At 71.1% G+C, this 56,093-nt stretch carries 68 protein-coding genes and 2 pseudogenes (2 of these 70 only partly in view); 46 read left to right on the top strand and 24 right to left on the bottom strand.

Annotated features, from left to right (window positions below):
• On the top strand, positions 1–1,173 hold the 3' portion of the coding sequence (locus ACWC1K_RS26390) for a DNA polymerase Y family protein (protein ID WP_450834769.1). Its footprint begins 324 nt before the window's first position; 1,173 of the gene's 1,497 nt are visible here — the last part of the coding sequence; its start codon lies off the left edge, out of view; its stop codon occupies positions 1,171–1,173.
• Between the two features lie 13 nt (positions 1,174–1,186).
• Complete coding sequence (locus tag ACWC1K_RS26385) at positions 1,187–4,315, top strand: error-prone DNA polymerase (RefSeq protein WP_450834768.1); 3,129 nt, start codon at positions 1,187–1,189, stop codon at positions 4,313–4,315.
• A 63-nt stretch (positions 4,316–4,378) separates the two neighbouring features.
• On the opposite strand, the gene ACWC1K_RS26380 is transcribed toward ACWC1K_RS26385, so the two are convergent.
• The 23 genes from ACWC1K_RS26380 to ACWC1K_RS26270 all read right to left on the bottom strand — a co-directional run bounded on the left by ACWC1K_RS26380 (position 4,379) and on the right by ACWC1K_RS26270 (position 21,026).
• Positions 4,379–4,858, bottom strand: coding sequence for a GFA family protein (locus ACWC1K_RS26380; RefSeq protein ID WP_450834798.1), 480 nt, complete (start codon positions 4,856–4,858; stop codon positions 4,379–4,381).
• Positions 4,859–5,067: 209 nt separating this feature from the next.
• On the bottom strand, positions 5,068–6,090 hold the full coding sequence (locus ACWC1K_RS26375; RefSeq protein WP_450834767.1) for a SpaA isopeptide-forming pilin-related protein: 1,023 nt from the start codon (positions 6,088–6,090) through the stop codon (positions 5,068–5,070).
• Positions 6,091–6,148: 58 nt separating this feature from the next.
• Entirely contained in the window at positions 6,149–6,643 is a 495-nt protein-coding gene (locus ACWC1K_RS26370; RefSeq protein WP_450834766.1) for a hypothetical protein, read from the bottom strand.
• 26 nt (positions 6,644–6,669) lie between these two features.
• On the bottom strand, positions 6,670–7,146 hold the full coding sequence (locus ACWC1K_RS26365) for a hypothetical protein (protein ID WP_450834764.1): 477 nt from the start codon (positions 7,144–7,146) through the stop codon (positions 6,670–6,672).
• A 33-nt stretch (positions 7,147–7,179) separates the two neighbouring features.
• Positions 7,180–8,055 carry a DUF317 domain-containing protein gene (locus ACWC1K_RS26360; RefSeq protein WP_450834763.1) on the bottom strand — a complete coding sequence of 292 codons (876 nt, stop codon included), beginning with the start codon at positions 8,053–8,055 and terminating at the stop codon, positions 7,180–7,182.
• Positions 8,056–8,109: 54 nt separating this feature from the next.
• Positions 8,110–8,763 carry an HAD-IA family hydrolase gene (locus ACWC1K_RS26355; RefSeq protein WP_450834762.1) on the bottom strand — a complete coding sequence of 218 codons (654 nt, stop codon included), beginning with the start codon at positions 8,761–8,763 and terminating at the stop codon, positions 8,110–8,112.
• Complete coding sequence (locus ACWC1K_RS26350; protein WP_450834760.1) at positions 8,760–9,923, bottom strand: MFS transporter; 1,164 nt, start codon at positions 9,921–9,923, stop codon at positions 8,760–8,762. Before ACWC1K_RS26350 ends, ACWC1K_RS26355 begins: the two co-directional genes overlap by 4 nt.
• Entirely contained in the window at positions 9,920–11,140 is a 1,221-nt protein-coding gene (locus tag ACWC1K_RS26345; protein ID WP_450834797.1) for an ATP-grasp domain-containing protein, read from the bottom strand. Before ACWC1K_RS26345 ends, ACWC1K_RS26350 begins: the two co-directional genes overlap by 4 nt.
• A 94-nt stretch (positions 11,141–11,234) precedes the next feature.
• Positions 11,235–11,573: a hypothetical protein gene (locus ACWC1K_RS26340; protein ID WP_450834759.1), complete on the bottom strand. Its 339-nt coding sequence runs from the start codon at positions 11,571–11,573 to the stop codon at positions 11,235–11,237.
• Positions 11,574–11,605: 32 nt separating this feature from the next.
• Positions 11,606–12,847 carry an MFS transporter gene (locus ACWC1K_RS26335; protein WP_450834757.1) on the bottom strand — a complete coding sequence of 414 codons (1,242 nt, stop codon included), beginning with the start codon at positions 12,845–12,847 and terminating at the stop codon, positions 11,606–11,608.
• A complete protein-coding gene (locus tag ACWC1K_RS26330) occupies positions 12,844–13,359 on the bottom strand; it encodes a hypothetical protein (RefSeq protein ID WP_450834755.1) in 516 nt (171 codons plus the stop codon). Before ACWC1K_RS26330 ends, ACWC1K_RS26335 begins: the two co-directional genes overlap by 4 nt.
• Positions 13,356–14,246, bottom strand: a complete 891-nt coding sequence (locus ACWC1K_RS26325) for a winged helix-turn-helix transcriptional regulator (RefSeq protein WP_450834754.1) — start codon at positions 14,244–14,246, stop codon at positions 13,356–13,358. The genes ACWC1K_RS26330 and ACWC1K_RS26325 overlap by 4 nt, the downstream gene beginning before the upstream one ends.
• Before the next feature lie 30 nt (positions 14,247–14,276).
• Positions 14,277–14,699, bottom strand: a complete 423-nt coding sequence (locus tag ACWC1K_RS26320; RefSeq protein WP_450834753.1) for a hypothetical protein — start codon at positions 14,697–14,699, stop codon at positions 14,277–14,279.
• 11 nt (positions 14,700–14,710) lie between these two features.
• A complete protein-coding gene (locus tag ACWC1K_RS26315; protein ID WP_450834752.1) occupies positions 14,711–15,151 on the bottom strand; it encodes a hypothetical protein in 441 nt (146 codons plus the stop codon).
• Positions 15,148–15,606, bottom strand: a complete 459-nt coding sequence (locus ACWC1K_RS26310; RefSeq protein WP_450834751.1) for a hypothetical protein — start codon at positions 15,604–15,606, stop codon at positions 15,148–15,150. The genes ACWC1K_RS26315 and ACWC1K_RS26310 overlap by 4 nt, the downstream gene beginning before the upstream one ends.
• 61 nt (positions 15,607–15,667) lie before the next feature.
• Positions 15,668–16,015 (bottom strand): SH3 domain-containing protein, encoded by a 348-nt coding sequence (locus ACWC1K_RS26305; protein WP_450834750.1) that lies wholly within the window; start codon positions 16,013–16,015, stop codon positions 15,668–15,670.
• Positions 16,016–16,216: 201 nt separating this feature from the next.
• Positions 16,217–16,933 carry a hypothetical protein gene (locus ACWC1K_RS26300; RefSeq protein ID WP_450834748.1) on the bottom strand — a complete coding sequence of 239 codons (717 nt, stop codon included), beginning with the start codon at positions 16,931–16,933 and terminating at the stop codon, positions 16,217–16,219.
• Between the two features lie 55 nt (positions 16,934–16,988).
• Entirely contained in the window at positions 16,989–17,669 is a 681-nt protein-coding gene (locus ACWC1K_RS26295; protein WP_450834747.1) for a hypothetical protein, read from the bottom strand.
• On the bottom strand, positions 17,666–18,127 hold the full coding sequence (locus ACWC1K_RS26290; RefSeq protein ID WP_450834746.1) for an N-acetyltransferase family protein: 462 nt from the start codon (positions 18,125–18,127) through the stop codon (positions 17,666–17,668). Before ACWC1K_RS26290 ends, ACWC1K_RS26295 begins: the two co-directional genes overlap by 4 nt.
• A gap of 29 nt (positions 18,128–18,156) precedes the next feature.
• Complete coding sequence (locus tag ACWC1K_RS26285) at positions 18,157–18,903, bottom strand: DUF3631 domain-containing protein (RefSeq protein WP_450834744.1); 747 nt, start codon at positions 18,901–18,903, stop codon at positions 18,157–18,159.
• Positions 18,900–19,388: a hypothetical protein gene (locus ACWC1K_RS26280; protein WP_450834743.1), complete on the bottom strand. Its 489-nt coding sequence runs from the start codon at positions 19,386–19,388 to the stop codon at positions 18,900–18,902. Before ACWC1K_RS26280 ends, ACWC1K_RS26285 begins: the two co-directional genes overlap by 4 nt.
• Entirely contained in the window at positions 19,385–20,101 is a 717-nt protein-coding gene (locus tag ACWC1K_RS26275) for a DUF4913 domain-containing protein (protein ID WP_450834741.1), read from the bottom strand. Before ACWC1K_RS26275 ends, ACWC1K_RS26280 begins: the two co-directional genes overlap by 4 nt.
• 169 nt (positions 20,102–20,270) lie before the next feature.
• Positions 20,271–21,026, bottom strand: a complete 756-nt coding sequence (locus ACWC1K_RS26270; RefSeq protein WP_450834739.1) for a DNA-methyltransferase — start codon at positions 21,024–21,026, stop codon at positions 20,271–20,273.
• A gap of 524 nt (positions 21,027–21,550) precedes the next feature.
• Here ACWC1K_RS26270 and ACWC1K_RS26265 point away from each other — a divergent pair.
• The 11 genes from ACWC1K_RS26265 to ACWC1K_RS26215 all read left to right on the top strand — a co-directional run bounded on the left by ACWC1K_RS26265 (position 21,551) and on the right by ACWC1K_RS26215 (position 31,054).
• On the top strand, positions 21,551–22,669 hold the full coding sequence (locus ACWC1K_RS26265; RefSeq protein WP_450834738.1) for a C40 family peptidase: 1,119 nt from the start codon (positions 21,551–21,553) through the stop codon (positions 22,667–22,669).
• A 129-nt stretch (positions 22,670–22,798) separates the two neighbouring features.
• The gene (locus ACWC1K_RS26260) at positions 22,799–23,116 is read left to right on the top strand and encodes a DUF6112 family protein (protein WP_450834736.1); all 318 of its coding nucleotides are present in this window, start codon (positions 22,799–22,801) and stop codon (positions 23,114–23,116) included.
• Positions 23,116–23,796: a hypothetical protein gene (locus ACWC1K_RS26255; RefSeq protein WP_450834734.1), complete on the top strand. Its 681-nt coding sequence runs from the start codon at positions 23,116–23,118 to the stop codon at positions 23,794–23,796. Before ACWC1K_RS26260 ends, ACWC1K_RS26255 begins: the two co-directional genes overlap by 1 nt.
• Before the next feature lie 35 nt (positions 23,797–23,831).
• A complete protein-coding gene (locus ACWC1K_RS26250) occupies positions 23,832–25,145 on the top strand; it encodes an SCO6881 family protein (protein ID WP_450834733.1) in 1,314 nt (437 codons plus the stop codon).
• Positions 25,146–25,233: 88 nt separating this feature from the next.
• Positions 25,234–26,706, top strand: coding sequence for an SCO6880 family protein (locus ACWC1K_RS26245; protein ID WP_450834731.1), 1,473 nt, complete (start codon positions 25,234–25,236; stop codon positions 26,704–26,706).
• 63 nt (positions 26,707–26,769) lie between these two features.
• Positions 26,770–27,243, top strand: coding sequence for a DUF6238 family protein (locus tag ACWC1K_RS26240; protein ID WP_450834730.1), 474 nt, complete (start codon positions 26,770–26,772; stop codon positions 27,241–27,243).
• A gap of 79 nt (positions 27,244–27,322) precedes the next feature.
• On the top strand, positions 27,323–28,837 hold the full coding sequence (locus ACWC1K_RS26235) for an ATP-binding protein (RefSeq protein ID WP_450834729.1): 1,515 nt from the start codon (positions 27,323–27,325) through the stop codon (positions 28,835–28,837).
• A gap of 10 nt (positions 28,838–28,847) precedes the next feature.
• A complete protein-coding gene (locus tag ACWC1K_RS26230; protein ID WP_450834727.1) occupies positions 28,848–29,591 on the top strand; it encodes an HAD family hydrolase in 744 nt (247 codons plus the stop codon).
• Positions 29,592–29,773: 182 nt separating this feature from the next.
• Complete coding sequence (locus ACWC1K_RS26225; RefSeq protein WP_450834726.1) at positions 29,774–30,340, top strand: hypothetical protein; 567 nt, start codon at positions 29,774–29,776, stop codon at positions 30,338–30,340.
• Complete coding sequence (locus ACWC1K_RS26220; protein WP_450834724.1) at positions 30,337–30,465, top strand: hypothetical protein; 129 nt, start codon at positions 30,337–30,339, stop codon at positions 30,463–30,465. The genes ACWC1K_RS26225 and ACWC1K_RS26220 overlap by 4 nt, the downstream gene beginning before the upstream one ends.
• 19 nt (positions 30,466–30,484) lie before the next feature.
• A complete protein-coding gene (locus ACWC1K_RS26215; protein ID WP_450834722.1) occupies positions 30,485–31,054 on the top strand; it encodes a hypothetical protein in 570 nt (189 codons plus the stop codon).
• Positions 31,055–31,088: 34 nt separating this feature from the next.
• On the opposite strand, the gene ACWC1K_RS26210 is transcribed toward ACWC1K_RS26215, so the two are convergent.
• Positions 31,089–31,214 (bottom strand): hypothetical protein, encoded by a 126-nt coding sequence (locus ACWC1K_RS26210; RefSeq protein WP_450834721.1) that lies wholly within the window; start codon positions 31,212–31,214, stop codon positions 31,089–31,091.
• A 118-nt stretch (positions 31,215–31,332) separates the two neighbouring features.
• On the opposite strand from ACWC1K_RS26210, the gene ACWC1K_RS26205 reads away from it, so the two are divergent.
• The 33 genes and pseudogenes from ACWC1K_RS26205 to ACWC1K_RS26045 form a co-directional block, all read left to right on the top strand.
• On the top strand, positions 31,333–32,289 hold the full coding sequence (locus ACWC1K_RS26205; RefSeq protein WP_450834719.1) for a hypothetical protein: 957 nt from the start codon (positions 31,333–31,335) through the stop codon (positions 32,287–32,289).
• A 28-nt stretch (positions 32,290–32,317) separates the two neighbouring features.
• On the top strand, positions 32,318–33,103 hold the full coding sequence (locus ACWC1K_RS26200; RefSeq protein WP_450834717.1) for a hypothetical protein: 786 nt from the start codon (positions 32,318–32,320) through the stop codon (positions 33,101–33,103).
• 29 nt (positions 33,104–33,132) lie between these two features.
• A complete protein-coding gene (locus ACWC1K_RS26195) occupies positions 33,133–33,663 on the top strand; it encodes a hypothetical protein (RefSeq protein WP_450834716.1) in 531 nt (176 codons plus the stop codon).
• A gap of 160 nt (positions 33,664–33,823) precedes the next feature.
• Complete coding sequence (locus tag ACWC1K_RS26190; RefSeq protein WP_450834795.1) at positions 33,824–34,576, top strand: glycosyltransferase family 2 protein; 753 nt, start codon at positions 33,824–33,826, stop codon at positions 34,574–34,576.
• Entirely contained in the window at positions 34,576–34,881 is a 306-nt protein-coding gene (locus ACWC1K_RS26185; protein ID WP_450834715.1) for a hypothetical protein, read from the top strand. Before ACWC1K_RS26190 ends, ACWC1K_RS26185 begins: the two co-directional genes overlap by 1 nt.
• 343 nt (positions 34,882–35,224) lie before the next feature.
• On the top strand, positions 35,225–35,632 hold the full coding sequence (locus ACWC1K_RS26180; protein WP_450834713.1) for a hypothetical protein: 408 nt from the start codon (positions 35,225–35,227) through the stop codon (positions 35,630–35,632).
• A gap of 309 nt (positions 35,633–35,941) precedes the next feature.
• Positions 35,942–37,048 (top strand): hypothetical protein, encoded by a 1,107-nt coding sequence (locus ACWC1K_RS26175; RefSeq protein WP_450834712.1) that lies wholly within the window; start codon positions 35,942–35,944, stop codon positions 37,046–37,048.
• Between the two features lie 315 nt (positions 37,049–37,363).
• Entirely contained in the window at positions 37,364–37,585 is a 222-nt protein-coding gene (locus ACWC1K_RS26170; RefSeq protein ID WP_450834793.1) for a hypothetical protein, read from the top strand.
• A gap of 202 nt (positions 37,586–37,787) precedes the next feature.
• Positions 37,788–38,930 (top strand): AAA family ATPase, encoded by a 1,143-nt coding sequence (locus ACWC1K_RS26165; RefSeq protein WP_450834791.1) that lies wholly within the window; start codon positions 37,788–37,790, stop codon positions 38,928–38,930.
• The gene (locus tag ACWC1K_RS26160; RefSeq protein ID WP_450834711.1) at positions 38,927–40,726 is read left to right on the top strand and encodes a hypothetical protein; all 1,800 of its coding nucleotides are present in this window, start codon (positions 38,927–38,929) and stop codon (positions 40,724–40,726) included. The genes ACWC1K_RS26165 and ACWC1K_RS26160 overlap by 4 nt, the downstream gene beginning before the upstream one ends.
• Positions 40,727–40,967: 241 nt before the next feature.
• Positions 40,968–41,417: a hypothetical protein gene (locus ACWC1K_RS26155; RefSeq protein ID WP_450834709.1), complete on the top strand. Its 450-nt coding sequence runs from the start codon at positions 40,968–40,970 to the stop codon at positions 41,415–41,417.
• 107 nt (positions 41,418–41,524) lie between these two features.
• On the top strand, positions 41,525–41,941 hold the full coding sequence (locus ACWC1K_RS26150) for a hypothetical protein (RefSeq protein ID WP_450834708.1): 417 nt from the start codon (positions 41,525–41,527) through the stop codon (positions 41,939–41,941).
• Positions 41,938–42,711 (top strand): hypothetical protein, encoded by a 774-nt coding sequence (locus ACWC1K_RS26145; protein ID WP_450834707.1) that lies wholly within the window; start codon positions 41,938–41,940, stop codon positions 42,709–42,711. The genes ACWC1K_RS26150 and ACWC1K_RS26145 overlap by 4 nt, the downstream gene beginning before the upstream one ends.
• 100 nt (positions 42,712–42,811) lie before the next feature.
• Complete coding sequence (locus ACWC1K_RS26140) at positions 42,812–43,051, top strand: hypothetical protein (protein ID WP_450834705.1); 240 nt, start codon at positions 42,812–42,814, stop codon at positions 43,049–43,051.
• A gap of 21 nt (positions 43,052–43,072) precedes the next feature.
• Entirely contained in the window at positions 43,073–43,783 is a 711-nt protein-coding gene (locus tag ACWC1K_RS26135) for a hypothetical protein (protein WP_450834704.1), read from the top strand.
• Between the two features lie 28 nt (positions 43,784–43,811).
• On the top strand, positions 43,812–44,570 hold the full coding sequence (locus ACWC1K_RS26130; protein ID WP_450834702.1) for a hypothetical protein: 759 nt from the start codon (positions 43,812–43,814) through the stop codon (positions 44,568–44,570).
• Complete coding sequence (locus tag ACWC1K_RS26125; RefSeq protein WP_450834700.1) at positions 44,567–45,235, top strand: hypothetical protein; 669 nt, start codon at positions 44,567–44,569, stop codon at positions 45,233–45,235. Before ACWC1K_RS26130 ends, ACWC1K_RS26125 begins: the two co-directional genes overlap by 4 nt.
• A gap of 26 nt (positions 45,236–45,261) precedes the next feature.
• Complete coding sequence (locus ACWC1K_RS26120) at positions 45,262–45,672, top strand: hypothetical protein (protein ID WP_450834698.1); 411 nt, start codon at positions 45,262–45,264, stop codon at positions 45,670–45,672.
• Positions 45,669–46,031, top strand: coding sequence for a hypothetical protein (locus tag ACWC1K_RS26115; protein ID WP_450834696.1), 363 nt, complete (start codon positions 45,669–45,671; stop codon positions 46,029–46,031). Before ACWC1K_RS26120 ends, ACWC1K_RS26115 begins: the two co-directional genes overlap by 4 nt.
• A 307-nt stretch (positions 46,032–46,338) precedes the next feature.
• Positions 46,339–46,728 (top strand): hypothetical protein, encoded by a 390-nt coding sequence (locus ACWC1K_RS26110; RefSeq protein ID WP_450834695.1) that lies wholly within the window; start codon positions 46,339–46,341, stop codon positions 46,726–46,728.
• Positions 46,725–47,534: a DUF317 domain-containing protein gene (locus ACWC1K_RS26105; RefSeq protein ID WP_450834694.1), complete on the top strand. Its 810-nt coding sequence runs from the start codon at positions 46,725–46,727 to the stop codon at positions 47,532–47,534. The genes ACWC1K_RS26110 and ACWC1K_RS26105 overlap by 4 nt, the downstream gene beginning before the upstream one ends.
• A gap of 141 nt (positions 47,535–47,675) precedes the next feature.
• Positions 47,676–47,894, top strand: a pseudogene (locus ACWC1K_RS26100) (DUF317 domain-containing protein); the annotation flags it as partial.
• A gap of 437 nt (positions 47,895–48,331) precedes the next feature.
• Positions 48,332–48,682, top strand: coding sequence for a hypothetical protein (locus ACWC1K_RS26095; RefSeq protein WP_450834692.1), 351 nt, complete (start codon positions 48,332–48,334; stop codon positions 48,680–48,682).
• Between the two features lie 20 nt (positions 48,683–48,702).
• Entirely contained in the window at positions 48,703–49,068 is a 366-nt protein-coding gene (locus ACWC1K_RS26090) for a hypothetical protein (RefSeq protein WP_450834690.1), read from the top strand.
• A complete protein-coding gene (locus ACWC1K_RS26085; protein ID WP_450834688.1) occupies positions 49,065–49,904 on the top strand; it encodes a DUF317 domain-containing protein in 840 nt (279 codons plus the stop codon). The genes ACWC1K_RS26090 and ACWC1K_RS26085 overlap by 4 nt, the downstream gene beginning before the upstream one ends.
• A 76-nt stretch (positions 49,905–49,980) precedes the next feature.
• Positions 49,981–50,577, top strand: coding sequence for a hypothetical protein (locus ACWC1K_RS26080; RefSeq protein ID WP_450834686.1), 597 nt, complete (start codon positions 49,981–49,983; stop codon positions 50,575–50,577).
• Positions 50,574–51,344: a DUF317 domain-containing protein gene (locus ACWC1K_RS26075; protein WP_450834685.1), complete on the top strand. Its 771-nt coding sequence runs from the start codon at positions 50,574–50,576 to the stop codon at positions 51,342–51,344. The genes ACWC1K_RS26080 and ACWC1K_RS26075 overlap by 4 nt, the downstream gene beginning before the upstream one ends.
• 73 nt (positions 51,345–51,417) lie before the next feature.
• Positions 51,418–53,208, top strand: coding sequence for a type IV secretory system conjugative DNA transfer family protein (locus tag ACWC1K_RS26070; RefSeq protein ID WP_450834683.1), 1,791 nt, complete (start codon positions 51,418–51,420; stop codon positions 53,206–53,208).
• Positions 53,209–53,216: 8 nt separating this feature from the next.
• On the top strand, positions 53,217–53,717 hold the full coding sequence (locus ACWC1K_RS26065; protein ID WP_450834681.1) for a hypothetical protein: 501 nt from the start codon (positions 53,217–53,219) through the stop codon (positions 53,715–53,717).
• A gap of 165 nt (positions 53,718–53,882) precedes the next feature.
• Positions 53,883–54,485, top strand: a complete 603-nt coding sequence (locus tag ACWC1K_RS26060) for a hypothetical protein (protein ID WP_450834679.1) — start codon at positions 53,883–53,885, stop codon at positions 54,483–54,485.
• 61 nt (positions 54,486–54,546) lie between these two features.
• Complete coding sequence (locus ACWC1K_RS26055; protein WP_450834677.1) at positions 54,547–55,359, top strand: hypothetical protein; 813 nt, start codon at positions 54,547–54,549, stop codon at positions 55,357–55,359.
• Between the two features lie 93 nt (positions 55,360–55,452).
• A pseudogene (locus tag ACWC1K_RS26050) lies at positions 55,453–55,729 on the top strand (hypothetical protein); the annotation flags it as partial.
• A 79-nt stretch (positions 55,730–55,808) separates the two neighbouring features.
• Positions 55,809–56,093 carry the 5' portion of a hypothetical protein gene (locus ACWC1K_RS26045; protein WP_450834675.1) on the top strand. Its footprint extends 180 nt past the window's final position, so only the first 285 of its 465 coding nucleotides appear in the window; it begins with the start codon at positions 55,809–55,811; the stop codon falls past the right edge of the window.

Below are 56,093 nucleotides of genomic sequence, written 5' to 3'. Positions count from 1 at the left end.
CACATCACCACCGTGCTCACCGACGCCGGGATCGAATCACGTACCGGCGCGGCGGACACCGTGTTCGCCGCCGCCCTGGCGGTACGCGCCGGACGGGTCGGCCAACTGGTGCCGGCTGGGCAGACGGCCGAGTTTCTGGCTCCGTATCCGGTGGGGGTGTTGGGCAGCCCGCGTCTGTCTCAGCTGTTGCCCCGCTTGGGCATCACCACCTTGGGGGCGTTCGCGGCGCTGCCCAGTGATCGGGTGCTGGGTCGGTTCGGCCACGATGCCGCCGCGGCCCAGCGCACCGCAAGGGGCTTGGAGGCCCGGCCGCTCAACACGTCGGGGGCGGACGTGGACTACAGCGTGGCCGAGGCGTTTGAGCCGCCCGAGGACAATCTTGAGCCGGTCGCGTTCATCGCCAAAGCCCTCGCGGAACAGCTTCACGTCCGCCTTGCGGGAGCCGGCGCGGTGTGCGCCAGGCTGCAGGTCGAAGCGGAACTGACGGGTGAGCGGCGCCTGTCGAGGGTGTGGCGGCACGAGGGTCGGCTTTCTGCGCTGGCGGTGGCCGAGCGCGTGCGCTGGCAGATCGCCGCCTGGGCCGAGACCGGGCAGCTCGACGCCTCCGTGGCGGGGATCACCGCACTGCGCCTTATCCCGGAGGGGCTGTCGGCGGCCACCGGTCGGCAGTCGTTGCTGTTCGGGCCTCGGATCGCGCCGGAGGAACTGGAGCACGCCGCAGGACAGCTGCAGGCGATGCTCGGCCATCGCGCGGTGGTGCGCCCAGAACTCGCCGGAGGCCGCGGGCCGGGCGAGCGGATCGTGCACATCCCGTACGGCGATGCACGTGCGCGCCCGTTGGTCGAGGGGACGTGGCCGGGCCGGCTGCCGGCCCCGCATCCGGCGGTTGTCTACCCGACCCCGCGCCCCGCTCAGTTGGTTGGGGCAGAGGGCGGCATGGTCGGGGTGAGTGGACGCACCCTGCTCACCCAGGCGCCGGCCACGCTGTCGGTCGACGGCGCCGCGCCGGTGGCGGTGACCGGGTGGACCGGGCCGTGGCCGGTGCTGGAGGACTGGTGGATCCCTGCGCAGGCCCGTCGCCTGGCGCGTCTTCAGGTCGCCTGCGCGGACGGTCGTGCCTGGCTGCTGCACATCCAGGACGGCCGGTGGGCGGTGGAGGCCCTCTATGGCTGACCCTCGCGGGAGGGTGCTGAACTTCCCCGGGACGCGTGCCGCGCCGACGCCCGTGGACGGCGGCTGGGCAGAGTTGCACGTGCACTCCGCCAGTTCGTTCCTCTTCGGCGCCAACCACGTGGAGGCGTTGGTCGCCGAGGCCGTCCGCCTCGGCGTCGAGGCTCTGGCGATCACCGACACCAACGGGCTGTACGGCGCGAGACGTCTGGCGGAGGCCGCCGGCGCATACGGCATCGGCACCATCTACGGCGCCGAACTCACCCTCGACAAGGACCTCGGGTCGATCGTGGTGATTGCCCGCAGCCTGCTGGGCTTCACCCGCCTGTCCGCGGCGATCAGCGCTGGGCAGCTGGCGGGCGCCAAGAACGCGCCGGTCTACGACCTCGACGCGCTCGCGGCTGCCGCGTACGAGGGAGAGTGGGCGATCCTCACCGGCTGCCCCGTCGTCGGCGAGGCGGCCTATGACAGCGACGCCGTCCACGCACGCATCGACCGGCTGGTGGACCTCTTCGGCCGCACCCATCTGCACGCCGAACTCGTCGATCACCGACTGCCCGAAGACGGTCCACGCAACGCCGCCCTGCACGCGGCGGCGCAGCGATGGCGGCTGCCGGTGGTGGCCACGAACGCGGTCCGGTACGCGGCCCCGCGCTCGGCGCGGCTGGCGGCGGCGCTGACCGCACTGCACCGCCGCGAGAACCTCGACACCGCCATCGGGGAACTGCCGCCGGCCCCGACGGCGCATCTGCGCACCGCCGAGGAGATGAGCATCCTGATGGCCCGCTACCCGCAGGCCGTCGCGTCCACTGTCGACCTCGCCCGCAACAGTGTCATCGACCTGAGCAAACTGCGCCCGCAGCTGCCGGACTTCGAGGTGCCCGCCGGGCACACCCCCGAAAGTTATCTGCGTCACCTCGCCGAAGAAGGCTGCGCCCGCCGCTACGGGCCGCGCACCGACCCGGCAGCCGGCGCGGCCTGGAAGCAGCTCGACTACGAGCTGTCCGTGATCACCGACATGGGCATGCCCGGCTACTTCCTGATCTGCTGGGACATCACGCGGTACGCGGCCGAGCAGGGGATCTGGTGCCAGGGGCGCGGCAGCGCCGCCTCCTCGGTGGTCTGCTACGCGCTGGGCATCACCAGCGTCGACGCGCTCAAGCACGGCCTGCTCTTTGAGAGATTTCTGCACGCCGAAAAGACCGACCCGGATATCGACATCGATTTCGAGAACGACCGCCGGGAGGAGGTGATCCAGTACCTGTACGCCAAATACGGCAGGTCACACTGCGCCCAGGTCGCGAACCTCATCACCTACCAACCTCGCCTCAGTGTGCGGGATGCCGCGCGCGCCCTCGGCTACCCCACGGCGCGGATCAATGAAATGACCCGCCACATTCACCACGAACCACCAGGGCCGGAGGCCGACATCCCCGGCGACGTGCGCTCCCTCGCCGCGCAACTGCATACCTTGCCCCGGCATTTGGGAATCCACGTGGGAGGAATGGTGCTTACCCGCCAGCCCATCGGGGAAATCATGCCGGTCGAATGGGCCACCCGAGAAGGACGCTCGGTCCTGCAAGGCGATAAAGACGACGTCGCATCTGCCCGACTCCTGAAAATCGACATCCTGGGATTGGGCATGCTGGCCGCATTGCACACTGCGTGCGACCTCATTGCCCAACACCACGGAATCAGCCTGGACATGGCCTCGATTCCGCAGGACGACCCGGACGTGTACGCCATGATTGCCGCAGGTCGGACCATTGGCGTGTTCCAGGCTGAGTCGAGGGCGCAGGTCTCGACACTGCCGCAGTTGCAGCCGCGGTGTTTCGAGGACCTCGCGGTGGCCGCCTCGATCATCAGGCCGGGCCCAATCATGGCGGGATCAAAGCATCCGTATTTGCGGCGGCGTGCCGGTCTGGAGCCAGTGACCTATCCGCATCCGCTTGCAGAACCAGCGCTTTCCAAAACGCTCGGGGTCGCTTTGTGGCAGGAGCAGGCCATGGCTCTGGCTATCGACTGTGCTGGTTTCACCCCGGGCGAGGCGGACCGTCTCCGTAAGGCGATGGCCGCCAAGCATTCTCCCGAAAGGGTGGCACAGCTGCGCGGACGGCTGCTTGCCGGGATGGCCGCCAAGGGCATCGACCAGGCCGCCTCCGAGCGCATTGCGGGCATGATAGAAGCGTTCTCAGATTATGGATTCCCGCAGTCTCACGCCCAGTCGATGGCGGGCATCATTTATGCCAGCGCCTGGGTTAAATACCACTTTCCGCACGCCTTGCTAGCGGGGATTATGGCGCATCTCCCGATGGGATTCTACGACTCCCAGACGCTCATTCAGGATGCCAAGCACCATGGCATCGAGGTCCGCAGTGTCGACATCCAGCGCTCCGGCGTGCACGCCACGCTGGAGCCTCACGCCGACCAGCCGGAGCAGCGGCCGGCGATCCGCCGCGGGCTGACCTCCGTGACCGGGATCAGCGAGGAGATCGCCGAGCACATCCTGACCGCGCGCGGCGCTGCGGCGTTTCGCTCGGTGGCCGACGTTGCCCGCCGCACGCGGCTGTCGGCGAAGTTGATGGAGCAGCTGGCCACCGCCGGGGCGTTCGATGGCCTCGGCGTGGACCGGCGCACCGCCCTGTGGTCGGCCGGCGCCTATACCGGTGAGATCCAGGACGTCCTTCCGGGCTTGGACGACCTGGCGCCCGCGCCGGAGTTGCCGGTTATGACCGCGGCCGAGGCCACCGCCGCCGACCTCGACGCCTCCGGCGCCAGCGCCACCAACCACCCCGCGCAGCACCTCCGTGCTCTGCTGGCCTCACACGGGGCTCAGCCTGCGCACGAGGCCCGTGACCTGGCCGACCAGACCCGGGTGCGGGTCGGCGGACTGGCCAAGTACATCCAACGGCCCCCGACGGCCAGGGGAGTTGCGTTCGGCGCCCTGGAAGATGAGACCGGCATGATCAACCTGGTCTTCTCTCCCCCGGTCTGGGAACGCACGCGAGAGGCAGTTCTCGGCGCCCCTGCAGTGCTGCTGGAGGGGCACATCGAGCGAGACCGCGGCTCGGTCAACATGATCGTGCACCGCGCGCATGCCCTCGCGGGCCCTGCTCGGGCTCATCAGCCAGGGCGCTTCAGGTGACGATCCGAGGGAAACGAGGCTTCACCCGCGCCCGCCACAGGTCATCGTGAAGCCCATCGGGCATCACGCCCGGCGCTGCGGGTCGGGCGCGAGCGTGATGGCCATCCAGGGCGCCGCCGCATCGCGGTAGCTGTGTCCGACCGGGGTCAATTCGGTGCTCCGGGTGAGGCTGAAGATCGTCACCATGATCATGTCCGAGCCGTCCGCGATAGAGATGAGCTGGGTGTGGCAACGGCGGCAGGACCCTCGGTGCAGTGTCGGCCAGGTGGAGAAGTACGCCGGCTCTCCTCCGGGGCCTGTCCACTTCAGAGCGTCTCTTCGAAACCCCACCCATGCCATCGCTGGCGCCCCGGACAGGCGAGTGCAGTGCTCGCACGAGCACAGGTGGGGGTCGTCCGGGATCCCGTACGCCTCATACATGTGGTCGCCGCACTGGCAGCGCCCAGTCCACAGGTCGGGGACGACGATTCGCTCGGCCACGGGGCGGCTCCTTTGGCGCGGATGAGTTGATTCCGGCGGCAGTGTGCCGCACCGCAGCGACATCGCGCTGGTGTTCGGCACCAGCCGACCCCAACGGGATGGCGAGTCCACCCTTGAAGGCGAACATCCGTAGGAGCCTTCACGGTTCGACGTCGCACTACGCACAGGCCACGTGTGGCGCCTCGCCCCCGCTCGCATCGGATAAGCACCCATGACAAAGCCCCCGGAATCAATCGATTCCTGGGGGTTTGTCATGGGTGCTGCGGGTGAGGTCAGCTGGAGGTGGAGCCGTCGTCGGTGGAACTGTCCGTGCGTCGCCGACGGGCCGCGAAGAGGGCGCCTCCGCCGGCGGCGATCAGAGCTCCGGCGCCGCCGATCAGCCACGGGGTGGCGTCGGCGCCGGTGTGCGCGAGCGCGCCGGTGGGAGCGGGCGCCGCAGTGCTCGATGTGGCCTCGCCAGAGGTTGGAGTACCCGATGCGGACGGCGCCGGGGCGTCCTCGTCCTTGCCGGGCTTGTCCGCGGAGGGCTCGCCGCTCGGCTTCTCAGTGGGCCTGCCGCTCGGCTTTTCCGTGGACGGCGGGCTGGTGGCAGTCTTGGCGTTGGTTACGGTCACGGTCACGGGGCCGCCCGGCTTGGCCTTGAATGCCTTCGAGGGCTTGTAGAGGTCGTAGCCAGCGGGTGCCTTCACCTGCTTGACCCAGAAGTCACTGCCCGTACGGGAGTTGACGGGCAACTTGCCGCTGGCCGTGCCGTCGGACCCAGTGGTCAGCGTCAGGAGGGTCGTGCCGCCGCTGCCGATGTTGACCGTGGATCCGGCGAGCGGCTTGCCGGTCTTGTCGTCCTTGGCCTTCAGCAGGACCGAGGCGGCTTTGAACGGGTCGACGATGGTGAGCGGGGTGTCCGTGGCGGGGGTGACGATGACGTCCTGGTCGTCGACCGTGTCGTACAGGTTGCTGCCGCTGGAGGTCTCCTTGAGGCGATAGACGCCTGGTGCGAGGTCCGTGAAGGCGAGCTTGCCCTGGGTGTCGGTCTTGCCGGTGGCGGCCTCCGTGCCCGCGGAGTCGAGGAGGGTGAAGGACGCGCCGGCGAGCACGTCGCCGGCGGGGTCCTTCTTCAGGATGGCCACGCCGCCGGTCTCCGGCTCGGCTGCGTTGCGCGGAGTCGGGGACGTGGATGCGGACGGGGTGGGATCGGTGTTCTGGGCCGAGGCGGTCGGCGCCCAGGACAGGCTGCCGGTCACCGTGGCGGCGACGGCAACAGCGACCGGGAGGGTACGAGCGGAACGGATACGCAAGAAGGAACTCTCCAAGGAATACAAGGGAACAGGCAAGGCAGGCATGTGGGTCAGTGGTTCAGCGAGAGCGGCCCGGCGCCGGGCGCGGGGGCGACGTGGGCGGTCCGTTTACTGAACGGGAGGGTGCGGTGATCGCGTAGCGGCGGGCGGCGGCGCGGACAAGTTGCTGCTGCCGCTCGACAGGCAGTTGTGTGATGCCGGCCAGGCCCTGGGCGATGGCCAGGCCGAAGGGGGATCCGACGTCCAGGCCGGCGGCCTGGACGATCTGTGCGGCGGCCTCGGCTTCGACGAGGATGCCGTAGGTGCGGGGGACGCCGAGCAGGTGCTCGGCGTGGTCGCGGGCGCCGTCGAGGATGTCGGTGAGCGGGAGGTCGTCGTTGAGGCAGTCCTCGACGATGTCGAGGAGGGTCAGCGTCGCGCTGTGCAGCCGGTCGCGGAAGTCGGGGTCGGTGATCCAGAAACCGTTCGGGCCCGCAGGCGCAGGCGGGCCGGGGACCGCGGCAGTCGGCGCCGGTGGCCGTCGGTGCGAGCGGAACCAGTGGGGCGGGGACATCCAGACTCCATGGCGTGGTAGGCGGTTTAGCGGGTGCGGGGCGAGGCCCCGGTGGTGGGTGTGGGCGGGGCGACGGGTCGGGCTGCCGGTCGGGACGCGGCAGGTGGCGGGAACCAGAAGTGGGCGTACTGCTCGATCGCGGTACGTAGCCCCGTGCCGTCCGCGCCGTGCCACGGCGGCAGACTGCTGTGGGCGTGCCAGTCGCGGATGACTGCGTAGCCGTCTCGGCCGGGTACGAGGTCGCGGGCCGTGTCGCGGCGGGTGAAGGTGCCATGGTCTGCGAAGCGGAGGATCGCGGTGTCGAGGACGCCCTGCTCGGGGTGGATGACACGCAGGAGCAGTCCGTCGTATTCGCCGTGGCGGATGCTGGGGGCGAAGTCGATGCGTAGCCGCAGCGGCGAGTTCGGCTGCGGGACTGCGTAGAGGGCGTCGCCGACGATGGCGTACTGGTGGAGGGACAGTTCGATGACGTCGTCGAAGAACTGCTGGGCGTGCAGAGCCAAAGCGCCTCTCTCGGACGGAGGGGATCTGGTCGGTCAGCGGCGAGGGCCGGAGCTTCGGGTGGGCAGGGCTGCCGACGGAGTTGTCGTGGTGCTCCAGCGCGGGATGCTGCGCGTGGTCAGCGCTGGCGCACGACGGGGGGCGGTCCGTCGGATGTCCAGCGGGGTCGGAACGGGGGGCGCAGGCGGTGTCACAGGAGTGAGCTGTGCGGCCTCCCGCAGCCCGGGGAGCATCGAGTCCCTCCAGCGCGGCAGGGGTTCCGGGTCGGACACGCTCTGGGTGATGGCCTTCACCAGGGCTGTTGGGGTGTTGGTGGTGGCGGTGGCGTACCAGCAGGCGTACCCGTTCTTCGGTCCGCCCCACAGGTGCCATCGGGCCTCAAGGGTGGTGAGTTCCCTTTCGGCGTCGAGGCGGCCGGTGGCGTACTCGCACGTGGCCATCCCATCGGGGGACTGCAGTTCCATCACCCCCCAGCGCGGGTGCTGGAACTGCCAGCCGTTCTTGATGAGCGGGACGACGGCGTCGAAGGCACCGAGTTCAGGGTCTGTGAGATCGGGCTCGGCGAGGTAGGTATCGGGGCCGACGGTGTACGCCTGGGCTAGGGCGGTGGTGAAGGCGGCGACGAACTCCGTGGGCGCCTCGTCGTTGAAGCTCACACCCCATGCGGGCGGGCCAAACCGGTCGCGGTAGGCGTTGATCCGCCACAGTCCGTCATCGTCTCCCTCGGGCAGATAGCCGAGTCGGACGCGGTGGTCGGGGGCAGTGACATAGACGTTGCCGAGCTCGTCGTGACGGAGGTCGAAGCCGAGCGCGAGGAGCGGCTCCAGAGCGGGGTCTCCGGTCCAGGTGCTGCCAGCCAGGTAGCGCGGGGATACATAGACGTCGCCGTCGATCTCTTCACTGTTGGGCACGAAAGTCCTGGGGTCGGGGCTGATGGGAAGCAGAGCGGGGAGAGCGGCCAGCCGTCAGGAACCGATGCTGTCCGCCAGGGCGGGCAACAACTGCTCTTCCAGATCGGCGGGTTGGCCGGTGTAGTGGAGGGTGCGCAGGCCCAGCTCGGCGGCGGCCCGGCAGTTGTCCTCGCGGTCGTCGACGAACAGCACGCGTGCCGGGTCGTCGGCGCCGGTGGCGGCCAGGGCGTGTTCGTACGCGGCCCGGTCGGGCTTGCACCGGCCCAGGCGGGCGGAGAACAGGGCGTCGGTCATCAGGTCGCGCCGCCAGTCGGTGGCGTCCAGGACGTCGCTGAGGTGGGCCGGGGCGTTGGAGAGCAAAACCATCGGCAGCCTCGCGGCCCAGGCGCGGTAGAGGATGTCAAGGACGTGCGGGTCGGTGCGGGTCCACATGGCGGTGTCGGCATCGCGCAGGGTGCGCAGCCAGCGCGGGCCGGGGTGATGACCGAGCACCTTGGCCCAGTAGGCGAGATCGCTCAGTTGCCCTGCGTCGTAGGGGTTGCGGGGAGCCCAGAAGGCGTCCTGGAACGAGGGGAGATGCCGGTCGGGCCACTCGGCGAGGTCGGCCAGGCGGGTCCACATGGCAGCCGGGGGGTGCAGGCCGGCAACCCCGTTGTAGTCGAGGATCAGGGCTTCTACGCCGGTCCGGGAGTCGGAGGTGCGGGTCAAGGGGTCGTTCTCTCCAGGGCTTTGGGGGCGAGGGCGGCGACGGTTACGGCGAGGAGGGCGGGCAGCAGCAGCGCGTTTGGGAGGGCGGTGAGGGTGGCGAGGGCGCCGATGAGGGCGGGGCCGGCGAGCAGGCCGGCGTAGCCGGTGACCGCGACGGTGGCGACCGCGCGGGGTCCGCCAGCGCCTGCGGCGGTGATCAGGCTGGGGATGGTGACGGACAGGCCCAGGCCGAAGGCCGCCCAGCCGAACAGGGCGAAGGCAATGGTGGAGCCGGCCAGTCCGGTGGCGAGGCCGAGCGCGGCCAAAGCGGCGCCGGCGCGTACGACGGCTGACGCACCGAAGTGGGCGGTGAGCCGGTCACCGGCAAGGCGGCCTGCGGCCATGGCGGCGCTGTAGAAGCCGAACGCCGCAGCGCTGGTCGCGGCCGTCGCGCCGAGGTCGTGCAGGTGGACGGCAGCCCAGTCGGCAGCAGCGCCCTCGCCCAGCAATGCTGCCGCCGCCAGGACGCCCAGCAGCCACACCCGGGGCCGCGACTGGCCCCCGCGTTCGCCCGAGCCCTGTGCAGCAGGATTGTGAGCGGGCTTGAGTCCCAAGCTGACGAGAGTCCGGGTCGGAGCCGTCGTAGCTCCGGCCGCCACCGCGGCGCAGATGGCGACCCCGGTGAACAGAACGGTGTGCGAGGTGTGGGTGGTGGCCGCGGCCAGCGCGGCGCCGAGGAGGGCGCCGAGGCTGTAACTCGCGTGCAGCCGACCCATGATGGGGTAGCCGTGGGCGTCCTGACAGCGGACCGCCGCGGCATTGGCCGTGACGTCGAGGACGCCGTGTGCGACGCCGAAGACGAACGCCGCCGCGCACAGACTTTCCAGACTGGAGCAGGCCCCGAGGACGGCGAGCCAGGCGGCGAGAGCGATGGCGCCGCCGGTCAGCAGCGCGGGCAGGCGGGTCGGGCGGGCGAGGCGCCCACCCGTCTGGAGTCCGGCGACCATGCCGAGGGCGGCGGCCAGCAGGACCAGGGCAAGCCCTCCGGTGCTCGCCTCGGCGGCGGCCTGGACGGCGGGCATGCGGGCCCCGAATACGGCCATCACCACGCCCAGGCCGGCGAAGTACCCGGTCAGCAAGCGGCGGCTGCGCACCACCTCGATCGCGACGGTCTTCCTCACGCGGCTTGTTCCCCGGTGGCCGGAGCCGTCTGCGTGGCGGCGGCCACCTGGACGTCGAGGTGGCGGTACGCCTCCTGGGCGCGGTCCTGGGCGGCCGTAGCGGTCGGCCCGGTGGTGATGACATAGCCGATGCGGGCGGTGAACAAGTTGCCGCCGTCCTGGGGAAGCACGAGCTGGTCTCCGGGCTGTCGTTGGAAACGCACGCGCTCCACTCCCCCGGTGGGCTTCGCGACACGGCAGGCGGTCAGGGTGCCGGAGTAGGCGGGGTAGATGAAGCGGATCGCGGCAGCCTGGCGGCGCGTGGGCGTCAGGTCGGGGGTACGTCCGCAGGCGATGTCGGCGGCGGCCCGGGCGAGATCGACGCCGGTGGCCAGGTGGACGAGGTGGCCGATCATGTCGCCGGCGATGCGCGCGTTGACCTCGATTAGGCGGGGCCGGCCGTTGACGATGCGGATCTCGACGTGGCTGACGCCGTCGGTGATGCCGACGGCGTCGAGGGCCGCGACGGCGACCGGTGCCACGGTGGCGAGCAACGGGTCGTTCGCGTCGACCACGTGCGCCAGCTCCTCGAAGAAGGGCCGCATCCCGACGGTCTTGCGGGTGACGGCGACCACGGTGGTCTGGCCCCGGTGGGTGACACACTCGACGCTCACCTCCGGGCCGTCGAGGTACTCCTCGACCAGGACCTGGGTGCTCTCCACCCCGTGGCCGGCGGTGCGCGCGGCGAGGGCGTACGCGGCCGGAAAGTCGTCGGCGGAATCGACGCGGATGACGCCCATGCTCGCGGCGTGGGCGGCGGGTTTGAGAACGACGGGATAGCCGATCAGCGCAGCGGCATCGGTCGCCTCCCGCTCGGTACGCACGCTGACGGATACGGCGGAGGGCACTCCGTGGCGGGCGAACAGGCTTCGGCTCGTGTGCTTGTTGCGGCAGCTCTGGAGGGCTTCCGGAGCCGTGGTGGGCAGGCCGAGCTGGCGGGCGAACCGGGCGACCGGGACGAGGTACCACTCGGTCCACGTCACCACGCCGGCCAGCTCATACCGTTCGGCGAGCGCGCGCCCAGCCGTGGCGAGTGCCGCCAGGTTGGTCGGGTCGACGACGGCGTAGTCGAGGAGGAACTCCTTTTCCCAGGTCGGCTCGGCGCCCGAGATCAGGACGACGTCGTAGTGGGCGGCGACGTTTTCCAGGCAGGTGCCGCGGTACAGCTGGGCCTCCATGTCGGCGGCTGCGACAACCAGGACGACGGGGCGAGAGGACAACAAGGCTCCAAACAGTGGCAGGACAAAGGAGGTTGACGGCACACGGCCGGGGTCAGAGGGTGCGGCGGCGCCGCAGCTCGAAGGCACCCGCCCAGTGCGGGTGGTCCTCGATCAGCTTTCGGGCGTACAGGGCGGTGAAGGAGTTGTTCAGCCCGCGCACTCCCGCGGGCAGCTGCCAGCGCAGGTCCTCGAACAGCGCCTTCAGCCCGACCCGGGTAGCTCCGGTGGCAAGCCGATCGGCTGTCAGGCGCTCCAACGCGCGGTAGACGTAGGGGTGCTCGGCGTCGAAGGCCAGGAACCGGTCGGTCAGCGTGGGGCGCGATCCTGCTCGAAGCGACGGTCGGGATATCGGCAGGACCACCTGGTCGGCCGGGGCGTGAGGCAGGGGCATGGCGGGTCTCCGTGAGGTGTGCAGGAAGTCGGTCAGGCGAAGGAGGCGCGCAGGGCGGGGGTGGTGCGCAGCCGGGCGAAGGCGGTGAACAGGCCCGCGGCCTGGAGCACGGCGCAGCCGGTGATGACGTGGCCGAGCTGGGCGGGCGGCACCACGGCGACGAGGACGCCGGCCAGCGGGAAGGGCAGCAGCAGCACCAAGATCGTCAGGGAGAGGGTGGCGCCGAATACGTCCGTGGGGATGAGGCGGGAGCGCAGGGTGCGCAGCACGACGGTCATGCCGCCCTCGCCGACCATGAGAACGGCGATCAGGGCCAGATAGGCGTGGTAGGTGCCGGCGAAGGAGACGGCCAGGCAGGCGGTAGCGGCGATCGTGGCGGACACGACGCCGACCGGCCACAGGCCGAAGCGGTCAATCGCCCGGCGGCACAGCACGACCGCGCCGAGCGAGGCGACGGCCGCGATGGACCAGATGAACCCGACGTCGGCTGTGGAGTGGCCGAGCTGCTTGACGATGATCACAGGGGCTGCGGCCTGCAGCAGGCCGACGGCCAGGTTGGACACGGTCAGTCCGGCCACCAGCCAGCCGAGCGCCGGCAGTGCCCGCAAGGTCGACCAACCGGTGCGCAGCCCCTTGCCGACAGACGGCACTGCGGCGGGCTCCGGGCGGAGGTACTGGCGCGGGGCCAGGACGCTGGTGAGCAAGGAGAAGACGGCGATCACCAGCAGCATGCCGCTGGCACCGGTCCACTGGAGCAGGAGGCCGGCCAGGGCGGGGCCGAACAGGGTGGCGACCTGGTCAATGCCGAGCAGCACGGATTGCACCCGGTGCGCGCGGGCGCCGGCCGCACGACCGGCCACCCCGCCCGCAGTTTCGGCCGCGATGTACGCGCACTCGGTGAGGATCCCGGTGGACGCGGCGAGCACCATGACGGTGGCCGTCTCCCCGAGCCCCGCCTCCTGCGGAGCTAGGAGGAGCGCAGCTACCAGGACGACCAGGGCGCGGGCAACGGAGGCGGAGCGGAGCACCGCGGTGGTGCCATGACGGTCGACCAGGGCGCCGACGAAGGCGAACGCCCCCAGCCTCGGCACCCATTCCAGTGCGAAGGCAAGTCCGGTCAGGGCTGCCGAGTTGGTGGTGGCCAGGACCAGCAGCGGGATGCCGTACGTGGCCATGGCGAACGCGGCGGCGTCCGTGCTGCGCGGCAGGTAGATGCCGCGCAGCACAGTGGGGACCGGGCGGCGGGCATGCCGCGGTCCGACACGGGATCTCACGCAGCGCGCCCCGCTTCCGCCGGCAGCGGCGCGGAGCGGGCGTCGGCGTGGTGCAGGACGCGGGGGTTCGCCTGCAGAAACTCGGCCAGGGCCTCCTGCGGCGCCGACGGTTCCAGACTTGAGCCGGACGCGTGCGGGCTGCGGCTGTGCAGCGGGAGGGTGTGCTGGACGCGGGTGACGAAGTCGGTGCTGGTGTCGGGGAAATGACGGGCGCGGGCCCAGCGGGCCGCGGTGTCGTACACCTCGGCCAGGGCCTCGCCGCTCGCGGTGAGACGGTAGCGGTCGGGGGCCTGTTCGTCGGCGTGGATCAGGCCGAGGTCGCGTGCGACGTCGATGGCATGGCGCAGTTGCCCGGGGGTGAGGTCGCCGAAGGCGCTCTGCAGGGAGCCGCGGCGGTGGCTGATGGGGCCGTTGTCGTCGATCTCGGTGACCAGTCGGATTAGGCCCGGCAGGGTCAGGGTCCGGATCGCGCGGCGTTCGTGCAGGAGGGTCTGGGGCAGGGGGCGGGTCATCGGCGCGGGCCTCCTGCCGGGGAGATCGGGCGGGCGGGTATCTGGTGGGAGAAGAGGTCGCCGGACTTCCACGCCGGACCCTCCGCAGGCGTGGTCGTCAGGGCGGAAGGAGCGGTCGCTGGGGCCGGAACTGGCGGCGCCGGAAGGCGAGTCGGGGTGGTAGCCCACGGGCCGGAACGGTTCTGCGACGGGGCGCCGCTCAGCTCCCGAGGGCGACGGGCATCGGCTTCGGAGACCGGGGCGGTGGCCCAAGCGGAGATCGCCTGGAAGACGGGGGCGAGTGCCCGGCCGCTCGCGGTCAGCCGGTATCCGCCGGTTCCGGTGGGCGTGACGAGGCCGTCGTCGACCAGGCGTTCCAGCGGCTTGTAGACGGCGGTCAGGCCGTAGCCGGGCATGGCTTCGGTCGCCAGGGTCTTGGCGGTCGCCGTGCCCCGGGCCTGCAGGGACCACAGGATCGGGGTGGCGTGCCTCGGCACGAGCAGCGCAACGGCGTCTTCGATGTTCTGGGCCGGTGCGATCCGTTCGAACTCCACCTCGCCGTTGTGCTTGTTGGCGACCATCTCCTTCTCCAGGTACCTGTCGCCCCAGGACGCGATCACCGCGAGGACGGGCAGCAGCGCCGCACCGCGGCTGGTGAGGCCGTAGGTGACATGGCGCGGCGCGTACTCCGTACGCTCGATGACGCCGGCATTCGTGAGGTGACGCAGCCGGGGGTGGAGCTGCCCGTCCGCCAGCCATGGAAGCCTCGGCTTGAACTCGGCGTAGCGCAGCGGCTGCGAGGAGACGGTCATCAGCACCCACACACTCCAGCGCGGAGCGAGCAGGTCCAGGGTCTTGGTGACGCCCAAGAGATCGTTCGGTGTGGCGGGCGGCGCGGTGGTGGCCAAGAAGGGGGCTCCTCAAGCGGTACGGGTGGATCAGCGGGTGCGGGAGGTGGTCGCCGCCGGGGCAGCGGGTACCGGCGCAGCCGGCGGGTGGGCGTCCGGGGCGGACACGCGGCGCAGGCCGCCCAGGACCGCGCTGGTGCTCTTGGCGTAGGCGTCGCGGGCGGCGACGGACTCGGCGATACGCCGGGCGCAGTCGAGGATGTGACCGGCGTCAAACCGGCCGATCTCCCGCTCGGGGGCGGTGAGTTCGCGCAGCCGCTGAACTTGGAAGGCGATGTTGCGTTCGGCGAGGACCAGGTCGCTGTGGGTGCCGGTCAAGGCGCCGAGCAGGGTGGTCTCGGGAGTGGCGCCGGCGAGCGCTTCGAGTTCAGCGAGCGGCTGTCCGAACAGCGCCTCGATGCGCTGGGCGACGAGCTGGGAAACGGCGTGGGACGAGGGGTCGGACGGGGGCAATCGGTGGACTTTCAGGGACGTCGGGCCCGCACCGCCCCGGCGCGGGATGCTGCCGGGGCGGGCGGAGCGGTGGCGGCGATCTTGGGGCTCAACCCGAGGCGTGACACCGCTACTTCGGTCGGCGGAGGCATGGTGCGCAGCAGCTCGTCGAGTGCGGCGGTGTAGCCGTTCCGGCCGGCCAGAGCCGCCTCCAGCCACTGGGCGTCCATCCGCATGGCGGCGGCGGACAGGTCGTCCATGTCGCCGTCGGCGGCCGTGGCGGCATGGATGCGGTCACGGACACGGGCCACCTGCTCCTCGGCGACCGCGAGGAAGCTGCGCAGTTCCAGTGCCCGCTGGAGTGCAGTGTTCGCCTCGCCGCGGGCTGCCTGCGCGTACAGGTCGGCTGCTTCGGCGCCGAACGCTTCCTGCAGTGCCGCATCACGGCTGCTGGACCTTTTGATGACGCTCACCGCGTGGCCCCGCGCGCCGTAGTGGTCCGCGCACTGGGCAGCGTGGGCGCAGAGGTAGGCAGGGCCGGGGCGCGGCGGGCGGCGGCAGACGCGCCGCGCCACACCCCGGGTCCGCGCTTGCCGGGAGCGTCGGGGTCCAGGAGGTACTTCACGACCATGACGCGGCCGTCGCGGGCGGCGACAGCGGCGTTGACCTGGTGGGCCAACTCCATGACGGGGTCGTCGAGTACGTCGGGCGGCTGAGTGCCCAGCGCCTCGACGAGCGCGTCCTCCGCGGTGTTGAGGGCCTGCTGCGTTTCGGCGAGCAGGCCGTACCAGTGCACGACGGTGGTGGCCTCGGGATCGGCCTGGGGTGCCGCCTCAACAGCCCGGCGCAGGTCGGCGAGCGGCATCTGGAATCGGTCCTCGATGCGCTCGGTGATGACGCCCATCACGTCGTCGCTGGCGTCGAGCACGAAGAAATTCCCTTCGTTTCGGTAATTCCGGTGCAGGAATGGGAAATGGGGCGCCGGTGGGCTAGTCCAGGCACACGCCGGCCGGGCGGTAGACGTACTTGGCGGACACCCAGCCCTTGACGCCGGTCGTCCTGTCGGTGATGTAGCGCCAATTTCCGCTGGTCTTGTGCACGGTGAACTTGTGGCCCCGGTACAGAATCCCGAGTGCCTCGGAGTTGACGGACGCCTTGGCGCGGATGGTGACGGCCTTGGTGCTGAGCGTCCACGGTCCGGGCTTGGTGCAGGTCGGGTCGATCACGGAGGGCGCCTGCGCGGGTGCGGCACTCGCGGTGGTGGTGAAGGCCAGCGGCAGCGGCAGCGTGAGGGCGCCGAGCAGCGCGGCGGAGATGGCTATGCGGGTTGAGCGCATGGGGAATTGAGCTCCATTTCGAGGAAAGGGCATACGGGAGAAGCAGCCCCAGGCGGGTGCCGTGCGGGCTGAGAACAAGAGTCCGGAGAATCCCCGGTTTCGGTAACCGGGGATTGCGTGCTATATTCCGCGCCGCCTCGCACACGGCTGATGGCATTTCGCTGGGGCAGGAAGACGAAATGCCAGTGGTTTAGAGGGAGTTCAGCGACCCGGCCCGGGCGGCGGGGCTGGGCGTATCGGCAGGCCGGGGGCAGCAGTGACGGGCCGGGTGGCCGGCGAGGCTGTCGGCAGCGGGGGCTGTTCGCCCCTCCAGTGCGCTTCCCACCACTGTGTGGCGGCCTCAAAGGTGGCGAAGCCGCCCTCGCGCAGGGTGTGCGTCAACGCGGTGCTGTCGACCTCTTCGAGCAGCACGCGAAAGGGCATGGCGGCCTTCTCGTCGAGGGCGCGCAGCATCACGGTCGTCTGGATCGGGTCGCTGTCGTGGGTGTAGCTGATGAGCAGGGCGAAGTGGTCGCCGTCGCTGCGCAGGCGCTGTTCCAGCACGCGGGTGGCCTCGTTAGCGGCCTTAGTGCCCATGCCGTCGGGCAGGAGGATCTTCTCCTCGGGACAGCCGCGGGCGATCAGCCAGGACTGAGCCATCGCCGGCAGCGGCAGTTCCTCGTGGGCGAATCGGTAGGTACGTGTGGCCGGGTCGCGTTTGAGATGCAGGGCGACGAGCTGCGGATCCCCGGGGACGCCCCAGGTGACGGCGCCGTTGTGCATCAGGTAGAAGCTGTGCTCGGCATCCTCGCTGTGGTGCTCGGCAAGGACGGTCATCATGTCCTGCTCGCTGCCGATGCGCCCCCAGAACTGGTCGGCGACGTGGTCATTGACGGCTTCGTATCCGGCGAGGCGGAAATCGGGTTCGTAGCTGGGCATCGGTGCTTTCGGTCGTGACGCCTGCGGCGCCGTGCGCGCAGCACGGGCGCCTGGTTCAGCGGCGTGTACGGGAGACGGCGGTCAAGGCCGGCGGCAGGGGCACGGGCGTGGTCCCGGGCGGGCCCGCGCGTCGGGGCACGGTGAGCGCGGCGCGGCCGGCGTCGGTGAGGGCGACGGGCTGCCCGGCCTGCACCGGGTGCGCCCTGTCGCGCTCCACCAGGCCCATCGCCTCCAGGCGCTGCAGCTGGGCGTAGGAGATGCGGGTGCGCGTGCCAGTCGCCACCGCGAGGCGGTGGGTGACGAGGTGCTCGTGCAGCTTCGCGCCCTGGGCGATGGCGAGCAGGGCCGCGACGTCCTTCGTCGCGATCTGCCGGGGCACCTGCCGAGGAGCGGCGGCCTCGATCGGCTCCAGCGCCGCGGCTGCCGCGGTGTGCTTCGCATCGCGCACACCGGCGGCCTGCGCCAGCTGGTCGAGCGTGCGGTGGATCCGGGTGAACAGCGCCTGATTCACGGGCAGTTCGCTGGAGGCGAGACGAGCGAGGCGCATCCGGTGGAAGGTGACGTCCCGCTCGGCGGCCACCAGCTCGCGGTGAGCGTCGGCCAGGGCGGCGTGTGATGCGTCGAGCAGTCCGCCGGCGCGGTGCCTGCGCAGCTGATCGACGCCGTATCCCACGGCTGTCTCGATCCGCTGGTCGAGGACGGTGGGTATCTGCCCGTCGAACGGGGGTGAGGTCATGGCGGTGGGGTTTCTGGATCCGGGGCGAGCGCGTCCAGGGCGACGCGGATCTCGACGTACGGGCCGTCGCGGGTGTGCGACGTCGGGCCGAGCCGGTCGAGGAGCCGGAGCATGGGCGCATTGGACGCCTGCGTGAACGCGGAGAGGGTGTGGGCTCCTCGAACGCGGGCGAGGCGGGCGGCCCGCCGGGCGAGAGCCGTCCCGATACCCTGGCACTGGCGGTGGTCGACGACCTGCACTCCGAGGTCGAAGACACCCGGTTCCCGGCTGACGGGCCCGACGCTGACAAGGGCCACAGGCCGGTTGTCCGTGCCGAGTGCGATCCAGCACTGTGCGTGGGCGAGCAGCCGGGACAGGTCGCGAGGCGTCAGGCGGGTGCGGCCCCAGCGGCGCAGCAGGTTCGCCTCGGAGCATTGCGTGTGGAAGGCGGCAACCAGGTCCCAGTCCGCCTCCGTCACCTGCCGGGTGCGCGCGAGGGCTGGATGCGTCAGCAGGAGCAGGCGGGGCGGGCGGCCAGCAGGTCGGCGCGCCGGTAGGCCCGGTAGCGGCTGCCGTCGGCCGCCCGCGGCTTGCAGGGCTGCACTCCGTAGCCGCGCAGGAGCAGCCCCAGCCGCAGCGGAGTGAGGTCGGCGTAGCTCCAGCGTCCATCGGCCTGGCCGGGCAGGTGGCGCAGGCGCTCGACCAGCTGAGCGGTGCTCACGTACTCCGGGGCGCCCTCGTCGTCGAAGACGGTCAGGCAGGCGTGGACGATCGTCTGCGGGCGGCTGGGGCAAGAGAGGAACTCCTCGCACGCGTCCTCGTGGAGGTCGTCGGCGCCGTCCAGACCTTCGATGTCGTCGAACCCCTCCGTGTCCTCGAAATCCGGGTCGAAGTAGGGCTCCTCGACGTCGTCGAAGTCCGGGTCGAAGTCTGGCTCTTCGTCGTCCAGTGGCTCGTACTCGGCTGGGGAATCGCCCTCGTACGCGGCGGCGCAGCAGCAGGAGGTGGCCAGGAGCGCGCTCAGCTCGGCGCCGGCTGCCATCCGTTCGACCAGCAGGTCGGTCAGGGTGCTCAGCTGCTCAGCGGCGCTGACGCCGGGACGCTCGGCGGCGGCGAACTCGGCGAGCTGCCGGTCGAGTTCCTGGACCTCGACGAACACGTCGAGGATGGCGCGGTGGTGCGGGTTCTCGGTGACCTGGGCCGGCGCCATTACGGCGGCGGCGACATGGTCGATCAGGGTGGGAAACTGCGTCAACGAACGGGGTCCTTCAGGGTCGGGGGCAGTGCGGGTCGGGGAAGGCCGGGCATCGTGTAGGCCGGCGGTCCCGGCTTGGGGACGGGCTGGCGCGTGCCCAGCTGCGGCGAGCGGGTGCGGGCCGCGTGGGTGCGCTCGCCCAGGGGGCGCCGGCGGATGCCGAGGCGGGCGCGGGCGGTGTCGTACACGTCGTGCGCCGCGCGCGGGCGTATGGCCACGACGTGGATCTCGGTGGTGTGCGTGGAGTTCGCGGGTGCCGGCCGCTGGGCGTACACGATGCGCCAGGCGTTGCGGTGATCGACGTAGACCTTGCGGCATCCGGCGAGGTCGCGGGTGAGTTTGGCGCCGAACAGGCGGGCGTTGACGATGTCCTGGAGCTGGGCGAGGGCCAGGTCGCGGATGTCGCCGGGGGCTTGGAGGAGGTCGGTGAGGGCGCGGGGGTCGAAGGACAGGCCGAACGCCGGCCCCTCCTCGTGGCCGCTCATCCGCCGCCCTGGCCCGGCTCGCCGGTCTCCTCGTGGCCGCCGTGTTCCTCGGCTTCCTCCGTGGCGGAGGTGGTCCGGTTCGAGGGACGAGGGCCGGGCAGCAGGCGGTGCGCGGGCCGGTCGGGATCGGTCATGCACGCGGACAGCGGCCCGCCGGGGGCGCGGACGGTGGCCATGGCGTGGGTGAGGAAGTCCCGGTGCCACACGAACAGCCCGGATAGTCCGGCTTCGGGGTCCTTGTGCTGCTGGTAGGACAGCCACAGGGCGTGAAGCCAGGCGACGACGTCGGCGTGCTCCTGCCACTGCTCACACCACGGGGCGGCGGTCGTGACCTCCGCCCCGTAGACCCGGAGAAGGAAGTCGTCGACCCAATCGGACAGGGCGTCGAGTTCGTCCTCGTACTCTTCGCCCTCCAGCTCGAGGATCGGGCGCGGCTCAGGCGGCGCAGGTACTGACGGCAGGCCCGCGAACCCCGGCAGCCCGTAGGCGGCGAACGGCGAGTCCGGCGGTGGTGCGGCGGAGAGGCTGTCGATCTGGCGGCCCTGCTCTGCGGATCGCGCCAGCAGCTTGGCCACGTCCGCCTGGACGCTCGCCAGAGAGGAGTCCGGCACCCGGACCGGCTCCACCGCTTCGTCCTCCGGCAGGAGAGGGGGGTCGGGTATCCGGACCGGTTCCGTCTCCGCGTCCTCCGAGGGGTTTATGGATTCAGGCACGAAAAAGGGGCCTCCTTGGGCCGCAGCCATAGGGCGTTAATTGCGGCTCCAACCATCCGGAGAATCCCCGGTTTCGGTAACCGGGACTTCGCTGCTATAACGCTGCGCGCAGCGCGGCGGGACCACGCACGAGACGCGTCGCCGGCCGCGCCGCGCGCCAGGATCAGCCTCAGGCAGTGAGGGTCAAGTCATCCTGGGAAAGGGCCTGTCGCAGTGTTTCGGTGAGACGGTCGGCGGCGATCTTCGCGTAGTGCTTGGTCTTCTCGACGCCGATGAAATCGCGACCCTCCAGCAGCGCCGCGACCCCGGTCGAGCCGGATCCGCAGGTGAAGTCGAGCACCGTGCCTCCCGACGGAGCGATCTGCACCAGCTCCCGCATGACGGAGACGGGCTTTTGCGTGATGTGCTGGCGCGCCTTGCCGCTGGGCTGCGAGGCGCTGTAGAGGCCGGGCAGGTAGACCGGGTTGCGGGCGGCGTCGATCGGCCCGTTGGACGCCCAGACGATGAACTCGCAGTTCTGGGTGAACCGGCCCTTTTGCGGCCGGGCCTGCGGCTTGTGCCAGGCCAGCACGCCCCTCCACAGCCAGCCGGCAGCCTGGATGGCATCCGTGGTGATCGGCAGCTGCCGCCAGTCGGTGAACAGCAGCGCCGTGCCGCCGACCTTGGTGAGCCGGTGCGCCTCGGTCATGATCTGGGTCAGCCAGAAGCCGTAACTGCGCTGGTCCATGTTCTCGCCGGTGAAGTCCGGCAGCTCGTGGCCGGCGTCGGCGGAGGTGTACTTCTGCTTCGCGGACCGGGAGGTGCGCTCCTTCGCCGTGCGCCCGCCCGAGTTGTACGGCGGGTCGGTGATGACGGAGTCGACGCAGTTGTCCGGCAGCTCGGCGAGAACGCTAAGCGCGTCGCCCTGGTGCAGGGAAAAAGGCAAAGAGATACCCCAATTCGGGTCGTGTGAGATGAGAGAGACGCTCCAGCTCGCCTGGATGACCCCACAGGACCGAATACGGGCGGACGGCTCCGCGGTCTGTGACGTGAGGGGGCGAGGGGAGGAGTCAAAACTGTAGGGCACGATCCCCGGTTGAGCGCTATCGCCGCCAAAAACCCCGAAACAGAGCCTTGATCAGACACACGATTTCGGCAACCGGGGATCCGCCCTTACTGTTTTGGAACTGCCCGGCGGCCACCGCCGATGGCGCGTCCCCGCCCCCTGCCTTCGTGGAGGTACCCCCATGTCCTGGCACACCTGACCCCACGCCCCGTGCCGGTGCGAGCGGCAACTTGCCATGGCACCCGGGCCACCCGAATGACCCACCACCCGGACGTCGCGCCCTTTCCTCAACGACGCACGCGCCGCCGGGACTTCACCAAGGACCTCGCTGTGACATCGCTCTACCCTCCCCTGCCCGCGATCCGTCCGCCGGCCCGTGACCGCCTTCCGGGAGGCGGACCGGATTGAAGGGCATAGCCGCCGGCATCGGCGTCGCCGTCCTCTCCCCCCTTCTGCTCGCGGGCGCCGCCATGACGATGGCGTCCTCCAGCCAAGCCGCGACCACCGCGTCCTTCAGTGGATGCCTGACCGGCATCGACACCGGTGAGGTGACCAAGGCGGTCACCAAGCTCCTCGACGGCGCGTCCGGCAAGGATGTCCACATCCAGGGCCTGGATCTTCCGGCCGAGCAGATCCCCAACGCGCAGACCATCGTGGCCACCGGCATCAGCCTTGACGTGCCCAAGAAGGGGCAGATCATCGCGATTGCCACCGCTATGCAGGAATCGCGGCTGCGCAACCTCGACTCCGGGGACCGGGACAGCCTCGGCCTGTTCCAGCAGCGCCCCAGTCAGGGGTGGGGCACCGCGCAGCAGATCCGCGATCCGGTCTACGCCTCCGAGCGCTTCTACAAGGCCCTGCTCAAGGTGGACGGCTGGCAGCAGATGCAGGTCACCCAAGCCGCCCAGGCCGTCCAGAAATCCGGCTACCCCGACGCCTACGCGCAGTGGGAGGACCTCGCCGCCGCGCTGCAGAAGGCCATCGCCGCCACGTTCCCGAACGCCGGCAAGGACGAACCCGCCAAGGGCAAGGACGCCGAGTCCCGCTCCGGCAGCTGCACGCCGGACACGGACGGCACGTCCTTCGGGCGGATCCCCGAGGGCAGCGTCCCGAAGGGATACACGATCCCCAAGGACGCCGATCCCAAGGCCCGCAAGGCCATCGAGTGGGCCATGCACCAGCTCGGCACGCTCTACCAGTGGGGCGGCTCGTGCACCGACGCCCACGGCCCCGACCCGATGGGCCGCTGCGACTGCAGCTCGCTGATGCAGCAGGCGTACGCGCACGCCGGCGTCCACCTCACCCGCACCACGTACACGCAGGTGGGCGAGGGCAAGGCCGTCTCGGCGAAGAACCTCCAGCCCGGTGACCTGATTTTCAGCCGCGGCACTGCCGCCCGGCCCGAACACGTCGGCATGTACATGGGCGAGGGCCTCGTCATCGAGGCGCCGCGCACCTCGAAACCGGTCCGGATCACCCCGATCAAGGACTGGGACATTTTGGCCGTCCGCCGCGTCCTCTGACGCCGCGCGCCTCCTGGGCCGCGCGCGCCGGGACCCCTTCTCGCGCCGCGAGTGCCCCCTCCCCTCTCTCTTTCTTCCCTTCCGCTGGCCCCTGCATGGCCCGCGCACGCAAGGAGCCCCGCCACACCTATGCCCATACCTCTCGCAGACCGCGCCGCCATCCTCCTCGCCTACGACCCAGGCATCTCCCCCCAGGGCGGCGGCCTGCCGGGCCTGTCCGTGCTGAAGAACGTCGTCAACTCGATCAACATGTTCGGGATCATCGCCGTCGTCGGCGCGCTCGCCGTCTCGCTCGGTGTGTGGGCCTGGGGCCACCACACCGGCGGTCACCAGGCCGAGGCCAACGGAAAGAAGGGCGCGGTCGTCGCGGCCGGCGCCGCGCTCGGCCTCGGCGCCGCGAACGGAATCGTGGCGTTCTTCTCCGGCCTGGGGGCGCAGGTCCACTGATGCCGAATCGACTCCCCTCCCTGTCCGGGTACGGCGTGACCTGGTCGGCAAACAAACGCGTCGCGATCGTCGCCCTGGTCCTCACCGCGCTGCTCGCCATCGCCGCGACCGCCGCCTGGTTCACCGGCCGCGCAGAGCACCACGACAACAGCAACACCCCCTCGCAGGCGAGCAGTTCCTCACCCACCGAAGCCGCGCCGCAGTCCTCGGCCGGGTCGGGGTCGGTGCCCAAGCCTGTCCAGATCGCCGAACCGGTCGCCTTCGCCAAGGCCGCAGCTCAGATGCTCTGGTCGTACGACACCCGCGACACCAGCCGCGATCAGCAACTCGCGGGCATGCGGACGTGGATGACCACGGAGACCAAGTACAACGACTGGGCCTCCGTGTCCGGTCAGGTCCCCGACCCGCTGCTGTGGTCGCGCATGGCCGACCAGGACCAGCACGCCACCGGCACGGTCACCGAAGGCCACTACCCCGGCGCGTTCAAGCAGGCCCTCGCCGAGGACCCGTCCGCGATCACCGAGGCGTACATCTACGTCGTCACCGTCAACGGACACCAGCAGATCGAGTGGAAGAAGGGCGGCGGCGGAGCCGAGGACCGCGCCATGACCCTCGCCGTGCAGTGCCGGCCCAACCACGACTGCACCCTCGCCGCCATCGCCCCCAGCGTCACGCAGTGACCCACCTCACCGATAGATAAGGAGGCCAATTCCCCTTGGGTTTCTGCGACTTCCCCGTAGCGGACAAACTCTGCAGCGTCGGCGAGGCCGTCGACTTCGCCTCCGATCCCGGCAAGGCGATTGGCGACTGGATGGCCAAGAGCGCCGGCGAACTCGCCGCCGCGGCAGCCGACCTGGCCGCCAAGGCCGTCGACGCCACCACCCAGGTCGACTTGAACGCCGGCTGGTTCCGCGACAACTACGAGATGCTGCTGCCGATCGGCTTGATCCTCCTGGTCGCGACCTTCTGCGCCCAGCTCGTACGGGCCGCGATCCGGCGTGACGGCCAGGCCCTCGCCCAGGCATTCACCGGCACCGCCTCCGGCGTGATCTTCGCCTTCAGTGCCATCGCCCTGACCACCGTCGCCATCGAAGTGGTCGACGCCCTCTCCGACGGACTCTTGAAGGCCGCCCACCTGGACATCGCCACCGCGGTGAGGCGGATCGTGAAGGTGGGCCAGATCGCCGCCCTGACCAATCTGGGCTGGCTGGTCACCGTCTTCGTCGGCGTCGGAGCCGCCATCGGCGCCTTCTTGTACTGGTGCGTGATGATGGTCCGCAAGGTCGGCATCCTGGTGATGGTGACCTTGGCCGTCTTCGCCGGTGCGGGCGGCGGCTGGGAGGCAGCCCGCCGGTGGCGGCGCGGCTGGATCGAAGCCACCGCCACCCTCGTGGTCTCCAAGCTGTTGATGACCATCATCTTCGTCCTCGGGATCTCCGCGATGGGCAAGACCGAGGCCAAGGACGGCGTCGCCGCGCTCGCCGACGTCATGGCCGGCATCGTGATCATGATTTTGGTGCTGCTCTGCCCGTACGCCACCTTCAAGTTCGTCCACTGGGCGGCCGAGGGCACGGACGGAGAATCGATTCACCGAGCCGGTGGTGCCGGCGCCCAGCTCGCCCGGCAGCACGCCGAGAAGGCCGCCCGCAGGGCCACCGCCGCGGTCGCCACCGCCGGTGCGGGCGGCGCGGCAGCCGCGGGCGCAGCCCAAGGGCCCGACGCTGCGGGCGGCGGATTCCCCGGCGACATCGCCGCCAACCCCACCGCAGGCGGCGGCCTGGAGGGCCAGGGTTCCCCGGGTTCCGGAAGCAACGGGCTCAAGAACGGGCTGGAGAAGGCCGTCCAGCCGCCCCCGACCAGCCCCCGCGACGGCGGCGCTTCCGGGTCGGCGCCCAGCGGCGGCAGCGGTTTCATGTCGCAGCCCGGCGCGGGCGCATCCACGCCCCCGCCGCAGGGTGCCCCGCCGGCACCAAACTCGGCCGGCACCAGTGGGACCGGTACACCACCACCCCCGCCCACCGGCCTGTAGCCCCTGCCCGACTCCGGGGCGGCACGCGCTGCGCACCTCTTCGCCGCGTGCCGCCCCGGCCACCGCCCCGCGCCCCCCGGAACGGCCCTTGTCTGATCTCACCGTCACGCCGCTCACCGTCAAATTCCCGCACCGGTCCAGACGCGGCATCCTCCTCGGCCTCTCCCTGCCCCAACTCGTCCTCGTATCCTGCGCGTTGGCGCTCCTGCTGGCCACCGTGGTATCCACCGGACTGCTCGGTGCCCTCGCCCTGACACCGCTGTGGGCCACGGTCGTCGCCCTGGTCGCCATCCGCCGGCACGGCCGCTCACTGATCGACTGGACGCCGATCGTCCTTCGCTTCGCACAGCGGCGCCGCACCGGGCAGACTCTGTGGCTCGCCCGGCCGGTCACCCGCCCCCGCCAAGACGGCGTCCTGCACCTGCCCGGCACCGCCGCCTCGCTGCGGGTGGTCACCCCCGGCGACTCCGCCAACGGCGCCGCCGCCATCCACGACCCCCACCACCAGACCCTGACCGCCATCGCCCGGGTCTCCAGCCGGGCCTTCGCCCTGCTGGACCCTGCGACCCAGAACCACAACGTCGCCGGGTGGGGACGGGCCCTGGCCGGCATCGCCCGTACCGGACACGTCGCCACCGTGCAGGTCCTGGAGCGCACCGTCCCCGACAGCGGCGACACCCTCGCCCGGCACTGGAGCCAGCAGGGCCGCCCCGAGACGCCGGTCGCCGGGCAGGTCTACAGCGAACTGGTCGCCTCCGCAGGGCCAGCCGCCGCCCCGCACGAGGCGTATCTGGCCATCAGCCTCGACCTGAAGGCCGCCAAGCGCCTCATCAGCCAGGCGGGCGGCGGCCTTCCCGGCGCCTTCACGGTGATGGAGCAGACCACCAGCTCGATCGCGCAGGCCGCCCGTAGCGCCGGACTGATGGTGACCGGCTGGCTCTCGGCGCGCGAGATCGCGGCCGTCATCCGCACCGCCTACGACCCGGGGGCGCTGTCCGCGCTGCAGCAGTGGTCGCCCTCCGGGCTGGCCGAGGCCGACCCGGCTGCCGCCGGGCCCGTCGTCCAGGTCGAGGAGTACGACCGGGTGGCCACCGACTCCGCGCGGCACGCGACCTACTGGGTCGAGGACTGGCCCCGCACGGAGAGCGGCGCCGGATTCCTCCACGGGCTCATGTTCACCGCCGGCGTGCGGCGCAGCCTGTCCCTTATATACGTGCCCCAGGGGCTCGAGTCGGCGATGCGCGACGTCCAGCGCAGAAAGGCCGCGATCATCTCGGATGCCGCCGAGCGCTCCCGCCGCGGGCAGGTCGACTCCGAGGCCGACAGCGTCGAGTACGCCGACGTCAAGACCCGCGAGCGCCAGCTCATCGCCGGCCACGCGGACGTCGCCCTGACCGGCCTGCTGACCGTCTCCGCCGCAACCGACGCGGCGCTCGATGCCGCGTGCGCGCAGATCGAGACGGCCGCCGTCACCGCCCAGGTCGACCTGCGGCGCCTCTTCTACCAGCAGAGCGATGCCTTCACCCTCGGCGCGCTGCCCTTGGCCCGCGCCGCCCTGTAGCCCATCCCGGCCCCACGCGCTGGGGCCTACGCCCTGCCGCCCCGGCAGGAAGGATCTCCCCTCTTGACCTCAGTCATCCCCGCCGGTGACGCGCACGCCTACCTCCGGGCCGCCAGCGCCGGAGTACGCCACCACACCCGCGCCCTCACCGCCGACGCGGCCACCGCCCCGGTACCTGCGGACCGTACGCACCTCGACGTCCTGCACGCGCACCTGATCGCCCTGCACCGGCTCCTCGACCAGCTCCAGGCGGCCACCCGGCCCCCGCACCCGGCAGCAGGACGGCATCTGGCCACCGCCGGAACCCGGCTGTGGCAAGCCGCCGCCGCCCTCCACGACGCCTTCCACCTCGTGCCCGCCCACCACGCGGCCTCTGCGGACGAGGAAGAGTGCCACCCCGAGCGGCTCCCGGAAGGCCCGCCGGTACTGACCATCTGCCAGCGCCACCTCGCCGCAGGCCACCTTGTGCGCCGTACCACCACTCCCACCGATCTCAACAGCCCTCTGCACGCCCGCACCACCGCCTGCGTCCAGTAACTCCCCTCCCGCGAAAAGGACTACATGCGAAAGCCCACGTGCTCCACCCTCACCGCCGTCATCTGAAAGCCGCTCCGTCATGACCCACCGGCCTGCCCGTCGCGCCCGCCGCGCCTCGGCCTCTCCGCTGTTCACTCCGCACGGCACCGACCGCGCCAGCCGAAAGGCGGCCCGCCGCCAGCTTGCCGAAGCCGCCGCCAAGGCCCGCGCCGAAGCCGTCCTGCACCCGTCCGGCACCGAACCGGCCGAGCAGGAGATGCCGCGGCCCCTCTTCCCGCCCGGCGGCCGACCCGGCCCCGCCTCCGCACGCGGCGGCAAGCTGAAGCTGCCCGCGCACCGCATGACCACCGCGACCGTCGCGGGCGCCTACCCGTTCCTTGCCGAAGGCGGGCTCGGCGCGGAGGGCATCTACATCGGCCGCGACGTCCACGCCGAAGCCAGCTTCGTTTTCGATCCGTTCGCCCTGTACGGCAAGATCGAGGGCTTTACGAACCCCAACGTGTTGCTCGCGGGGGTGATCGGCCAGGGCAAGAGCGCCCTGGCCAAGTCCTTCGCCCTGCGATCCGTGGCCTTCGGCTACAGGGTCTACGTCCCGTGTGACCCCAAGGGGGAATGGACCCCGGTGGCCGCCGCCCTCGGCGGCACCTCCATCGCGCTCGGCCCCGGGCTGCCGGGCAAGCTCAATCCCCTGGACGCGGCCCCGCGCCCGCCGTCGGTCTCCGAAACGGACTGGGCGAGCGAGATCCGCAAACGGCGCCTGCTGCTGCTCGGCTCCCTGGCCCGCACCGTCCTCGGGCGGGATCTGCTGCCGATGGAGCACACCGGCCTCGACGTCGCCCTGGACGCCGTGGTCACCCGCGCCGCCGCCACCGGACGCACACCGCTGCTCGGCGACATCGCCGCCATGCTCCACAACCCCGACGACCTCGACGCCGCCGCCGGCCTGATGTCCGGCCGCCTCGGCGACACCGCCCGCGACCTCGCCCACGCCATGCGCCGCCTCGTCCACGGCGACCTCGCCGGCATGTTCGACGCCCCGAGCACCGTCACCTTCGACCCCGCCTCGCCGATGCTCACCATCGACCTGTCCCGCCTCGGCGGAGCCGGCGACGACACCGCCCTCGTCCTCGCCATGACCTGCGCCTCAGCATGGATGGAGTCCGCACTCTCCGACCCGAGCGGCGGCCGGAGATGGATCGTCTACGACGAAGCCTGGCGCCTGATGCGCCACCCCGGTCTGCTCCAGCGCATGCAGTCCCAGTGGAAACTCAGCCGCGGCCTGGGCATCGCCAACCTCATGGTCATCCACCGACTCAGCGACTTGCTCACCGCCGGCGACGCCGGATCCCGCGGACGCGCCCTCGCCGAAGGACTCCTTGCCGACTGCAGCACGCGCATCATCTACCGGCAGGAGACCGACCAACTCCACGCCGCAGCCGCCCTCCTGGGCCTGACCACGGTCGAGACCGACGCAATCTCCCACCTCAACCGGGGCCGCGGCCTGTGGCTGGTCGCCGGACGATCTTTCATCGTCCAACACCTCCTCCATCCACACGAATTGGCCCTCTTCGACACGGATACCCGAATGCATTGAAAGGCCAACCTTGCCAAGCACCACGGCGCCGGTCCACATCGTGTGGGACTGGAACGGCACGCTCAAGGACGACCGGTTCGATCTCCTCGACGCCGTCAACCACACACTCGCAGGGCTTCGGACAGCCCCGATCGACCTGCACACGTATCAGACCAAGCACGTCCTACCCATCCGCCACTTCTACGACCGACTCCTCAACCGCTCCATCAGCGACGGCGAATGGACCCAAGCGCAGAAGGACTTCGCCGCATTCCTGCAGACACGTTCTCCGCGCCTACGCCCCCGCGCCCGGCAGCTCCTGGCACAGGTGAATGCTCTGGGACATAGCCAGTCCGTCCTGTCCCTGTATCCCGAGAAGCTGCTGCGGGCCGAGATCGAAGCGCTGAGCCTGACGGGCCTGTTCACCCGCATCGACGGCCGTCGTGGCGCCGACGGAACCAAGACAGAGGTCCTCACCGACCACCTGCAGGCCCTGGCGCTCTCGCCCGGTCGAGTCTTCCTCATCGGGGACACCGTGGACGACGGATATGCCGCTCACACCAACGGCATTCACGCCATCCTGTGCTCCGGCGGCCTTGAGCCCGCTGAGCGGCTGCACGCCACGCGCTTGCCCGTTGTCGAAACACTCGACGCCGCCGTCACCGCCGGGATTCAGCGTGTGACCGCTGGCGGCCACTCCTCGGAGTGTCCTCAGGCGTCGCCTGCCCCGCCCCCGCGCGGGCCGGGAACTCAGCACCCCCGGCACCGTCACTGACGACACCGAGTGCTTGGCACATGGCCGTCGGTCAGGCCGACCGAAGCCGTGGGAGAGCGTGCTGGTCGACGATCTCCTGCTCGCCGTCCTCAAGGTCCTGCTGTGTCTGAGCGCCCCGCGGGGAGGACAGGTTGCGCACCACGGCCATAGAGACACGCACATCGAACTGCCGAAGGAAACTCGTGACCACCGCCTCGCAGCCCAGCACGCACGAGCCCCTGGGGGACGACCTCCAGCTGACCCACAACACCTACGGCACCCTGGACGATTCCGACATCAGCCCCGCCGATGCACAGGCCCAGGACCCCGCTCTCCCGCCCGTCGCCGGCTCCCAGATGGTGATCGAAGCCCTCGGCACCTCTCCGCAGCGCCTCGGCCGGCTCCACAGGACCGACTCCACCGAGGACGTCGTCGCCTGGCTCGTGATCGTGGCCGCCCGTCATCTGGACCACGTACACGAACAACTCACCGACGCCGCCCAGGGGGCGGCCTCCATTCTGACGCGCGTCGCCACCGGTAAGGCGCAGATCAACTCACTGGGCGTCCTGCAGAACAGAGCCACTCAGATCGACATCCTGGCCGCACGCCGCGCCGACGCCACCGAGCACCTCAAGAACGTCATCCATGTCTACCGACAGGTGACGGCCCTCGACCATGCTGCGGCCCAACCGGCGCACCGCGCAGGCCAAGCCCCGATTCACCCGACCGCACCCAGCGCTCCTCCCGGCCGGGTATCACATCGTCGGTGAGTCTGCCCCTCACTTCCCAGAAGCCCACGACCGCCTCCCGCACCGACACCACCTCCTTCGCCGACGCGCTCGCCGCCGGCTTCCCGGCGGCTGGCGCAGCACATACCGCCAACCCGCGGGAGTAGAGACAAACGCAAGAGGCTCATGAATCCCGATGTCAGACGCGAACTGATACCCCGTCACAACACGCTCCACCTCATCGACGCGCTCGACGTCATGACGGCCAAACTCCTCGACGCCGCCGAACAGTGGCAGCTGCTGGACGACACCGGCAGGGTGCCGGCCAAGCCGTCCTACGCCGATCTGCTCCGGCACGCTGGCGACGCGCAAGCCCTGTCCCGAGACATCATCCAGCTGACTGCCGACTTCGCCCGGACCGCTCACAGCACGAACCGGACCGGCAGCGCCGTACTCGCCCACCTCGCCACGGCGGCCACCCTGTCGAGCCACGCTGTACCGCACTTCGCCGAGACCGCGGAGACCGCCCTTTCCCTGTCCCGGCCCTCCGGCCCGATCGACCGGACGTACCCGGACAACCGCATGGTCATCGACCACGCCACGGCGCGCGCCTATCTGCGGCGCACTTCGGAATCGCTCCACGCGGCGGTCAAGGAGCTCCACGCCCACCTCGACATCCACCGCTTCTTCCCCACGCCTTCCCGACAGCAGAGCCCGACGTCCCCGCCGCCCGGGCCAGGCGTTCGGCGCCGCTAGCCCGCACCAAGGCATCCGCGCCAGCATCCCCCTCTCAAGGAGTCCCCTGAACCGCCCCGCCCACTTCAGCGACGCCGACTGGGCCGAGTTCCAGCAGTGCCAGGCCGAGCACGACGACCTCATGGCCCAGGTCGTCGAGCGCGAAGCCCAGATGGAACACGGCGTGATCCACACCTACGACGAGTACGAATTCGACTTCACCCCTCTTCCGGAGCCGAAGCCAAGTCCCCCACGCGGGACCCCTCCGCCGGGCCACGCACCCTCGCGAGGGAGAAGCCGTGGCCACTGAGGACGACAACACACCGCCCGCCTCCCCCGCCGACGCCCGCCGCACATCCGTCGACGCGTCCGGGCTCGCGCCACTCCCCGACCACCGCAACGTGGACACCGCATGGTGGCAGGAGCAATGGCTCCGTCACGCACACATCACCACACCGCTGCGCCATCGCGGCCTGGAGTGTGACATCGAGTTCGGCCTCAGCACGTACATCGTGCGCGTCTCGCTCCCCGACGACAGCTACCTGATCATCGGCCCGCCGCAGGAGCCCCCCTGCGACCGCCCGCCAGGGGACCCGCAGGGGTGGATCGTGACCCGCCAGCATCCCGACGACCAGACGCTGTTCGAAGTGATCTACGACTCGGCCCCCGCCGCCGACCCCGGTGTCCCTGAGCGGCCTGAAGCCCGCCACGGCGGCAACGCCACGCCCCTGATCGAGGCGATCGACCATCGCCTTGCCCAGCTCGGGCTGCTGCCCCCTCCCGTCTCACCCAATGCAAACCCGCACGCGCTCCCGGCTCCGCCGACACTCCGTGCATCCCAGGCCCCGGATGTCCCCGACACAGCAGACCGTGCTCCTGTCTACGTCTACGGCGAGGCGATGCTCGCTCTGACCGACCGGCTCAACGGGGCCAAGTCGCACGCGGACGCCGCTGCCCTGCTGCACCAGGTCCTGGCTCCGGTCAACGGCCTACTCGAACGGCTCGGCGAGTTCTTCGAAGCCGCCGGGGAAAAAGCCAAGGAAGCCGAAGAGGAGGACGGCTTCGACCTGTCCTACGACCTCGCCGACGCCGCCGCCGAGATCCGCAACCTCGCAGAGGTGCTGCACGTGGCCGAGGACCGGATGCGGGCACTGACCCCGCTCCGGCCAGCACTGCGGCTCCCGTCCGCCTCGGCCCGTCCGCCGTCCCTTTCCCCGCGAGCCCTGCCGCCGGCACCGCCGCGGCATACGCGCTAGCGCCGGATTGCCTCCCTCCCAGGAACATATGGCCTCACCCCGCCCGACCTCGTTGTCCCTCTTCGCCACTGCCCTCGCCGAGCGTCTGCCCGGCACGTGGACGAGCGAGTATCACCGATACCGCACCTTTGCGGACCAGTTCCCCACCGTCGAACGCCTCTGGGACGCCGGCCACGTCGACTACATCGTCAGCCAGTACGCCCTGGGCCATGACGCCGTCCTGACCGGACCCGGCGGACAGCAGCTCTACGTCACCGACCGGCCCCTGTACCGCTACCAGTTCGTGGTGGCCCCGCTGGAACCCGAAGAAGTCAAACCCCACCAGATCGCCCCGGTGCGCGAGCCGGACGGCATCGCCGTCCCCAACGACCCGGCCCGTGCCGCCGCCGCCATCACCCGGCGCCTGATGCCCCGCTACCGCAGCGCCCTGGACGCAGTCCGTATCACCGCCCTACGCCAGCCCGAGCCACCTCACCGCCAGCCCGCGCCCGAGGTCGCGCAGACCCTCACGCTGATCTGGTACCCCGACGGCGTGGTGGGAGCACCGTACGACGCGGTGCCCGAAGAGGCGCGCAGGACGCTGTTCGGCTGCCGCTTCCAGTACAGCCCGCACGAGTTCGCCTTCGTACTGCCGGCCTCCTACAGCGCCAAGGAACGGGCCCTGCTGGTCCAACTCGCCGCCCATCGGCTGACAGCTGAGGGCATCGGGGTCAACTTCCGCCGCGCAGCGCCCCTCTCGCCTCCCGCCACGACAGCAGCAGCCCCGAGCAAGGCGCCGGTGGCCGCGGCCCCGAAACCCACCGCCCGTCGCTAGAACACCGCCCCGGCATCAAGGAGTTACCAGTGTCCGACGAAGACCAGCGGATGCTGCTGCATGACATGGCCGACCGGCTCAACACCGTCTCCGACCACCTTCCGCTCCCCGACCAGATCCGATTGGATCCGGCACTGAGCGAAATCCTGGACGACGAAGTCCGCCACCTGGCCCGCCTGCTGCAATTCCTGGCCGGCGAGAGCGCCTTCCGCCACCGGGCCTCCACCCGCTCCCCGGCTCGGCCCACGGCCACGGTGAGCCGCACGACTCTCGCGCTCGCAAGAGCCGCCGCACCCACAGGGCTCGCCCTCGCCGCCCTCGGTGCCGCCGTCCACCACCTCGGTCTGCTCACCGACCTCGCCCACCAGGCCCCCGGCCCCGCCCGCGACCGGGCCATCAGCACCGAGCGCCAACGGCTCGCAGACCGGCTCGGTGACAGCCGCATCCACCTCGCCCGCGCCGCGAAGCAGTTGCGGGCCACCGCCGACACCCGCACTCTCCCATCCGCGAGCCGCGTCCCCTTCCCGTCGGCCACCACAGCCCCGTCCCTCTCCCGCTGATCCCCCGCTTCCGGAGCACCCTCATCCCCGCCCCCACCCCCGGCCCGCCATACGGGGAACCGCCCTTGCACATCACCGAGTTCAGCCGCGCACCCGCCGACCGCCTGCCTGGTCCCCTTTCGCCTCCCCGGAGCCCCTCCTGCCCTCGCGCACCACGCCCCTGATCACCGTCGTCATCGCCAGCCGCCTGCGCGAAGAGCGGCTCGACTACTTGACCGCCATGCACGCCAGCCTCACCCGGCAGTCCGTACCGTGGGAGGCAGTGATCGCGGTCGACGGCGCCTCACCTGATCGCCTGCCAACCCCGCTCGCGCAGGATTCCCGCGTCCGCACACTGGCGCTGCCCCGTCCGGTCGGGGCCGCCTGCGCCCGGAACCTAGCCCTCGCCCACGTCCGCACCCGGTACACCAACTGGGCCGACGATGATGACGAGTTCACCGACGACGCCATGTCCGTGCGGCTGAACACCCTGGAGTCCACCGGGGTCGGATGGTGTGCGGGATGGAGCGAGGACCGGCACCCGGACGGGACGACCACGCTGTGGCGATGTCCTACACCGCCCGGCCGACACGAGGCCGGCGACGTATGGACGTACTGGAAGTCGCCGGCGGACACCATCCCCATCGGGCCGACCACTATCCTCGCCCGCACCGACCTCGTGCGCGCCGCTCCGATGGGCGGTCTCGTCCAGGGCGAGGACTACTGCGCAGCCCTCGGCGTGACCACCCTCGCGCCCGGGATCCTGCTGCCGGTGCCGGTGTACAGATATCGCAAATGGGACGGGCAGATGACGGCCCAGTTCGGATACGACCAGTTGGAGGCGGCGGCCCGGCGGCATGCCTGGGCCTACGGACGCAGCCTGCGCACCGTGCTCGCCCTCCGGGATCCTCGCCCTGCCGCCGGAGGGGCCTGATGCCCGCGGAAGTCACGCCGTCCGCCCTCGACCACTTGGCAGGGCGTCTGGAGGAGCTGGCCCCCGGCTTCCCCAGCCGGCCCGAGGCCGTCGGCCTCGTCACCCTCACCGACGACATCGCCCTGCTGGCCCACCACCTGCAGCAGGCCACCGAACGCGCGCAGGAACGCTTCACCGCGCCGGCCACGGTCCACACGCCGCCAACTATCTCGTCCACGCACCGGACCTGCTGCAGCAATGCCGACCGGACCAGACCCCCTGGCCCCAAGACGCCGCCGCACTGGACCGCATTCACGATGCGATAGAGCAGTGGCAGGACGTGTACGCCGACTGGTGTCTCTTCGTCCCGCCCGGCCTCCTCGCAACGGCCACGGTCGAGACCAAAGCCGAGGCGAGGGCCCGGCGGGATGCCCGGCTGCGGCCGGTGATCAAGACCTGAATCACGGACGGGGAAACCTTCCTGCGTCAGGCGAGAGCCCCCGCCCCCACCCCGCCACGCCCACTGACCGGCCCCAATCACGGCGCCCCGGCGCTCCCGCCAGCCCTGCCCACGCCGCCCGGTGCGACACCCCCGCGCCGGCAACCCGAGAGGAAAGGCCCCACCTGTCCGACCACTTCCACTTCGGAACCCACCCCGACCACGGCTTCGTGGCCGCCGCCCACCCGAACATCCCCGCGCACCTGGCCCACTGGTATCTGGAGCGCGAGCAGTTCGAGCCCGTCCCCCACGCCCCGGGCCTGTACCGGCTGACCAACCCCGAACAGGACGGCCTGCGCCGCGCCCGGCAGGCCGTGCACGACCTGCGGGTCGCACTGCACCATCACGGCTACACGGTGGGAGCCGACTACGCTCTCGACCCCGCCCTGACCTCACCCCCTGCGCCACCGGAGGTCCGCAACAGGATCGTGGAGCGACGCCACCGCATCGCGCAGGCCGCCGCCACCCGCTCCCCGCAGCGCGCCACTGCCCCGGCAGCCGCACCCGGCCCCTCCCTGCCTTCCGCCGTGCCCGCCGCCGGACGCCCCCAATCCGCCGGAAGCAGGCGGACCCGGTGAACAGCCACGACACGACCATCTGCGTCAACCGCGGCTCCGACGGCGAGGCCGATGCCGACGGTCCCCTCGGCCCTTTCGCCGCAAGCGTCCTGGCGGCACAGATGCTCACCGCCACGCGATACACCGTCGGCCTCGACCTGCGCCACGCACCGGCGGGCCGGCACGCCCGCCGGCCACGACCGCGCAGGCACCACCCACTCGCCCCCTCCCTGACCTGCCCTCCCCACCAGACGGAGCATCCTCATCCCCGATTCACCCACCCAGGCCACCTCGGACCTCGCCTCCCGGGCACGCGGCTTCCGGCTGCGGATGAGCGTGATCGACCTCGAGATCCAGAGGGCGCTCGACGCCGCCCGTGACCGCTACGGCCGCACCGTCCACCATCACGCCGAGGCTGCCGCGCGCGCCCGCCGCGACCAGGCCGCCCTCGCCACGTACGCCACCCATCTCGTCCCGCACGCCGGCGAGTTGCTGGATGCCGCCCGCAGCGCCCTCGACGTACTGCCTCCGGCCCGGCACACGCACGCCTGGCGCGAGCTGCTCGACGCGCTCGCTGCCTCTCACATCGAGATCGTCCGCGCCCTCGACCGGCCCGCCGTACCCGGGACGCCGGCCGAGCGCGAGCAGCACGCCGCCCTGTGGCCGCACCTCGCCTTCTGGGCCGAGAACGGATCTCTCGCCTCCGATCTCACCGAGATGCACCACCAGCCTCACGCCACCGTGCTGACCGCCGAGGAGCGGCAGATGTGGACCGAGATGGCCCAAGCTGCCCAGCGGCGTGGCGAGTTGGATCTGATCGAGTCTTGGTACGCGGTAGACGGCCGCCTCGTCACCCTGGCCTACCTAATCGAGGACGACACCGACACCGTGATCGCTCTCGCAGGTGACCCGGGGGCGCCGGGCTGGGAAGTGATCGGGCACTACGACAACGAATACACGGCCGGACGGGCGCTGCCCGGGCCTGTGCCGCCGGGAGTCCTGTGTGCGGACGGCTCGTCCCGGTTCAACCGCCCCGAACCCGCGCCCGAACAGCCCTTGCAGGAACTCCAGCGGGACGTCATCGAGGCCCGCGGCGCAGGCGACGTCTCCGGGGCCCTCCACGCCGCTACACAGACCGGCTACGACGCCGGCCCGATGGTGAGGCTGGAGCAACTCCTCAGCACGGCCGCCGAGTTCTCCCACGCCCTGGACACCGTGCAGGGCCGGCAGATCGGCGCCCGCCTCGAAGCACTCGGCCGGCACCTCGCCTTCCTCGTCCGCGAAGTGCACGAGGCGGCCGACGACCTTGGTGCCACCGTCGCCGTCCTGCCCCCGCACCGCACCCCCACGCCGCCCCGGATTCGGCCGCGCCCCGCCCTGACCACCGCTCTCCCGGCCGCGCCACCGCGCGCCCCGGCCCCCGCGCACCGCCCCTAACACCCGCACGCGGCTCCCACCGCCCCATCCGCACACTCCACACCTCACGCGCACCACAAGGAGAACCGTCACCGAATGGCAGTTGTTGGTACACCCGGCTATCAGAACGTGCGGAAAGGCGAGTCAGGTAGCTGCGGGGCGGTGAGGCCCGCCCTGGAGCATGTCGGCAGTCATTGCCCATCGTTCGTGGTCCAGCCACGCGCCGTTGATGTGCTGGAAGCTCCGGGCCCGCCTCGCCTTCGCCCAACACCCCACCACTTTCCCGCCACCACCGACAGGAGATCCGCCTTGCCCGAAGCACCAGCAGAGCCGTTCATGACGATCCGGCACGCCATCACCGGCGAGATCACCACCACCGGCTACAACGCCGCCGCCCGGCGGATCCTGCTCCAGGCCGGCTTCGAAGAGACGCCAGGCTGCGCCTGCCGAGCGACGGAACCCGGTACGGAGCGGACGCACGGGCATGCTCGGCAGCCAGCGAGCTGCTCGTCGCCGGCCATCCCCTGCACCTGGACCGAGCCCTCGGTCGGCCGGTGAGCGCCGACGGTACGCCCCGGGTGGCCCGGTCGCCGATGTCGGCACAGTCCGTGATCCGCTTCGAGAGCGGCCAGCCTCTCCAGTGCATCGCCAAACCAACCCAACCCGCACCCGCACCTGTTGAAGGGGCCGCCTCGTTTTGACCACACCCGGAACGCCTACCCGTCCAGCGCGCACCAAGGGCGGCGAACTGCGGGCCAAGGTGGCCCGACTGCTGGCCGACCGGCCGGCGGACACGCTCACCATCGGGGACATGGCCAGGCAGCTGGGCCACTCCCACGGCGCCGTCCGCAACGCCGCCCTCACCCTCGTGCGACGCGGTGAGGCCGACCAAGGCGGAACCGGACAACCGGAGTTCCGCGCGAACGCGAAAACCGCCGCAGCCGCGCAGACCGCTGTGATCAGCCCACCGGGCACCCACTCTCCCCGCGCCCAGGCGGCCACGGCCCGCACGACCATTCCCGCAGCAGCCACGCCCAGGCAGACCGGCCCGATCCGCCGCGCGGGGGGCCAGCTCTACCACCCCCGGGAGCTGGCCGATCTGCCCGACGTCGAGGCGTTGAATCGCTTGCGCGACGCCGACGTGCCGGTGCTGCTCTACGGCCCTCCGGGCACCGGCAAGACGAGTCTGGTCGAGGCGGCGTTCCCGGACCTGCTCACCGTCGCCGGTGACGGCGACACCACGGTCGGCGACTTGATCGGCGAGTACACACAGGACGACGCGGGAGGCTACGTCTTCCAGTACGGTCCGCTGGTCACCGCGATGACCGAGGGCCGCGCCCTGCTGATCGACGATGCCACCTTGATCTCACCGAAGGTCCTGGCGGCGCTGTATCCCGCGATGGACGGGCGCAGGCAGATCCAGGTCAAGGCCCACAAGGGCGAGACCATCAAGGCCGAACCGGGCTTCTACGTGGTGGCGGGCCACAATCCCGGCGTCCACGGCGCGGTGTTGACGGAGGCGCTCGCGAGCCGGTTCAGCGTGCAGATCCAGATCGGCACGGACTATGACCTCGCCCTGGCCTTGAGGATCGATGCCCGGGTGGTCAGGGTCGCCCGACACCTCGCCCACCAGGTCGAACTCGGCGAGCTGGGCTGGGCCCCCCAACTGCGAGAACTGCTCAGCTACCAGAAGACCGAGGCCGTCCTCGGCACCAAAGCCGCGCTCGCGAACCTCGTCGGCATCGCTCCTTTGGAGGACCGCGACGCCGTCGCCGCTGCCGTCATCAAGGCAGTCGGCGTCAAGAAGATCGCGCCCCTCACCCTCGGCAAGCAGCTCCCCGCCTCGGCCGCCCGGCAGCCCCCAGGCAGCACCGGCTCCGCGCACCGGGGCCGCTCGCGATGAGCGCCCACCACCACGTCCAGTCCCCCGCCACCACGCCGGACGACGACGCCGACCTCGCGCGCTGGGACGACGACGGCGCCCCGCCCGCGCAACCCCGTTCCTCCCCGGCCGCGTGGCTGCGCGTGGGAGCCGAACTCGGCGACCGGCTGGTCGCCCTCTCCGGCCGCCAGGACCTCCTCGTCACCTGCCGCCCCGGCACGCGCAGCGGCGCACCGGCCGCGTTCTTCCCCACTCTGGGCGAGGTCGAGTTCGACGCCGGCCTGTTCGCCCCGCTTAAGCCCCACGAGATCCATCCGCGGATCGTGGGCGACGAGGAGCGGTATCCCGCCGCCTGGGGAGTCTTCGTCCACGAGGCCGCGCACGCGGCCCACTCCGTCTGGACACAGCCTGCCGGAGCGAACCCCCGTGTCGTCGACGCCGCGCTCCTGCTGGAGGAGAGCCGCATCGAAGGCGCACACCTGAACACGCGGCCCACGGACCGCACGTACCTGCGCACCAGCGCCCGAACCCTGGTCATGCCCGACATCGCCCACCCCACCCTCCAGGGCATCGAGCACGCCGCCGCCGTGGCGGCCCTGATCCTCGGCCGCCGTGACGTCGGCATCCTGGACGCCGGCGAGACCCGGGCCGTCGCCGACCTGTGCGAAAAGGTGCTGGGCGCAAACCTGCTGACCACCCTCACCCGCATCTGGACCGCAGCCCACCAGTGCGCCGACCACGACGCCACGACCATGCTCGCGCACGCTCAACAATGGTGCGACGCTCTGGACACCATGGCCCCCGCCCTGCCCGTGCCGGACAACCTCACCGATCTGCTGTCCAGCGCCGTGGGGGTCGTCATGGACCACGCGGCAGCCACCGACGCCGCCGACCTCGCGGCACAGACCGCAGCGACCAACGCCATCGCCGCGCAGTCCAAGGCGCAGGCACAGGACCGCGCCCAGCGGGCCGACCAGCGACGCAAAGCCGCCGCCACCGCCAAGTCGGTCTTCAACACCCGTGGCACCACCGTCACCCCCGACGGCACACCAGCGCCCTACAGCAACCCGATCACCGGCACCCGCAGGCCCACCGCCGCCGAGCAAACTGCCGCCGCGCGCCTGAGCCGCGCCCTGCGCGCCGCCGCCTACCGCGAGCGGACCGAGGAGCGGACCACCAGCCCCACCCCGCCCGGCCGCCTCAACATGCGCGCGGCCCTCGCCCGCGACGCTCAGCGCGCGGCCGGGTCGGTCCCCACCGCACAACCGTTCACCCACACCCGCCGCCGCAACTCCCCCACCCCACCGCTGCGTGTGGGTATCGCCGTCGACGTCTCCGGCTCCATGCGTGCCGCCTGCGCGCCCGTCGCGTCCGCTGCCTGGATCGTGGCACGCGCAGCAGCCCTGACCGACCCCGACTCCCTTACCGCCACCATCGCCTACGACAGGCACCTGACCGCACTGATCCGGCCCACCCACCGAGCACCAGAGCGCGTGACGACGTTCGATGCCAACGGCGGCCACCACAACCTCGGCGACGCCATCGACGCACTCGACCACGGCCTCGAACTCAGCCGCCCCGGCGCCGGCCGCCTCCTCGTGATCGTCACCGACGCCCGGTACGGCAGCGACGAAACCGCTCAAGCCGTCACCCGCGTCAAGCAGCTCACGACCGCCGGCTGCGCCGTACTCCAGCTCACCCTCACCGCCAAGTCCCACCACTTGCCGGGGACCACCTTGCTACACCTGCCCCGGCCCTCCAGCGCTCCCGTCGCCATCGCCAAGGCGGCCACAGACGCCATCCGCAGGACACGCTGAGACGACGCAGAAGGCGGAAGCGTCCCCGAGACCACCGCCAAGCACTCCAGACCACCTCCGTCCGCCGCATGAATCGTGCATCTGATGCATGACCCTCCGCGACGACGCAGGCCACCACCATCTGTCTGCTCGACCGCACAGACCCGCCCATAACCCCTGAACTGCCCGCCACCGCAAGGAGATCACCCCGAATATGGCTGTCCGTACGACCTGGAAAATTGTCCACAGCTGTGGACACGAAGTGACACACAACCTGTCCGCCCGTCCTGCCGACCGGCGCGCCGGATTCGCCCGCTGGCTCGAAGGCCGCGACTGCACCGACTGCTGGAAGGCCGCCCGCGACTCCGACACCGAATCCAAGGAAGCCTGGATCGCCGCCAAGCGCGCCGAGGAGCAGCAGGCCGCCACCGAGTGGGCCGAGCAGTTCGACATGCCGCCACTCGAAGGACCCGACAAGGCCCTGGACTGGGGCGCGCGCTCCCGCCACCAGCTCGTCACCGCCGCGTACCGCGCGCTGGTGAGCGAGGGGACCTGGGACGAGGCCCGCTGGGCCGTCCTGGAAGACAAGATCCGCACCGTCGCCCGCGCCGGATGGTGGATCGACCAGAGGGACGCTGAGGGCTCTGACCTGCCCGAACTCCTGGACGCCGCCGCCTCGGACGACATCGGGACGGAGAACCCGTTCCGGTAGGACGCGGGGCCTTATACCCGACGATCCCCGGTTACCGAAACCGGGGATCGTCCGGATCCTTGTTCCTCCCACCGCCTCCCCGTGCACTTCGTGGAAGGAACCCTGCTGTGCCCGCATCCCGCCCTCCGCATGCCCCCGGTGACATCGTCACCCCCGACCGGGACATCACCCACGCCCACTTCCGGCCCGGTGACCAGGTCGTCATCCTCAAGGGCACCTCCGGCCGGCAACTGTGGGGCGACGCCTACAAGGTCGTCGCCCCTTCGTGGCACACCCCGACCGACGAGGACGGCTGGCGCCTGTACGACCCGGCCGGCGGCGCGCGCACGTTCATCACCGCGCACCCGCGCTACCTGGTCCACCGCTCCACCCGCTGCCCGGACTGCCTCATCTACCAGCAGGCACTGCGCACGTACCTGGTCCCGCGCCTGGCCGGCACCGACGAGGACGTCGACTGCGGCTGGTACTCGGTCACCCACCTCAACCAGGTGGTGCACGTCGCCGACGCCCGGGCCGGCCAGTGACCCATGCACTCGCATCGGAGCGCGCCGCAGCCCTGGCCCGAACGGCTTCCGCTGCCGTCGAGGAGATCGCCGGCAGCCAGTGGCCGGTGGTGCTGGCCGAGAGCCTGCGCGAGGTGGAGGCGACGTGGCAGGAGTCGGCCGAGGTGTGCGCGGACATCGCCTGGCGCGCCCGCGCCGCCGGGAACAGCGCGCTGGTGCTGCTCTCCCCCGAGCATGTCACCGACTCCACCCCCGACCCCGTGATCTGGCGGACGTACCGGCACCTCTACCTCAGCACGCTGCGCTACGACGTGCGCTGCCGCGTCATCGAATCGCTCATGAACGAGGTGCCGGTGAGCGTGCTGAACGAGGACCCGTACAGCGAAGCCCTCTACGCCTTCTCGCGGTTGGGACAGTCACGCTCGGACGGCCTCGCCGTCATGCACCGCGTCCTCGTCGCCGCACCCGGCCACACCAAGACGCTGCACGTCCTGCTGCACGGGGTGTGGCTGGGCACCTTCCTTCCCGGCCGAGCGCCCATGCTGCTGGCCCTGGTGGGACTGCTCCCCGAGGGCGGGCTGGACGATCCGATCGCGCTGTTCCGCATGGCCTCGGCGCGGCGGAGTCTGGGCCAGTATCCCGAGGCCCTCACCGCCATCGACCACGCCCTGGAGCTGCTGCCGCCCGGCGAACTCGCTGTCCACGACGACCTGGTACGCGAACGCCTCCTGATCACCGCGGCACACGACCTGGCCCTCCTCATCCCCCATCGCCCGGACCCCACCCCGTGATCATCCGTATTGCACCGCGCGAAGAACCGCGGATGCCACGTCTCAACTTGCCGGTCTGCTGCGGCGGCTTGCCGACGAGCGCGCCGGGCCGCTGTCCACCGTGCGCGGCCTCATCGAGCACGCTGCCCACCGGTTTGAGCGCCTGTCAGATGCCTACGGCCCCGGCAGCGCACACCAGCTGGAGCTGATCGCTCGCCGCCTGTACGGCATCCAGCAGAGTCTCGACTCCATGGCCGACGCCCTGCCGGCCGCCGCGCAGCCGAGCGCTAAATGGCCATCTCCTCCTGCGCCCACGCCGGGCATCACACCCGGCGCGGCCGGCGCCCGGCTTGCCCGCTGACCCGTCTGAAAGAACAGCTTCTTGGCCCTTGCCGATCGTTTCCTGACCCTGGGGCGCGATGTGAACTCCGGGGAAGTCTTCGCCCGCGGCGGGGATCCCGAAGCCCACAGCATCCTGCAGCGCACCGGCTTCGTCCCGGTCGTCCGCCTCCACGAGACCTATCACCGGCTGCCCGTCGGCCTCGACGAAGCCGAGGAGGAACGTCTCGCCACACGCGCCGTCGGCCGGCTGCGCGCCGTCAAGTACGACGTCGAAGCCGACGACGCCTTCGAGACCGAGAGGCGTGAGCCGCACTACCTGCCGCTTGGCTCCCAGGTCGCGCACCTCGCCGAGCGGATCCGCGAGGCCACCACCAGCGACGAGGTCGCCGACGCCCTGACCGAACTGACGGCCTCCCACGACGGCGTACTCATCGCCCTCGGCGAGGTCTTCGCGGCCACCGCCGCCTTCTATCAGGACCTCGGCCAACCGCCGGATCCGTACACCGCGAAGCGGTTGCAGTACCTGGCCGAGCACCGGCTCGCCGTCCTGTGGTCCGACCTCGCGCACATGCGCAACGACCTCGCCGACCGGCACCAGGACCATCCCAAGCGCCGCGCGTGCACGGCCGACGTCGGACCGGACGCACGCGAAGCCTCCGCAGGCTGCGCCTGCCCACCGCCTCCACCACGCCTGGCCACCACCCCCGTCGCCGTGCCCACCGCCCCCGCACCGGCCCGCCCGCGGCGCTGACCCGCACCCTTCCCTTTCCGAGGAGCCCATGCACGACCCCACCCCCGACACCAGCCTCGGCTCGTTCGCCGCCGTCCTCGCCGGCGAACTGCCCGGTGCCTGGACCAGCACGTACCACCCCGACCGCGGTGCCAACAACGACCACAGCGCCCTCACAGATGCCGTATGGGACATGAACGAAGTCGCCGACGCCCTCGCCAAGCACACCGTGGACCACTGCGCCGTGCTGCAGCGGCACGACGGAACCCGTCTGTTCGTCGCCGACCGCCCGGGCCACGGCGAGGGATACCTGATCGCCCCGATGGCCCCGTCCGATGCCCCAGCGGAGGCGTTCCGTGGCGTGCGCGAGCCCGACGGAATCGCAGTCGACGCCGACCCGTTCAACGCGGCCGAGGACATCACGTTCGGCCTCTTGCCCCGCTACGACGTCGCCGTCCATCAGGTCCGCAGCAACGCCGCCCGGCTCGCGGCACCGCAGCCTGCCGAGCCGGAACACATCGTGATGACCTGGGCCGGCGAAGCCATCGTCGTCGACAAGCCGGTCCGTGCGGATGTCACCAAGGCCCTGACCGAGAACGGCTTCGTCTTCGCGCCCGACCGCAACGTCTTCGTGCTGTCCGGCGACGACACCGCGCACCAGGCCGCCTCCGTACGAGCCGCCGGAGAGCGTCTGTCCGAGCTGGGCATCGACACCGTACTGCGTCATCCGCCGACACGGCCCGCCCTGGACACCACCTCCGTCGCGCCGCCGAGCCCGTCCGTCGTCTCCACGCACCGGGGCAGATGACGCCCCGCGACGAAGACGAGCCGGTCTTCTTCGATCTCAAATACGTCACCATCACCCGTGACCCGCGCAGCCAGCTGGTCCTCGCCATCGGCGGAGACGGACGCGCGGCGGGCATCCTGCAGACCGCCGGCGGCTTCCACTCCGCCCCCGGTGCCTCTCGCGACTACCACCGTCTGCCGCACCACCTGCCCGTCGAGGAGCAACGGCACGGCGCTACCTCCGCCGCACACGCCCTGCTCCTCGCCGGGTACAGCGTCCACCTCGACCCCGCTCTGAACACCCTGGCCACCCCCAACGGCGAACGGCAGGCGGCTTGCCGCTACCTCGGCGGGCTCGAATCGCGCGCCCGCGCCACCGAGACCGACCGCGACGTTGCCGTCCTCCTGGCGGAGATCGCCGCACCCGAGGAAGGGATGCTCCCGCAGCTGGTGCGGGCCCTGATCGCCACATGGGCGACGTGGGGTGAGCGGCTCCGCGACGCCGGGCTCGACGACGAACCGGCAGAACAGCTGATGGAGGCCACCAGCAGCCTGTCCAACCAGGCGCACCGCATCACGGTGATCCGCGAACAGGCCGCCCGGCGCACCCCGCCGACCGCCGCCGCCCCAGGCCCGGCCCGCGCACCGCGCGCCACCTCGTCCGCGCCGTCCGTACGACGGCGATAACCCGGCCCGCACAGGAGTAACCGCACGTGGGAAACCGTGCCGACGACGAAGGCACCGACGTCACGATCTACCTCAAGCCCCTCACCGACACCGTTCACGCCGACACTGCGACCGGGGCACCCGAGCAGCTGCTCGCCCTCCTCGACAGCCTCGGCTTCGAGCGCCAGACAATGACCACCCCCGGGCCCGTCTACGTCTGGCACGAGGCACCCGCCCACCTCGACGCGGACGCGAAGAAGCAGCTCGCCACGCATGCGGTGCCCTGGCTGCACATGGCCGGATACGTGGTCCACATCTCCGATGACGTCTGGGACACGGCCGCCTACACCGACGCCGCAGCAGCCCTGCGCAACCGGGGCGCCCCGGCCCCGCCGCTCGCCGCAGCTGCACCCCCAGCACCCTCCACGGACCCTCCGGCAAGGGCCCGCCGCCGGTGAGCCTCGCCGACGAATACGACGTCGACGTCGCCTTCTACCATCGCGACGCGACGATCTACGTCGACACCCGCTCCGGCGCCTCCGAGCACCTCTTGGGCCTGCTCGACGACCTCGGTCTCAACCGGCACAGGGCCCTGGCCGACGTCTGGCATCAGGTCCCCGACGAGATGGACGAGATCGCCATGAAGTCCATGGCCGACCGGGCCGCACCGCTGCTTGCCCGTGCCGGATACCAGGTCGACATCGACGCGGGCCTCTTCGGCGGCACCGCCTACCGCACCGCACTCGCCGAACAGGCAGCACACCGGCAGCCACCGCCACCCGCACCGCGCGCTGCACCGCCACGCCGCACCCGCTGACCGCCCGACCGTCGCCGGCCCGCCGAGGCCGGCCCTCACTCTCCCCAGGAGCCCGCCGTCACCAACGAACCCGACCGCACGCCTCCGCCGATCACCGCCAGCCGCAAGCCCCGCCTGGTCACCGCCCTGTTCCGCCGCTACCTGCGCGCCGTCACCGTCGGCAGCCGGGAGCGCGCCATCCCGCTGGCGGGCGGACGCCCCGAGGCAGCCCTCGACGAAGCCCGCCGCCGCGACGCGTTCCTCCTCGTCGAGAGCTACCGCATCCGCCACCACGACTAGCAACCAACCCGGCCCGTTCAGGAGGCCCATGACCAACACGACCCCCACCTCGGTGCAACTGGCCAACCACATCGCCCACCAGCTCGGCCAGCTCCGCCGCCTCCTCGCCCTGGCGCCACCGCACGAGGCGGCCCAGATCCTCGGCAATGTGCTGGACTACGACACCGGCATCCTCGGCGAGGTCACCGGGCTCGTCGAAACGGGCTCGCGTTTCGCGAAGACCCACTCCGAGCACGGCATCCTGCCGCCCGAGGTTTGGCTGGCCCTCGGCCGCGCCGCCAACGAACTGGGCAGCGTGGGCGTCGACCTCCACGAGCACACCGGAGCGATCAAGCAGATCGCTATGCCCACCGCGCCGTCCACCGGTCCGGCCGGGCGGCCCTCGGCCTCGGCGATGGTCGTCAGGCGGCACCGGTGAGACAGAACAAGCAGTGGTCCGGCTGGGGCGCCGCCGGCGGTCAGCAGGCCCAGCAGCACTACCTCGTCGAGCCCCGCCATCTCGCTGGCGCCGGCGACCTGCGTCACGTCACCGAGTACCTGCGTGCCTCGGGCTGGAAGGACAAGTCCAAGACCGGCGGTCCCGTCGTGTTCGACAGCCCCGACAAGTCCGTACGCATCGGCTACGACCCGTACACCCAGCCCGGCGGCTGGACCATCAGCGGGAAGCAGACCAGGTCACAGGAGGCGTGGCACGCCACGCTCGGCCGCCAGGTCCCCGTAGAGATCGTGGCCGGAGTCACCGACGCGCTGACCCGGCCGCGCTCCGCGCACGCTCCCAACGTGTGGGCGCCGCTTGAGGCACAGGGCTGGGAGACCGAACACGGACAGCACTTCACCGCCCGCAGCCCGGACGGCGACGCCGTCGTCCGCTTCCATGAGTCCGCCCCCGGACAGGCCCACTGGTGGGCTGGCGCCCGCAATGAACACGGCCAGGTATGGGAGGCGATGTTCACGCCGACCACGCCGATGCACCTGGTGCAGGCGTTCAGCACCGCGCTCGCCGACCCGCAGCCAGTGATGCGGCCGCTCGGCCACGTCCCGCCCTCCCAGAGAATCCGCACCACCTCGGTGTCAATACTGCCCTCGCAGCTCAGCGCGTGGCAGCAGGCCCGCATCACCGCGGCCCGCGCCGCCACCTGGGCCAGCAACACCTTCGCCACCAACAAGGCACGCCCTCAAGGTCCCCGGGCTCGGCCGTACGCCGGGGCGGTACGGACGCGGTGAACCCGGCGCCCGGCCGGCAGCGGAGATTCACCGCACGTGACCGAGTACCTGCTCGCCTCCGGCTGGACCAACCACTCGGTGCCCGGCTATCCCCACGTCCTGCTGGAGAGCCCCGACCGGTAACTCCAGCTCACCCAGGAGCCCACCGCGCCCGAGCCACGCGAGTCTTGGTGGCATATCCACCCCGCCGACCGGCGGGAGTGGTCCGCCCAGTTCGGCGGCCACACCCCAGTCGAGATCATCGCGGGCTTCACGGACGCCCTCGCCAGCCGCGCGCACCTGCCACTCGGGGACCTTTGGCATCTGGCGAGCAGCCGGGGCTGGACCCCTACCGCCAGGGCCCGGAGACGGCGGCGCTAGCGCCCGACGAGACCGCCGTTCTCGCGTGGGTGCCCGTGGTCCCCGGCACCCCCGGCTGGCGTTGGAAAGCAGAGGTCTCCGTTCCGATCACCACGCAACGACGCCGGTGGCTGTGGGGCGCGTCGATCGACGAGAGGGCACCGTCCGCGGCCATCGCGGGATTCGTCGCCGCGTTGACGGACCCCGCACCGCTGCTGCGCGACGAGGGGCAAGAACCCAACACCCTTCCACAGCTCCACCAGGAGCACCGTCTCGCTGGAGCAGCTCCAGCAGATGCACCGGCAGCGGCTCCAAGACACCCGGTGCCACAGCCCCCTCGATCAGACCCCGGCGACACCGCCCCCTGCCCAGGGCCCGCCACACCGCCGCAAGCGCCGATGAACAGCCGCCCGCTCAAGGCGCCCTTCCCCTCATTCCCGCTTCACGCAAGGACGTTGATGCCTCACCCCTCTGCTCCCAGCGACGACCAGGTCGCGCGGGCCACCGCCACCCTGGCCCAGGTCAAGGACTACCTGCGCACCGGCCCTCCCGTATCCGACGTGTTGCCGCTGCTCGCCGGCCTCCTGGATGAGGACACCGGCGTGCCCATCCTGCTCGGCGACGTCCTGCGCAGCGCCGCCCGCCTCGTCGCCCAGCAGGCCGCCTACCCCCAGACCGACGAGATCCGCCTGATCATCGCCGGGCTCCGCGACGCCGCCCAGGAGGCCACCGACTGGCACGTTCTGCACTGGGACGTACAGCGCCTGCGCGAACAGTTCGGCACCACCACCGCGCCGCCCCGACAGTGACCACCCCTCGCGAGGCCCCTATGCCATCTCCACCCATCCCCTGGCGCTGCCCCAGCCCCGACGAAGTCACCGAAGCCCTCGATGTTCTGGACGAGGTCTACCTACATCTGCGGGACGCACCGTCCGTTCCCCACGCCCTGCCCATGCTGGCCAAGGTCCTGGACGACGAGTTCGGCGCCCTCATGATCCTCGGCAACATCCTGCGCGCCACCGCCACCCTCATCGAGGGGCACGCCCTCCTGCCGTGGCCCGTCGAGATCCGCCACATCATCGCCCGGCTCAGAGCCGCAGCCCCCGAGGTCACCGACTGCCACGACCTCCATCGCGATGTACAGCGTCTGAGCGTCCACGCATTTCAGTCTGCCGATCCGCCGGACCCCTCATGACCGCCCCGGGCATGCCCTACATCACCAGCAGGGCTGACGACCCCTCCCGCCGCATCTGGTTCGACACCAGTCCGCGCCACCTCGCAGGCCCCGGCGATCCCCGCCATGTCACCCAGGCGCTGCGGGCCGCCGGCTGGACGAACCAATCCGACCCCGACTTCCCCCACGTCGTCCTGGCCAGCCCCGATTTCCGGCACACACTCGTGCTCGAACCCGCACCCGACACGTACTCCGCCTGGTGGCGGATCTCGTCGCACACGGACAAGGAACGCTGGCACGCCTTGTTCGGCGGCAACACGCCCGCCGAGGTCATCGCCGGATTCACCGACGCCCTCGTGCACCCCGCGCCGGCCACAGAACCGGACGTGTGGCCCGCGCTGCAAGCGGCCGAGTGGACCTACGCACGCGACGAGCGGGGCAACGAGAGCGCACACCATCCGGACGGCATCACCACCATGGAGCGGCGGGCGACGCTGACGAGCGATTACTTCAGCTGGATCGCCGAAGTCGCGCTCCCCACCGGTCTCGGCGGCCAACGCCGGCTGTGGAACGCGTACTTCGACGACCACACGCCCCGTCACCTGCTCGCGGGCTTCGCCGCTGCTCTCACGAATCCGGCGCCCGTGCCGCGCGGCCACTACGACGTCCCGGAGTCCCACCTGGTCACGCAGGTGGAACGTCGCCGGCAGGGCGAGCATCTGGCCGCCGCCCACGACGCGCGTCTCAAGGCCGTCCGGGCCGCCGCCCGCAAGGCCCGCCGCGGTGCCGCGCCGACCACGCGCGCCGTGCCGGCACCTGCCACCGACGTGGCCGCGGCAGCGGCACGGGGCCGGTGAACCACGCGGCGCGGCCACCGGCCGCGCCGCACCCCGCACCCCGCACCCCTCCGAACTGCCCGCCCAAAGGCCCCTCTTGACCCTTTCCCTTGAACCCGCGAGCCCGGCGCACCGGCTCTACCTGAGCCAACTCGCCCTCTACCTGCGCCACAGCAGGCAGATCCTCGCCGCCTGGGACGCCTACTCCGATGAGCACTCCGACCCCGAAACGTTCCAGCCCCACGACGAGGACGCGTACGGGCTGCGCCAGCAGAAGCGCGACTGCGACACCCTGTCCGCCTTCGGCCGGGTGTATTACCACGCCGACGAGCTGGTGCACGTCGCCGAGCAGCAGCTCGCCCAGCTGCCGGTCACCGCCCTGACCCGGCGATACGCCTGGCAGGTGCGCGAACTGCACGAGGCCACGCAGCGGCTGTACGCCGTCCACGCCGAATGGCGCGCGGTGCGCGCTGCACTGCCCGAGAGCGCCAAGCCCGGCACGACGGCGTACGAGGAGCCGCTCGCCGAGAGCTACGCGGAAGCCTGGTCCTACCTCGACCAGTGGGCGATCCATGGCCAGGCGCTCTTCGCGGTCAACGCACTGGCGCAGAGGCAGTCGACGGCATCCGCGTCGGCCTTGTCGGCGACGGCGCCCGTGCCCAACGCCGCCGCGTCGTCTACGGTCCGGCGGTGACGGGCGTGAGCGACACCGTCGAGCTGACGCTTGTCACCCCGGTCTATCTGGCCGGCCGCGGCGATCCGGGCTGGGTCACCGTCCCCCTGCACCGGGCCAGCGGCTGGAGCTACGGCCACGATCCACTGCTGCCTCGTGTCCTGCTCACCAGCCCCAACCGGCAGGCGACGCTACGCATCGACCCGGACCCGGACGAGCCATGGTGGACCATCCACCACGCCCCCAGCCACGGCCAGCCGGCGTGGAAGGCCACCTTCGACGCCCACACACCGGCCGAAATCATCGCCGCCTTCACCGACGCCCTCACCCACCCCCGCGCCCCGCAGGCCGCCGCACCACCCACCGCCCTCCTGCGGCAGGCAGGTTGGCGCGGCAGCCCCCACCAGAGCGGCCTCGTGTCGCCCGACGGCGTGGTCCGCGTCGAGTACGTCACCGCACACGGCCTCGACCACTGGAGCATCACGGTCACCGACGGCCACACCCCGGACGACGCGCTGTGGGGTGCGTGCCTGGACGGCACCACCCCGCCCGATCTGGTCGCCGCCCTGACCCGTGCACTCACCGACGCCACCCCCGTCATCCGTGATCCGAACCGCCTGCCCGGACTCGGTGTGCGCCACCGGCACGACGTCAGGCAGCACGTGCCCGTGGAGACCGTCGCTTTCGCGCTGGAGGACCGCGTCAAGCACCTGACCGGCCGCCATCTGCGGCCCACGACGCCACCCACGCAGCTTCCGTCCGGTCCACCGCCCGGCCGCATGCCCTGACCCCCGTACGGCCGCCCCCTGCCCCTGCTGCGCAGCGCGCGCACCGACATCACCCGCCCCAGGAACCGCCCTCTTGCCGAACTCCTCCTCCCAGTCCACCGACGGCTACGACATAGCCTTCAAGATCCTTCTCGGCGCCATCGCCGTCGCCGTGCCACTGTCCAACCTCGCCTGGCTCGGCGGCAATCTCACCGCCTGGGCCACCGCCTCCCACGCCGCCCCCTACCAGCCGGTTCAGGCCCTCCTGCACCCCGACCAGCTGTGGCCGGACCTGAGCGAAACGTCCCTTCTGGTCGGCGCACGCATCCTGCCCGGCGCCGTGCTCGTCGCTCTCGGCATCACTGCCGCGGTGCTCTATAAGCGGCACCGAGGCGGCGGCAGCGGGCGCAAGAAGCGCGTCGCCGGCATGGCCAAGCAGCGGGACATCGAGCCGCTGCTGTCCAAGGCCATCACCGACAAAGCGAGGTCGCTGCGCCCGAGTTTGAAGGACGCCAAGCACATCGCTGCGGCCGACGCCGGCATCCTCCTCGGCAATCTCGAGGGCACGAAGCATGAGGTGCGCATGGGGTACGAGGACGTCGCCGTCGCGATCATGGCACCCCGATCCGGTAAGACGACCAGCTTGGCGATCCCCTCGATCCTGGGTGCGCCCGGTCCGGTCCTGCTCACCTCCAACAAGGCCGCGGGCGACGCCTACACCGCGACCCTCGACGCGCGGGCGGTCGTCGGCCGGACCTGGTCGATGGACCCGCAGCAGATCGCCCACGCGGAACGGGCCATGTGGTGGAACCCCCTGGCCGACGCCAAGACCCTCGACGGGGCCGGGCGGTTGGCCGGCCACTTCCTCGCCGCCTCCGTGGACGCGTCCCAGCAGGGCGACTTCTGGTCCAAGGCCGGGTCCAACATCTTGTCCCAGTTGTTCTTGGCCGCCGCGCTCGACGAGCGGCCGATCACCGACGTGATGGCCTGGCTCGCCTTTCCCGCCGACCGCACCCCGCTCGACATCCTGCGCGACCACAAGTTCGCCGCGGTCGCCGCCCAGCTCAAGGGCACTGTGGAGGGCCCGCCCGAAACCCGGGACGGCATCTATGAGACGGCCCGCCAGTACGCCGCCGCCCTGCTCAACAGCGAGATCGCCGCCTGGGTGACCCCGCAGAAGGACGTGCCCGAGTTCACGCCGTCCACGTTCGTCGCCTCGAAGGACACGCTCTACCTGCTGTCGAAGGACGGCGGAGGAGGAGCCTCGGCCCTCATCGCCGCGTGCGCAGACAGCGTGATGCGAGCCGCGACCGCGCAGGCCGAACGTGCCGGAGGACGCCTCGACCCGCCGATGCTCGCGATTCTCGACGAGGCCGCCAACGTCTGCAAGATCTCCGATCTGCCCGACCTGTACTCGCACTTGGGCTCGCGCGGGATCATCCCGATCACGATCCTGCAGTCCTACCGGCAAGGCCAGAAGGTCTGGGGCGACGCGGGCATGGACGCCATGTGGTCCGCGAGCACCGTCAAGGTCATCGGCTCCGGCATCGACGACCCGGACTTCGCCGACAAGCTCTCCCGCCTCATCGGCGACCACGACGTGGAGACCACCTCCACCTCGGTCTCCGAGTCCGGCAAGTCGACGTCGGTGTCGATGCGTCAGGAACGGATCCTGCCCGCGGACGCGATCCGCGCCCTGCCCAAGGGCACCGCCCTGTGCTTCGCCACCGGCATGCGCGCCGCCATGCTCGAACTGCGCCCCTGGTACCTCGAACCCGGCGCCGACACCCTCGCCTCTTCCTCCGCACGCGCCTCAAAGGCCATCACAGCGCGCGCCGTTGCCAAAGCCGCTCCCTCACGCGACGACTTCGGCCAGGCCGCATGAGACCCGCCATGACATCTCAAGAGCCCGCACCCCTCGATTTCGATCCCGACACGCAGAGGCAGATCACGCTGCTCGCCCGTGCCTGGAGCACCACGCCGAAAGGCGTCTTCGAACGTCTCCTCGCCCACTTCGAGCAATCGACAGCCGAGCACGCCGATGCCCAGCGTGCCCACGCAGCGCTCGCCGCACCACCGCCGCCGATCCCGGTGTACGCCCGGTACGCCGACACCCGCGTCGACGCCCTCTTCGACCCGGCCACCTCGTGCGTCGCGGTTCCCCACGGCCCGGGCGAAGGGACCTACAAGAGTCCCAGCGGCGCTTCGGCTGCCGTCATCCGCGCCCTGCGTCCGGACATCGCGTCGCCGAACCGGACCGGCTGGTCGTTCTGGCGTATCGCCGCCTCCGGTCAGCCCTTGTCCGTCCTGCGCACTCCGGCCCGCCTCAACCTCCACGCGCCCGCGCTACCCGCCCCGGCACCACCCGGCCGGCCGCCAACCGCGCGCCGCTGATCTTGCATCACAACCCCGTGGCTCTCACCAGCCATGTCGAGCCCGCCGGGGTCGGCGACGAAGCCTCCCGCTGCTACCAGGCGTGACGGCCCGTTCGCCCGCGATGCCACGCCGATGTACCAAGCCCCCCTTGCAGCATGCTGTCCCGAGCGTTTGGAGAATCCCGTGTCCTTCGTGGACGTGCCTGACGTGTTCATTGGGTCCACCGATGACGCGCACACGTTCGTCGTCCTCAACCGCCGTCTCCGCAGCGCCGACCGCCTGCTGACCGACGCCGGTTTCATCGCCCGCAAACTAAACGGTCGAACCGTCTACCTGCTCCCGCCCACCCCTTCCGAGGAGGCCAACGAGCGGGCCGGCATAGCGATGTACGGACTTCTGTCCCATACCCACGACCTCGTCGACCTGTCCTGGACCACCCGCCGGAGCCGACAGAGCCCCTGCCCCGAGCCCGACCTCCGCTTCACGCTCAGCGACACCACCCTCACCGCGACCGCCACCACGGACGTGGCCCGTTCCCTCCTGGAACAGCACGGCTTCACGCCCTCGCCCGACGGCTCCTTGTACGAGCCGTCGATGCCGCTGAGCGAGCATGGCCTGCTAGGCGCGGTCGTCCGCGCCGAATCCCACGCCTACGCCCTTGGACTCAATGTCCATGTCGAGCTGGGCATCCCCACCCCCGACGCGATCCCCGCAGCGCCCCAGCGCACTTCGGCCGCCGTCCCCGGCGGCCCGGCCACAGGGCCGGTGCGGCGCCGCACCCACTGACCTCCCGGACCACCGACATTCTTAAGGACCCACCATCGCCATCCGCCAGATCGACCTGCCCGTGCAGGTCGACCACCTCCGTCAGCTCGGCGCCGAGTTCGGCGCCCTGAAGACCAGCGTCAGCACACTGAAGGCGCAGCCGGGCAGCGAGATGCTGAAGCAGCTCGCCCCGAAGATCGCCCAGGTGCACGAGCTGATCGGCCGCACCCTGATGCGGCTGGCCGCCCTCGACGGCAGTCAGTACACCCTCGTACCGGGCAGCCGTCCCGCCCTGGAGGCGCTCAGCTCCGTCGTGGAAGCGGCTTCCGTGGCCGCTCTCGACCTCGCGAGCGCGGTGGCCGACAACCCGCTCGAGGGAACCGTCTTCGCCGGCAGCCCGCCCTTGGACAACTACACCGTGCGCAAAGCCCGGCACGCCGAGGCCGCCCCTCGTCTGGCCAAGGCCCTGGGCGACGCCGCCCACCAACTGGACCTGTGTGCAACCGGCTGCCTCTACACCGCATCGGGAATCATCCGCGACCTCAAGGAACACCCGGAGCACCTGCCGCCGCTTCCGCAGCTGACCTCAGCCCAGTACGCGGCCCTGGAGAAGGTCGCCCAGGGCGGCACCAGTGTCTCCCGGTCTCTGCGGGGCAGCCGGGAGACCGTCCTGGCCGGCGACGGCAGCACCATCCACAGCAAGCCCTTCACCGCTCTCGCGGACAACAAGCTGATCCGCGTCCAGCAGGGGACGTCGCTCTTCGTGAGCCGGAAGGTCACGGTCACCGCCGCCGGACGGCTGGCCCTGGACACCCAGAAACCCGCCCGTACGCCGACAACCGCAAACGCCAACGTGCCCGCTCCCGCTGCCGCCGCGGCCGGGAGGCGGCGGTGAACGGCTTCGTCCCCGTCGACCTCGCGCTCATCTTTCCAGGCCAGCTGGCCGGGGTGGGGGCCAACAAGCACCCCGACGTGCTCGGCCCGCTTGACCACCTTCACCTCGACCTCCGAGTCCGGCAGTCCACGTCCGTCAGCCTGCGGTAGGAACGCATCCTGGCCGCCGACGCCATCCGTGCCCTGCCCAAGGGCACCCCGCCAACGTTCGCCACCGGTATGCGCGCGGCCATGCTCGGCTTGCGACCCCTGGTATCTCGTGCCCAGCGTCGACGCCCTGTCCGCCGCCCCCTTCCGCACGTCCTCGGGCATCACCGAACGCGCCGTCACCGAGGCCGCCCCCGAAGCAGACCGGCTTCGGCACCGCCGCCTGGCCCTCGCCCTCTCTTCCCGCTCAACTCGCCCACGGAGGCGCCCATTCACACCCACGAGCCTGCCGACCTGGACGACATGGAGCCGCACGAAGCCGTGGATGCCGTCATGGCCGACCTGCGCGAGCACCGCATCACTGGTGACGGAAACGGCCTGTTCACCGCCACCCGGCACATCGGCCTGCTCTGCCATCTGGCCGCCAGCATGGCCGCCGACGTCGAGTACCAGCTCGCGCCGAACATCGCCGGTCTCCCTCCGGCCGAGGCCCTGGGGCAGACGACCGGGCACCTGGGACGGGCCATCGCCCACTACACGCAGGCCCTCGCCCCGCTCGTCGCCCTCGCCCGGCCCGGCGCGCAGACC

The sequence above is a fragment of the Streptomyces sp. NPDC001492 genome (assembly GCF_053597275.1).
The sequence above is the reverse complement of the archived record's forward strand: the minus strand, read 5'-3'. Positions and strand labels throughout refer to the sequence as shown.

What these genes read in the sequence shown, in the direction of transcription:
- ACWC1K_RS26110 (WP_450834695.1), top strand. Translation starts at nt 46,339, where the DNA reads ATGACCAACACGACCCCCACCTCGGTGCAACTGGCCAACCACATCGCC.
- ACWC1K_RS26175 (WP_450834712.1), top strand. Translation starts at nt 35,942, where the DNA reads ATGAGCGTGATCGACCTCGAGATCCAGAGGGCGCTCGACGCCGCCCGT.
- ACWC1K_RS26130 (WP_450834702.1), top strand. Translation starts at nt 43,812, where the DNA reads ATGCACGACCCCACCCCCGACACCAGCCTCGGCTCGTTCGCCGCCGTC.
- ACWC1K_RS26170 (WP_450834793.1), top strand. Translation starts at nt 37,364, where the DNA reads ATGACGATCCGGCACGCCATCACCGGCGAGATCACCACCACCGGCTAC.
- ACWC1K_RS26200 (WP_450834717.1), top strand. Translation starts at nt 32,318, where the DNA reads ATGGCCTCACCCCGCCCGACCTCGTTGTCCCTCTTCGCCACTGCCCTC.
- ACWC1K_RS26065 (WP_450834681.1), top strand. Translation starts at nt 53,217, where the DNA reads ATGACATCTCAAGAGCCCGCACCCCTCGATTTCGATCCCGACACGCAG.
- ACWC1K_RS26280 (WP_450834743.1), bottom strand. Translation starts at nt 19,388, where the DNA reads ATGAGCGGCCACGAGGAGGGGCCGGCGTTCGGCCTGTCCTTCGACCCC.
- ACWC1K_RS26085 (WP_450834688.1), top strand. Translation starts at nt 49,065, where the DNA reads ATGACCGCCCCGGGCATGCCCTACATCACCAGCAGGGCTGACGACCCC.
- ACWC1K_RS26095 (WP_450834692.1), top strand. Translation starts at nt 48,332, where the DNA reads ATGCCTCACCCCTCTGCTCCCAGCGACGACCAGGTCGCGCGGGCCACC.
- ACWC1K_RS26330 (WP_450834755.1), bottom strand. Translation starts at nt 13,359, where the DNA reads ATGACCCGCCCCCTGCCCCAGACCCTCCTGCACGAACGCCGCGCGATC.
- ACWC1K_RS26255 (WP_450834734.1), top strand. Translation starts at nt 23,116, where the DNA reads ATGCCGAATCGACTCCCCTCCCTGTCCGGGTACGGCGTGACCTGGTCG.
- ACWC1K_RS26090 (WP_450834690.1), top strand. Translation starts at nt 48,703, where the DNA reads ATGCCATCTCCACCCATCCCCTGGCGCTGCCCCAGCCCCGACGAAGTC.
- ACWC1K_RS26260 (WP_450834736.1), top strand. Translation starts at nt 22,799, where the DNA reads ATGCCCATACCTCTCGCAGACCGCGCCGCCATCCTCCTCGCCTACGAC.
- ACWC1K_RS26345 (WP_450834797.1), bottom strand. Translation starts at nt 11,140, where the DNA reads ATGGAGGCCCAGCTGTACCGCGGCACCTGCCTGGAAAACGTCGCCGCC.
- ACWC1K_RS26370 (WP_450834766.1), bottom strand. Translation starts at nt 6,643, where the DNA reads ATGTCCCCGCCCCACTGGTTCCGCTCGCACCGACGGCCACCGGCGCCG.
- ACWC1K_RS26185 (WP_450834715.1), top strand. Translation starts at nt 34,576, where the DNA reads ATGCCCGCGGAAGTCACGCCGTCCGCCCTCGACCACTTGGCAGGGCGT.
- ACWC1K_RS26235 (WP_450834729.1), top strand. Translation starts at nt 27,323, where the DNA reads ATGACCCACCGGCCTGCCCGTCGCGCCCGCCGCGCCTCGGCCTCTCCG.
- ACWC1K_RS26125 (WP_450834700.1), top strand. Translation starts at nt 44,567, where the DNA reads ATGACGCCCCGCGACGAAGACGAGCCGGTCTTCTTCGATCTCAAATAC.
- ACWC1K_RS26295 (WP_450834747.1), bottom strand. Translation starts at nt 17,669, where the DNA reads ATGACCTCACCCCCGTTCGACGGGCAGATACCCACCGTCCTCGACCAG.
- ACWC1K_RS26380 (WP_450834798.1), bottom strand. Translation starts at nt 4,858, where the DNA reads ATGTCGCTGCGGTGCGGCACACTGCCGCCGGAATCAACTCATCCGCGC.
- ACWC1K_RS26305 (WP_450834750.1), bottom strand. Translation starts at nt 16,015, where the DNA reads ATGCGCTCAACCCGCATAGCCATCTCCGCCGCGCTGCTCGGCGCCCTC.
- ACWC1K_RS26340 (WP_450834759.1), bottom strand. Translation starts at nt 11,573, where the DNA reads ATGCCCCTGCCTCACGCCCCGGCCGACCAGGTGGTCCTGCCGATATCC.
- ACWC1K_RS26300 (WP_450834748.1), bottom strand. Translation starts at nt 16,933, where the DNA reads ATGCCCAGCTACGAACCCGATTTCCGCCTCGCCGGATACGAAGCCGTC.
- ACWC1K_RS26160 (WP_450834711.1), top strand. Translation starts at nt 38,927, where the DNA reads ATGAGCGCCCACCACCACGTCCAGTCCCCCGCCACCACGCCGGACGAC.
- ACWC1K_RS26215 (WP_450834722.1), top strand. Translation starts at nt 30,485, where the DNA reads ATGAATCCCGATGTCAGACGCGAACTGATACCCCGTCACAACACGCTC.